The 55581-nt window shown below is 67.9% G+C and carries 50 protein-coding genes (1 of these 50 only partly in view); 25 read left to right on the forward strand and 25 right to left on the reverse strand.

What is annotated here, in order from left to right:
* Positions 1–134: 134 nt before the first annotated feature.
* Positions 135–1049 carry a LysR family transcriptional regulator gene (locus tag AC5I49_RS21890; protein WP_016447676.1) on the reverse strand — a complete coding sequence of 305 codons (915 nt, stop codon included), beginning with the start codon at positions 1047–1049 and terminating at the stop codon, positions 135–137.
* Positions 1050–1224: 175 nt separating this feature from the next.
* On the opposite strand from AC5I49_RS21890, the gene AC5I49_RS21895 reads away from it, so the two are divergent.
* From AC5I49_RS21895 to AC5I49_RS21910, 4 genes are all read left to right on the forward strand, one after another.
* Positions 1225–2085, forward strand: coding sequence for an alpha/beta hydrolase (locus AC5I49_RS21895; protein ID WP_495789882.1), 861 nt, complete (start codon positions 1225–1227; stop codon positions 2083–2085).
* Positions 2086–2206: 121 nt separating this feature from the next.
* Positions 2207–3490: an efflux RND transporter periplasmic adaptor subunit gene (locus AC5I49_RS21900; protein WP_495789883.1), complete on the forward strand. Its 1284-nt coding sequence runs from the start codon at positions 2207–2209 to the stop codon at positions 3488–3490.
* An 86-nt stretch (positions 3491–3576) separates the two neighbouring features.
* Entirely contained in the window at positions 3577–6828 is a 3252-nt protein-coding gene (locus tag AC5I49_RS21905) for an efflux RND transporter permease subunit (RefSeq protein WP_016451232.1), read from the forward strand.
* 28 nt (positions 6829–6856) lie between these two features.
* Positions 6857–8338 carry an efflux transporter outer membrane subunit gene (locus tag AC5I49_RS21910; RefSeq protein WP_495789884.1) on the forward strand — a complete coding sequence of 494 codons (1482 nt, stop codon included), beginning with the start codon at positions 6857–6859 and terminating at the stop codon, positions 8336–8338.
* A 7-nt stretch (positions 8339–8345) separates the two neighbouring features.
* On the opposite strand, the gene AC5I49_RS21915 is transcribed toward AC5I49_RS21910, so the two are convergent.
* Positions 8346–9365, reverse strand: coding sequence for a LysR family transcriptional regulator (locus AC5I49_RS21915; RefSeq protein WP_338405892.1), 1020 nt, complete (start codon positions 9363–9365; stop codon positions 8346–8348).
* A 116-nt stretch (positions 9366–9481) separates the two neighbouring features.
* Here AC5I49_RS21915 and AC5I49_RS21920 point away from each other — a divergent pair, with 116 nt between their 5' ends.
* Complete coding sequence (locus AC5I49_RS21920) at positions 9482–10705, forward strand: M20 aminoacylase family protein (RefSeq protein WP_070080928.1); 1224 nt, start codon at positions 9482–9484, stop codon at positions 10703–10705.
* Between the two features lie 52 nt (positions 10706–10757).
* On the forward strand, positions 10758–11762 hold the full coding sequence (locus AC5I49_RS21925; RefSeq protein ID WP_495789885.1) for a Bug family tripartite tricarboxylate transporter substrate binding protein: 1005 nt from the start codon (positions 10758–10760) through the stop codon (positions 11760–11762).
* Between the two features lie 16 nt (positions 11763–11778).
* On the opposite strand, the gene mutL is transcribed toward AC5I49_RS21925, so the two are convergent.
* The gene (gene mutL / locus AC5I49_RS21930) at positions 11779–13824 is read right to left on the reverse strand and encodes a DNA mismatch repair endonuclease MutL (RefSeq protein WP_495789886.1); all 2046 of its coding nucleotides are present in this window, start codon (positions 13822–13824) and stop codon (positions 11779–11781) included.
* Positions 13825–13996: 172 nt separating this feature from the next.
* Entirely contained in the window at positions 13997–14287 is a 291-nt protein-coding gene (locus tag AC5I49_RS21935) for a YMGG-like glycine zipper-containing protein (RefSeq protein ID WP_016451238.1), read from the reverse strand.
* A 273-nt stretch (positions 14288–14560) separates the two neighbouring features.
* On the opposite strand from AC5I49_RS21935, the gene AC5I49_RS21940 reads away from it, so the two are divergent.
* Complete coding sequence (locus AC5I49_RS21940) at positions 14561–15211, forward strand: DedA family protein (RefSeq protein WP_016447666.1); 651 nt, start codon at positions 14561–14563, stop codon at positions 15209–15211.
* 85 nt (positions 15212–15296) lie between these two features.
* On the opposite strand, the gene AC5I49_RS21945 is transcribed toward AC5I49_RS21940, so the two are convergent.
* The 3 genes from AC5I49_RS21945 to tsaE all read right to left on the reverse strand — a co-directional run bounded on the left by AC5I49_RS21945 (position 15297) and on the right by tsaE (position 17760).
* Positions 15297–15521 carry a YMGG-like glycine zipper-containing protein gene (locus AC5I49_RS21945; protein WP_016447665.1) on the reverse strand — a complete coding sequence of 75 codons (225 nt, stop codon included), beginning with the start codon at positions 15519–15521 and terminating at the stop codon, positions 15297–15299.
* Between the two features lie 209 nt (positions 15522–15730).
* A complete protein-coding gene (locus AC5I49_RS21950; RefSeq protein ID WP_312840772.1) occupies positions 15731–17236 on the reverse strand; it encodes an N-acetylmuramoyl-L-alanine amidase in 1506 nt (501 codons plus the stop codon).
* Positions 17233–17760 (reverse strand): tRNA (adenosine(37)-N6)-threonylcarbamoyltransferase complex ATPase subunit type 1 TsaE, encoded by a 528-nt coding sequence (tsaE, locus tag AC5I49_RS21955; RefSeq protein ID WP_016447663.1) that lies wholly within the window; start codon positions 17758–17760, stop codon positions 17233–17235. Before tsaE ends, AC5I49_RS21950 begins: the two co-directional genes overlap by 4 nt.
* 12 nt (positions 17761–17772) lie before the next feature.
* On the opposite strand from tsaE, the gene queG reads away from it, so the two are divergent.
* From queG to AC5I49_RS21970, 3 genes are all read left to right on the forward strand, one after another.
* Positions 17773–18828: a tRNA epoxyqueuosine(34) reductase QueG gene (queG, locus tag AC5I49_RS21960; protein ID WP_034347671.1), complete on the forward strand. Its 1056-nt coding sequence runs from the start codon at positions 17773–17775 to the stop codon at positions 18826–18828.
* A gap of 114 nt (positions 18829–18942) precedes the next feature.
* Entirely contained in the window at positions 18943–21978 is a 3036-nt protein-coding gene (locus AC5I49_RS21965) for a diguanylate cyclase (RefSeq protein WP_209801623.1), read from the forward strand.
* Positions 21979–22202: 224 nt separating this feature from the next.
* Positions 22203–23228: a helix-turn-helix transcriptional regulator gene (locus AC5I49_RS21970; RefSeq protein WP_495789887.1), complete on the forward strand. Its 1026-nt coding sequence runs from the start codon at positions 22203–22205 to the stop codon at positions 23226–23228.
* Here AC5I49_RS21970 and speB read toward each other — a convergent pair.
* Together speB and AC5I49_RS21980 are read right to left on the reverse strand one after the other, a co-directional pair.
* Positions 23225–24295, reverse strand: a complete 1071-nt coding sequence (speB, locus tag AC5I49_RS21975) for an agmatinase (RefSeq protein WP_016451242.1) — start codon at positions 24293–24295, stop codon at positions 23225–23227. The two genes, AC5I49_RS21970 and speB, sit on opposite strands and share 4 nt — an antisense overlap.
* A 14-nt stretch (positions 24296–24309) precedes the next feature.
* Complete coding sequence (locus tag AC5I49_RS21980) at positions 24310–25698, reverse strand: sodium:solute symporter family protein (RefSeq protein WP_209801621.1); 1389 nt, start codon at positions 25696–25698, stop codon at positions 24310–24312.
* A 231-nt stretch (positions 25699–25929) separates the two neighbouring features.
* Here AC5I49_RS21980 and AC5I49_RS21985 point away from each other — a divergent pair, with 231 nt between their 5' ends.
* Positions 25930–26823 (forward strand): LysR family transcriptional regulator, encoded by an 894-nt coding sequence (locus tag AC5I49_RS21985; RefSeq protein ID WP_016447656.1) that lies wholly within the window; start codon positions 25930–25932, stop codon positions 26821–26823.
* 21 nt (positions 26824–26844) lie between these two features.
* Here AC5I49_RS21985 and AC5I49_RS21990 read toward each other — a convergent pair whose 3' ends face one another.
* Positions 26845–27753 carry an AEC family transporter gene (locus AC5I49_RS21990; protein WP_047219406.1) on the reverse strand — a complete coding sequence of 303 codons (909 nt, stop codon included), beginning with the start codon at positions 27751–27753 and terminating at the stop codon, positions 26845–26847.
* Positions 27754–28080: 327 nt separating this feature from the next.
* Here AC5I49_RS21990 and AC5I49_RS21995 point away from each other — a divergent pair, with 327 nt between their 5' ends.
* From AC5I49_RS21995 to AC5I49_RS22005, 3 genes are all read left to right on the forward strand, one after another.
* Positions 28081–29043: a tripartite tricarboxylate transporter substrate binding protein BugE gene (locus tag AC5I49_RS21995; protein ID WP_016447654.1), complete on the forward strand. Its 963-nt coding sequence runs from the start codon at positions 28081–28083 to the stop codon at positions 29041–29043.
* A gap of 103 nt (positions 29044–29146) precedes the next feature.
* The gene (gene xerD, locus AC5I49_RS22000; protein WP_052151639.1) at positions 29147–30103 is read left to right on the forward strand and encodes a site-specific tyrosine recombinase XerD; all 957 of its coding nucleotides are present in this window, start codon (positions 29147–29149) and stop codon (positions 30101–30103) included.
* 131 nt (positions 30104–30234) lie between these two features.
* The gene (locus tag AC5I49_RS22005; RefSeq protein WP_016447652.1) at positions 30235–31233 is read left to right on the forward strand and encodes a Bug family tripartite tricarboxylate transporter substrate binding protein; all 999 of its coding nucleotides are present in this window, start codon (positions 30235–30237) and stop codon (positions 31231–31233) included.
* 96 nt (positions 31234–31329) lie between these two features.
* On the opposite strand, the gene AC5I49_RS22010 is transcribed toward AC5I49_RS22005, so the two are convergent.
* The 3 genes from AC5I49_RS22010 to AC5I49_RS22020 all read right to left on the reverse strand — a co-directional run bounded on the left by AC5I49_RS22010 (position 31330) and on the right by AC5I49_RS22020 (position 34950).
* A complete protein-coding gene (locus AC5I49_RS22010; RefSeq protein ID WP_016447651.1) occupies positions 31330–32619 on the reverse strand; it encodes an EAL and HDOD domain-containing protein in 1290 nt (429 codons plus the stop codon).
* A 58-nt stretch (positions 32620–32677) separates the two neighbouring features.
* On the reverse strand, positions 32678–33955 hold the full coding sequence (locus tag AC5I49_RS22015) for an EAL and HDOD domain-containing protein (protein ID WP_016451246.1): 1278 nt from the start codon (positions 33953–33955) through the stop codon (positions 32678–32680).
* A 188-nt stretch (positions 33956–34143) separates the two neighbouring features.
* Complete coding sequence (locus tag AC5I49_RS22020) at positions 34144–34950, reverse strand: ferritin-like domain-containing protein (RefSeq protein WP_016451247.1); 807 nt, start codon at positions 34948–34950, stop codon at positions 34144–34146.
* Between the two features lie 54 nt (positions 34951–35004).
* Here AC5I49_RS22020 and AC5I49_RS22025 point away from each other — a divergent pair, with 54 nt between their 5' ends.
* Both AC5I49_RS22025 and hslO read left to right on the forward strand, forming a co-directional pair.
* A complete protein-coding gene (locus AC5I49_RS22025) occupies positions 35005–35529 on the forward strand; it encodes a gamma carbonic anhydrase family protein (protein ID WP_047219405.1) in 525 nt (174 codons plus the stop codon).
* A 35-nt stretch (positions 35530–35564) separates the two neighbouring features.
* Positions 35565–36557, forward strand: a complete 993-nt coding sequence (hslO, locus tag AC5I49_RS22030) for an Hsp33 family molecular chaperone HslO (RefSeq protein WP_017404370.1) — start codon at positions 35565–35567, stop codon at positions 36555–36557.
* A 12-nt stretch (positions 36558–36569) separates the two neighbouring features.
* Here hslO and AC5I49_RS22035 read toward each other — a convergent pair whose 3' ends face one another.
* The 6 genes from AC5I49_RS22035 to pyrG all read right to left on the reverse strand — a co-directional run bounded on the left by AC5I49_RS22035 (position 36570) and on the right by pyrG (position 41893).
* Positions 36570–36998 carry a hypothetical protein gene (locus tag AC5I49_RS22035; protein WP_046987553.1) on the reverse strand — a complete coding sequence of 143 codons (429 nt, stop codon included), beginning with the start codon at positions 36996–36998 and terminating at the stop codon, positions 36570–36572.
* Positions 36999–37173: 175 nt separating this feature from the next.
* A complete protein-coding gene (gene ftsB, locus AC5I49_RS22040; RefSeq protein ID WP_012206908.1) occupies positions 37174–37452 on the reverse strand; it encodes a cell division protein FtsB in 279 nt (92 codons plus the stop codon).
* 64 nt (positions 37453–37516) lie between these two features.
* A complete protein-coding gene (eno, locus tag AC5I49_RS22045; protein ID WP_012206907.1) occupies positions 37517–38803 on the reverse strand; it encodes a phosphopyruvate hydratase in 1287 nt (428 codons plus the stop codon).
* A gap of 238 nt (positions 38804–39041) precedes the next feature.
* Positions 39042–39332: a DUF1330 domain-containing protein gene (locus tag AC5I49_RS22050; RefSeq protein ID WP_046240927.1), complete on the reverse strand. Its 291-nt coding sequence runs from the start codon at positions 39330–39332 to the stop codon at positions 39042–39044.
* A 3-nt stretch (positions 39333–39335) separates the two neighbouring features.
* Positions 39336–40193 carry a 3-deoxy-8-phosphooctulonate synthase gene (gene kdsA, locus AC5I49_RS22055; RefSeq protein ID WP_016447643.1) on the reverse strand — a complete coding sequence of 286 codons (858 nt, stop codon included), beginning with the start codon at positions 40191–40193 and terminating at the stop codon, positions 39336–39338.
* A 41-nt stretch (positions 40194–40234) separates the two neighbouring features.
* Positions 40235–41893, reverse strand: coding sequence for a CTP synthase (gene pyrG, locus AC5I49_RS22060; RefSeq protein WP_016447642.1), 1659 nt, complete (start codon positions 41891–41893; stop codon positions 40235–40237).
* A gap of 102 nt (positions 41894–41995) precedes the next feature.
* On the opposite strand from pyrG, the gene coaBC reads away from it, so the two are divergent.
* The 4 genes from coaBC (at position 41996) to AC5I49_RS22080 (ending at position 45178) form a co-directional block, all read left to right on the forward strand.
* A complete protein-coding gene (coaBC, locus tag AC5I49_RS22065; protein ID WP_495789888.1) occupies positions 41996–43219 on the forward strand; it encodes a bifunctional phosphopantothenoylcysteine decarboxylase/phosphopantothenate--cysteine ligase CoaBC in 1224 nt (407 codons plus the stop codon).
* 17 nt (positions 43220–43236) lie between these two features.
* Positions 43237–43770: a hypothetical protein gene (locus AC5I49_RS22070; protein ID WP_160851769.1), complete on the forward strand. Its 534-nt coding sequence runs from the start codon at positions 43237–43239 to the stop codon at positions 43768–43770.
* Positions 43771–43840: 70 nt separating this feature from the next.
* Complete coding sequence (dut, locus tag AC5I49_RS22075) at positions 43841–44290, forward strand: dUTP diphosphatase (RefSeq protein ID WP_017404378.1); 450 nt, start codon at positions 43841–43843, stop codon at positions 44288–44290.
* 63 nt (positions 44291–44353) lie between these two features.
* Complete coding sequence (locus AC5I49_RS22080) at positions 44354–45178, forward strand: hypothetical protein (RefSeq protein ID WP_495789889.1); 825 nt, start codon at positions 44354–44356, stop codon at positions 45176–45178.
* 25 nt (positions 45179–45203) lie between these two features.
* Here AC5I49_RS22080 and AC5I49_RS22085 read toward each other — a convergent pair whose 3' ends face one another.
* Genes AC5I49_RS22085 through AC5I49_RS22095 form a run of 3 tightly spaced genes read right to left on the reverse strand, consistent with a single transcriptional unit; the run spans position 45204 to position 47632 of the window.
* Entirely contained in the window at positions 45204–46652 is a 1449-nt protein-coding gene (locus AC5I49_RS22085; protein ID WP_495789890.1) for a sensor histidine kinase, read from the reverse strand.
* A complete protein-coding gene (locus AC5I49_RS22090) occupies positions 46649–47320 on the reverse strand; it encodes a response regulator transcription factor (protein WP_017404381.1) in 672 nt (223 codons plus the stop codon). Before AC5I49_RS22090 ends, AC5I49_RS22085 begins: the two co-directional genes overlap by 4 nt.
* A gap of 6 nt (positions 47321–47326) precedes the next feature.
* Entirely contained in the window at positions 47327–47632 is a 306-nt protein-coding gene (locus AC5I49_RS22095) for a PepSY domain-containing protein (protein ID WP_016447635.1), read from the reverse strand.
* Between the two features lie 256 nt (positions 47633–47888).
* On the opposite strand from AC5I49_RS22095, the gene AC5I49_RS22100 reads away from it, so the two are divergent.
* Together AC5I49_RS22100 and AC5I49_RS22105 are read left to right on the forward strand one after the other, a co-directional pair.
* Positions 47889–48269: a PepSY domain-containing protein gene (locus AC5I49_RS22100; protein ID WP_016447634.1), complete on the forward strand. Its 381-nt coding sequence runs from the start codon at positions 47889–47891 to the stop codon at positions 48267–48269.
* A 145-nt stretch (positions 48270–48414) separates the two neighbouring features.
* Positions 48415–48990: a glycine zipper 2TM domain-containing protein gene (locus tag AC5I49_RS22105; RefSeq protein WP_016447633.1), complete on the forward strand. Its 576-nt coding sequence runs from the start codon at positions 48415–48417 to the stop codon at positions 48988–48990.
* A 67-nt stretch (positions 48991–49057) separates the two neighbouring features.
* On the opposite strand, the gene AC5I49_RS22110 is transcribed toward AC5I49_RS22105, so the two are convergent.
* Both AC5I49_RS22110 and AC5I49_RS22115 read right to left on the reverse strand, forming a co-directional pair.
* On the reverse strand, positions 49058–49579 hold the full coding sequence (locus tag AC5I49_RS22110) for an FKBP-type peptidyl-prolyl cis-trans isomerase (RefSeq protein ID WP_016447632.1): 522 nt from the start codon (positions 49577–49579) through the stop codon (positions 49058–49060).
* Positions 49580–49731: 152 nt separating this feature from the next.
* Complete coding sequence (locus AC5I49_RS22115) at positions 49732–51183, reverse strand: aldehyde dehydrogenase (protein WP_461608319.1); 1452 nt, start codon at positions 51181–51183, stop codon at positions 49732–49734.
* A 260-nt stretch (positions 51184–51443) separates the two neighbouring features.
* Between AC5I49_RS22115 and AC5I49_RS22120 the strand changes: the two genes are divergently transcribed.
* From AC5I49_RS22120 to AC5I49_RS22130, 3 genes are all read left to right on the forward strand, one after another.
* Entirely contained in the window at positions 51444–52403 is a 960-nt protein-coding gene (locus AC5I49_RS22120) for an AraC-like ligand-binding domain-containing protein (RefSeq protein ID WP_043819174.1), read from the forward strand.
* Positions 52404–52506: 103 nt separating this feature from the next.
* On the forward strand, positions 52507–53637 hold the full coding sequence (locus tag AC5I49_RS22125) for a cupin domain-containing protein (RefSeq protein WP_126310728.1): 1131 nt from the start codon (positions 52507–52509) through the stop codon (positions 53635–53637).
* A 385-nt stretch (positions 53638–54022) separates the two neighbouring features.
* Positions 54023–54313: a hypothetical protein gene (locus tag AC5I49_RS22130; protein WP_074920994.1), complete on the forward strand. Its 291-nt coding sequence runs from the start codon at positions 54023–54025 to the stop codon at positions 54311–54313.
* 212 nt (positions 54314–54525) lie between these two features.
* Here the strand turns inward: AC5I49_RS22130 and bamC are convergent, their stop codons facing one another.
* Positions 54526–55581, reverse strand: partial view of an NlpB/DapX family lipoprotein gene (bamC, locus tag AC5I49_RS22135; protein ID WP_495789891.1) — the 3' portion only. Its footprint extends 57 nt past the window's final position; 1056 of the gene's 1113 nt are visible here — the last part of the coding sequence; its start codon lies beyond the right edge, outside the window; its stop codon occupies positions 54526–54528.

Here is a 55581-nt window from a genome sequence, read left to right on the forward strand (position 1 = left end):
GCCGTATCCGGTGGCGTGCATGGTCATGGCGAATGGGAATGGCTGGCGCCATGCCCGCTGACATGAAGAGTGGCTGGGAAGGCCTTGCAGCCGGACGGGGCTTGGGCCCGCCCGGCCATCCCATCGCCGGCCTTTCAGCTGCGCTGCAGCTGGGGATGGCGTGCGAACAGGTCGGCCGCCCAGTCCACGAAGGCCCGCACCTTGGCGCTGAGGTGGCGGTTGGGCGGGTAGACCACGTGTATGGGCAGCGGCGGCTGGGTCCAATCGGGCAGGACCTCGACCAGTTCGCCGCTGTCGATCAGCGGCTGGGCAAAGGCCGTGACCAGCTGCGCGATGCCAAAGCCCGCCAGCACGGCGGCCGTGTAGGCATTGCTGTCGTTGGCCGCGATGCGGTAGTTGCCCGCCACCTCGATGGATTCATCGCCCCGCTGGAATTCCAGCGGGTACATGCGCCGCGTATGGCCCGAGAAGAAGGCGACGATCTGGTGCTTCGTATCCAGTTCGGACGGATGCTGGGGCACGCCATGGCGTGCCAGGTAGGCGGGCGAGGCCACGGTGACCCAGTTCATCGAGCCGATGCGGCGCGCCACCAGGGACTGGTCGCTGAGCTCGCCCCCACGGATCACGCAGTCCACGTTGTCGCTGATCAGGTCCACCAGGCGGTCGCCCACGCCCAGGTCGATCTGTATGTCGGGATAGCGTTCGCAGAATTCGGTCAGCGCCGGAATGATGATCAGCCGGGCCATGGAGCTGCCCACGTCCAGCCGCAGCCGCCCGCTGGGCGCGGTCTGGGTGTTGACCATGCTGGCTTCGAGATCGTCGAAGTCGTTGAGCAGGCGTGCCGCGCGTTCGTAGTAGGCGGCGCCATCGGGCGTGACGGTGACGCGCCGCGTCGTGCGGTTGAGCAGCTTGACGCGCACGCGCGCCTCCAGCGCCTGGATCTGTTTGGTGACCGTGCCCTTGGGCAGGTCCAGCGAATCGGCGGCGCGGGTGAAGTTGCCGGCTTCCACCACGCGAACGAAGACACGCATGGCCTGGATCTGGTCCATGGAAAGTTGCTCCTGCAGCGCCCGGCAAGGGAATGCCGGCTCGGCGGAATTCTCACACGCGCCGTGTCGGGCGATTGTTCGTGAAACGGAAACAGAGCGATGGCTGCGTTGCTATTTCAGACATGGCCGGCGCCGCCTATATTCCAACCATCGACCATTGCCGCAGGTTCGCGCCATGTCCACTTCCTCGTCGCCTTCGAACGGCCCCGCCGTCGGGGCGCAGATTGCCGAAACAGAATTCTCCATCGAGCTGCCCGAGCACGGCACCGTGGCTGCGCGCGCCTATGGCCAGCGCAGGCCCGGCACGGTTTCGCCTCTGGTGCTGCATTTCCATGGCGGCACCTTTGTCTGCGGCACGCTGGACAACGGCCGCTACATCGGCCGGCTGCTGGCCGAGGCGGGCGCCGTCGTGGTGTCGCTGGCCTATCCGCTGGCGCCCGAGCATCCGTTTCCCCAGCCCATCGAGGTGGGCTACGCCGTGCTGCAGTGGCTGTACAAGCACCGCGTGAAGATGGCGGGCAAGGGCGCGCCGCTGTTCCTCGCGGGTGAAGAAGCCGGCGGCAACCTGGCCGCCGCCGTGGCCGTGATCTCGCGCGACCGTGGCCACCCTCCGCTGGCAGGCCAGATCCTGGTGTCGCCCATGCTCGATCCCTGCACCGGCACCGCCTCGCAGCGCGAGGCCACGCCCGAGGCCGGCGAATGCCGCTGGGCCACGGGCTGGCGCGAGTACCTGAGCTGCCCCAAGGACGCCATGCATCCCTATGCCGTGCCCGGCAGCTCGCTGCGCCTGGCCCAGCTGCCGCCGGCCCTGGTGCTGGTGGGTGGCGACGACCCGCTGCGCGACGAGGCCCAGGCCTATGCGGCCCGCCTGCGCGCGGCCGGCGTGACGGCCAGCAGCCATGTGCTGCCCAGCGCGTCGAACTGGCCGCAGGCCCTGTCCGAGGCCGAGGCCTGTACGGCCTGCAGCGCCGCCGTGTTCCAGCATGTGCATGACTTCTTCGAGGCCACCATGAACAAGCCCGCAGCACCGGGCTAGGCCCCGCGCCGCCGCAGCCGGCGAACCTTGCTGCCCCCGTTTTTCCATTTCGATTCCGCCTTCCCGGCGCGTTCAGGCGCCGGGCGGGCATCGTGTTCCCTGAATTACGCAAAAAAACACCATGTCCACCCAATCCACCTCATCCTCCTCACCCTCTTCTTCCGCCTCGGCCCAGCGCAAGGGCTGGAAGCTGCCGGCCGCTGCAGCGGCCATCCTCGCCGTCAGCGCCGGCCTGTTCGGCCTGCACGGCTTCGATGCCAAGGCCGATGACGCGCCCGCCAGCGCCCAGCCCGCCGCCACGCCCGTGTCGGTGGCCACGGTCGCCGAAAGCGAGGTCACCGCCTGGGACGAGTTCTCGGGCCGCCTTGAAGCCGTGGAGCGCGTGGACATCCGCTCCCGCGTCGCCGGCGCCGTGCAGGCCGTGCACTTTCGCGAGGGCGCGCTGGTCAAGCAGGGCGATCTGCTGATCACCATCGACCCCGCACCGTATGCGGCCGAGGTCGAGCGTGCCGAAGCCCAGGTGGCCTCGGCCCAGGCACGCCAGTCCTATGCACGCAGCGAGCAGGAGCGCGCACGCCGCCTGTGGGACGAGCGGGCGATTGCCCAGCGCGAGCTGGACGAGCGCATCAACGCAGGCAGCGAGGCCGAGGCCAATCTGCGCGCGGCCCAGGCGTCCCTGCAATCGGCGCGGCTGAACCTGGGCTACACCCAGGTGCGCGCCCCCGTGTCGGGCCGCATCGGCAAGCGCGAGATCACCGTGGGCAACCTGGTGGCCGCAGGCCCGGGCGCGCCGGTGCTGACCACGCTGGTCTCGGTCAGCCCCATCTATGCGAGCTTCGATGCCGATGAGCAGGTCATCACGCGCGCGCTCAAGGAGCTGGGCGGCGGCGCGGGCAACCGCGCCAGGATCGACAGCATTCCCGTGCAGATGGGCACGGCCACGGCCGGCAGCACGCCCTTCGAGGGCCGGCTGCAGCTGATCGACAACCAGGTCGATGCCCGAAGCGGCACCGTGCGCGTGCGCGCCGCCTTCGACAACAAGGACGGCGCCCTCATGCCCGGCCAGTTCGCCCGCATCCGCATGGGCCAGGCGCGCGACAGCAGCATGCTGCTGGTCAGCGAGCGCGCCATCGGCACGGACCAGAGCAAGAAGTACGTGATGGTGGTGGGCGGCGACAACAAGGCCGTCTACCGCGAGGTGGTGCTGGGCGCCTCGATCAACGGCCTGCGCAACGTGACCCAGGGCCTGCAGCCCGGCGAGCGCGTGGTCGTCAACGGACTGCAGCACATCCGGCCCGGCGCCCTGGTCGCGCCCAAGGAGGTGTCCATGGATGCGCGGGCCGATGCCCGCCAGCCGGGCACCCGGCAGGCAGCCGATCAAGTGGCTGACGCAACCAAGTCCTGATCTAGCCGCACACCTTTCCTGCCTCTGAAATGCCGCCTGACCGCAGGCGGCATGGGCCGCGCTTTGCCGTGGCGGAGCCAAACACCATGAACCTATCCAAATTCTTCATTGACCGGCCGATCTTCGCGGGCGTGCTTTCGCTGCTGATGCTGATCGCCGGCCTGATCGCCATGGGCGGGCTGCCGATCTCGGAATACCCCGAGGTCGCGCCGCCATCCGTGGTGGTGCGCGCCCAGTACCCGGGCGCCAATCCCAAGGTGATCGCCGAGACCGTGGCCACGCCGCTGGAAGAGCAGATCAACGGCGTCGAAGGCATGCTCTACATGGGCAGCCAGGCCACCAGCGACGGCGTGATGACGCTGACCGTCACCTTCCGCCTGGGCACCGACCCCGACAAGGCGCAGCAGATGGTGCAAAACCGCGTCTCGCAGGCCGAGCCGCGCCTGCCCGAGGAAGTGCGCCGCCTGGGCATCACCACGGTCAAGAGCGCACCCGACCTGACCATGGTGGTGCACCTGGTCTCGCCCAACCAGCGCTACGACATCAACTACCTGCGCAACTACGCGGTGCTGAACGTGAAGGACCCGCTGGCGCGCATCGAGGGCGTGGGCCAGATCCAGATCTTCGGCGGCGGCGACTACGCCATGCGCGTGTGGCTGGACCCGCAGAAGGTGGCGCAGCGCGGCCTGTCGGCCAGCGATGTGGTGGCCGCCATCCGTGGCCAGAACGTGCAGGCTGCGGCCGGCGTGGTCGGCGCCTCGCCGGGACTGCCGGGCGTGGACATGCAGTTGTCCATCAACGCCCAGGGCCGGCTGCAAAGCGAGGAGGACTTCGGCGACATCATCGTCAAGAGCGGCGCCGACGGCGCCGTGACCCGCCTGCGCGACATCGGCCGCCTGGAGATGGGCGCGGCCGACTATTCGCTGCGCTCGCTGCTGAACAACGACCCGGCCGTGGGCATGGGCGTGTTCCAGGCGCCGGGCTCCAATGCGCTGGAAATCTCGGCCAACGTGCGCAAGACCATGGAGGCCCTGAACAAGAACATGCCCGAGGGCCTGGAGTACCGCATCGCCTACGACCCCACGCAGTTCGTGCGCGCCTCCATCGAATCGGTGGTGCACACGCTGCTGGAGGCCATCGTGCTCGTGGTGCTGGTGGTGATCCTGTTCCTGCAGACCTGGCGCGCCTCCATCATCCCGCTGCTGGCCGTGCCGGTGTCGGTGATCGGCACCTTCGCCGTGCTGCATCTGCTGGGCTTTTCCATCAACGCGCTGAGCCTGTTCGGCCTGGTGCTGGCCATCGGCATCGTGGTGGATGACGCCATCGTCGTGGTCGAGAACGTGGAGCGCAACATCGAGGCGGGCCTGACGCCGCGCAACGCCACCTACCGCGCCATGCGCGAAGTGTCCGGGCCCATCATCGCCATCGCCCTGGTGCTGGTGGCGGTGTTCGTGCCGCTGGCCTTCATCAGCGGCCTCACGGGCCAGTTCTACAAGCAGTTCGCGGTGACGATCGCCATCTCCACGGTGATCTCGGCCATCAACTCGCTGACGCTGTCGCCCGCGCTGGCGGCCCTGCTGCTGCGCGGCCACGATGCGCCCAAGGACGCGCTGACGCGCGGCATGGACCGGGCCTTCGGCTGGCTGTTCCGCGGCTTCAACCGCATGTTCCACCGGGGCTCCGAGGCCTACAGCGGCGGCGTGGGCCGCGTGATCTCGCGCAAGGCGCTGATGCTGGCCATCTACCTGGCGCTGATCGCCGTGACCTTCGGCCTGTTCAAGGCCGTGCCTTCGGGCTTCGTGCCCGCGCAGGACAAGCAGTACCTGATCGGCTTTGCCCAACTGCCCGACGGCGCCACGCTGGACCGCACGGACGAGGTGATCCGCCGCATGGGCGAGATCATGAAGGACAACCCCAACGTGGAGGACACCATCGCCTTCCCGGGCCTGTCCATCAACGGCTTCACCAACAGCTCCAACTCGGGCATCGTCTTCGCCACGCTCAAGCCTTTCGACGAGCGCAAGCGCGCCGACCAGAGCGGCGGTGCCGTGGCCGGCCAGCTCAACCAGGCCTTCGCAGGCATCCAGGACGCCTTCATCGTCATGTTCCCGCCGCCACCCGTGGCGGGCCTGGGCACGACGGGCGGCTTCAAGCTGCAGCTGGAAGACCGCGCCTCCCTGGGCTATGACCAGATGGACGCGGCCGTGAAGGCCTTCATGGCCAAGGCCTACCAGACGCCCGAGCTGACCGGCATGTTCACCAGCTGGCAGGTCAACGTGCCCCAGCTGTATGCCGACATCGACCGCACCAAGGCGCGCCAGCTTGGCGTGCCGGTGACGGACATCTTCGACACCATGCAGATCTACCTGGGCAGCCTGTATGCGAACGACTTCAACAAGTTCGGCCGCACCTACAGCGTCCGCGTGCAGGCCGACGCGCCCTACCGCGCGCGTGCCGAGGACGTGGGCATGCTCAAGGTGCGCTCCAGCTCGGGCGAGATGATTCCGCTGTCGGCGCTGATGAAGGTGGATTCCAGCTTCGGCCCCGAGCGCGCCATGCGCTACAACGGCTACCTCACGGCCGACATCAACGGCGGTGCCGCACCGGGCTTCTCTTCGGGCCAGGCACAGGACGCCATCAAGCGCATCGCGGCCGAGACCCTGCCCAAGGGCATCGATTTCGAATGGACCGACCTGACCTACCAGGAGATCCTGGCCGGCAATTCGGCGGTGCTGGTGTTCCCGCTGGCCATCCTGCTGGTGTTCCTGGTGCTGGCCGCGCAGTACGAGAGCCTGACCCTGCCGATTGCCATCATCCTGATCGTTCCCATGGGCCTGCTGGCGGCCATGACCGGCGTCTGGCTGTCGGGCGGCGACAGCAATGTCTTCACGCAGATCGGGCTCATCGTGCTGGTGGGGCTGAGTGCGAAGAACGCCATCTTGATCGTGGAGTTCGCACGGGAGCTGGAGTTCGAGGGCCGCACGCCCATACAGGCCGCCATCGAGGCCAGCCGGCTGCGCCTGCGCCCCATCCTGATGACCTCGCTGGCCTTCGTCATGGGCGTGCTGCCCCTGGTGCTGTCCACGGGCGCTGGCTCGGAAATGCGCCGCGCCATGGGCGTGGCCGTGTTCTCGGGAATGATCGGGGTGACGGCCTTCGGCCTGTTCCTGACGCCCGTGTTCTACGTGCTGATGCGCCGCCTGGCAGGCAACCGGCCGCTCAAGCAGCATGGGCCCGAGATGGAGCAAGAGGCCCCTGCACAGGCACCCGCCCACGGCCATGCCTCGGGTGGCGGCGCGCTGCCCATGCCCTCTGCCGCGCGTGGCGAGCATGAATGAGCCCACACCACAAGAACAGGAACCGATCATGAAGATCCCATCGCTTTCGAAACTGTCCAGGCGTCTGCTGCCCCTGGTGGCGGCGCTGGCCCTGGCCGGCTGCGCCAGCGTGTCCCAGAGCCTGCCCGAGCTGCCGGCCGCCCCCGCCTTCAAGGAGCAGGGCGCCGCGCCGCAGGCGGGCTGGACCCAGGCCCTGCCCGCTGAAGCCCAGGCACGCGGCCAATGGTGGCTGGCCTTTGCCGACCCGGCGCTGGACGCGCTGGTGGACAAGGCCACGCTGAACAACCAGAGCATCCAGGCCGCGGCCGCACGCCTGGCCGAGGCCCGCGCCCTGGCGCGCAGCGCCAATGCCGAGCGCATGCCGCAACTGGGCCTGGGCGCAGGGGCCACGCGCGGCGCGGGGCTGGACAAGGCCTCGGGCACACGGCCTGCCACCCTGGTCAATGCGGGGCTGAACCTGTCGTACGAGGTCGATCTGTTCGGCCGCATTTCCCAGGCGGCCGACGCATCGCGGCTGGACGCCGAGGGCCGCGAGGCCCTGCTGCAAAGCACGCGGCTGGCCGTGCAGGCCGAGGTCGCGCAGACCTATCTGCAACTGCGCGCGCTGGACGCCGAGCGCGCCCTGATGCGCGAGACCGTGGAGGCCTACCGCGACACGCTGCGCCTGTCGGAGCGAAGGCTGCAGGCCGGCGACATTGCCGAGCTGGACGTGGCGCGCATCCAGGCCGAGCTGTCGGCCACCGAATCGGACGCGCTGGCGCTGGACCGCCAGCGCGCCCAGGTCGAGCATGCGCTGGCCGTGCTGGTGGGCGACTCGGCCTCGCGCTTCGGCCTGGGCGAAGGCGCCTGGACCACGGCGCTGCCGGCCATCCCAGCCGGCGTGCCGGCCACGGTGCTGATGCGCCGGCCCGACATCTCGGCCGCCCAGCGCGCCGTGTTCGCCGCGCAGTCGCGCGTGGGCGTGGCGAAGACGGCATGGTTCCCCAGCATCTCGCTGACCGGCGCGGCCGGCCACGCCTCGCCCGAGGTCGGTGACCTGTTCAAGTGGTCCATGCGCTCCTGGGGCGTGGGCGCCCTGCTGTCGCTGCCGCTGTTCGACGGCGGCCGGCGCGAGGCCGGCGTGCAGGCCGCAGGCGCACAGCTCGATGCCGCGCTGGCCTCCTACCGCCAGCAGGCGCTGGTGGCCTTCCAGGAGGTGGAGGACCAGCTGTCGTCCATCCGCATCCTGCAGGAGCAGTCCACCGTGCAGGGCCAGGCCGTGGTGGCCGCCCAGCGTGCCACCAGCCTGTCGGACACGCGCTACCGCAACGGCTACGTCAGCCAGCTGGACCTGCTGGATGCCCGCCGCAGCGAACTGCGCAACCGCCGCCAGGCGCTGCAGGTGAAGTCCGCGCAGTACCAGGCCGCCGTGGGCCTGATCCGCGCGCTGGGCGGGGGCTGGGATGTGCCGGCTGACGTGCCGGCCGGCGAATCGGCGAACGTGCCGGTGGCCCAGGCCGCGCTGCGCTGAGGCACCCTCAGGCCAGCACGTCAATGGAGCGGAACACGCGCTGCAGCACCGGGTCCGGGCTGTGGCGGCAGGCGTGGACCTGCTCCATGAGGTGGTGCACGAAGCGCTCGGCCACCCAGGGCAGGGGGCCGTGGCCGCGCTGGACCACGCCCACCGTGTGGGGCTCGAACTGCTCGCGCAGGGACAGCGGCACCAGGGTGCCCTGGGGCACGCCCGATTCGATCAGCGGCCAGGGGCAGAACGAGAGCATGTCGCTGTGCGCGATCAGGTGCAGCAGCAGCGATGCCGAATGCACCAGGTGGATGTGACCCACGGGCACGGGCAGGCCGTGGCGCAGGAACAGGCGCCGCACCAGGTCGTCTTCTTCAGGCGGCGTGTAGTTGAGCAGCCAGTCGCAGTCCATCAGCTCGGCCAGTGAGCGGGCGCCTGCCAGCGGATGGCCCGTGCGGGCCACGACGGTGGCGTCGTAGCGGAACAGCGGCGTGCCGTGCAGGTCGCCGCCCGAGGGTCCCGAGGGCACGCGGCCGATCAGCAGGTCCAGCGTGCCTTCGCGCAGGCGCGGGTGGGCCACGGCCGACAGGCCCTCGAACAGCTCCAGCCGCACCTGGGGCAGTTCGGCGCGGAAGGCGCGCAGCACATGGGGCAGCAGGCTCTGGCCCACCCAGGGCGTCACGCCCACGCACAGGCGCGCCACGGCGCAGGTGTCGCGCAGGCGGGCCATTTCATCCTCGGCCTGGGCCATCTGCCCGGTGATCAGCTGGGCATGGCGCAGCAGCGTGCGCCCGGCCGGCGTGAGGACGATGCCGCTGCTTTGGCGCTCGAACAGCGCAAGGCGGTGGCCTTCCTCCAGCTCGCGCAGGGCCTGGGTGATGGCCGACTGGGTGATGCCCAGCGCGCGTGACGCGGCGCGCACGCTGCCGCAGCCGGCCACGGCGACGAGGTAGCGCATCTGGTGCAGCTTCATGGCGGGACCGGCATCGAGGTGGGGCTGGGAATTCATGGGCCGATCTTGCAGGTTTCGTGCCATGGCCGCCATCCCTGCCATTGCTGTGATCGGCGCATGCCGGGGGATGACAGGCAATGCCTGGCAGGGCAGGCGCTGGCGGTCTTCCGCCCGCTGCCCACGCTTCCTAGACTGCGGGCATGAACATTGACCCGCCCGTTTCCACCACGGCCGAAGCCGCCGATCCGGTGCTTGCCGGCATTCGTGCCACGCAGGCCGAGATGGTGGCCCTGCGCCATCACCTGCATGCCCATCCCGAACTGGCCTTCGAGGAGTTCGCCACCAGCGACTTGGTGGCCGAGCGCCTGGCCTCCTGGGGCTATGAAGTGCATCGAGGGCTGGGAGGCACGGGCGTGGTCGGCACGCTGCGCTGCGGTTCGGGCACGCGCCGGCTGGGCCTGCGCGCCGACATGGATGCGCTGCCCATCCACGAGCAGACCGGCCTGCCCTACGCCAGCCGCCATGCGGGCCGCATGCATGCCTGCGGGCACGACGGCCATACCGCCATCCTGCTGGCCGCCGCGCGGGAGCTGGCCCAGGCACGCGGCTTCGACGGCACGCTGCACCTGATCTTCCAGCCGGCCGAGGAGGGCCTGGGCGGCGGCCGCAAGATGGTGGAGGACGGCCTGTTCGAGCGCTTCCCCTGCGATGCCATCTTTGCGCTGCACAACATGCCGGGCTTTGCCGAGGGGCAGTTCGGCTTTCGCGAGGGCTCGTTCATGGCCTCGTCGGACACGGTGATCATCACCGTGCGCGGCAAGGGCGGCCATGGCTCGGCCCCGCACCTGTCGGCCGACCCGGTGGTGGCGGCGGCCCACCTGGTGCTGGCGCTGCAGACCGTGGTCTCGCGCAATGTCGATCCGCGCGACATGGCCGTGGTCAGCGTGGGCGCCATCCATGGCGGCGATGCGCCCAACGTGATCCCTGGCGAGGTGGAGCTGCGCCTGTCCGTGCGCGCCTACCGGCCCGAGGTGCGTGCCCTGCTGCGTGAACGCATCACCGCGCTGGCCCATGCCCAGGCCGCCACGCTGGGGGCCGAGGCCGTGGTGGACTACCGCTGGCGCTATCCGGCCCTGGTCAACGATGCGGCCAGTACGGCCTTCGCCCGCGAGGTGGCGCGCGACTGGCTGGGCGAGCAGGCGCTGATCCCCGACCTGCAGCCGCTGACGGGCAGCGAGGACTTCTCCTTCATGCTCGAACAATGCCCGGGCAGCTACCTGATCGTGGGCAACGGCGTGGGCGACACCCATGGCACGGGCGGCTGCATGGTCCACAACCCCGGCTACGACTTCAACGACCGCATCCTGCCGTTGGCCGCCACCTACTGGGTGAAGCTGGCCCGGCGCTTTCTGTCCGCCGCCTGAGGCGCCGCGCCCGCACCGGATTCCTTTCACGACTTCACCTGCGATTGCCACCATGCGCACTGCATTTCCTCTCTTCTCCGAGGCCCGCCAGGTCCTGAGCCGCCGCAGCCTCCTGGGCGCAGCCGCGCTGGGGCTGGTCCTGCCGGCCGCTGCTCAGGGCAGCTTCCCCTCCAAGCCCTTGAAGCTGGTCGTCGGATACCCGGCCGGTGGATCGGTGGACCTGGCGGCGCGCGTGGTGGGCGATGCGCTGGCCGCGCGGCTGCGCGGCACGGTGGTGGTGGACAACGTGGGCGGGGCGGCCGGCGCCATTGCGGCCCAGCGCGTGGCCTCGGCACCGGCCGATGGCTACACGCTGCTGGTGGGGGCCAGCAACGAGCTGGTGGCCACGCGCATCGTCAACCCCGCGCAGCGCTATGACGGGCGCCGCGATTTCACGCCGCTGGGCCTGGTGGCCACCAGCCCGCTGATCCTGGCCGCACGCCCCGGCCTGGGCGTGAAGACCCTGGCCGACCTGCTGGAGCTGGCGAAGCGCCAGCCCGGCAAGCTCAGCTACGGCAGCTCGGGCGTGGGATCGACCCTGCATTTCGCGGGAGAGCTGCTCAACCAGCGCGCGGGCATCTCCATCGCCCATGTGCCCTACCGGGGCGTGGCGCCGCTGACCAGCGACCTGGCGGGCGGCAGCCTGGACCTGGCCGTGCTCTCGCCCACGGCGGCGCAACCGTTCCTGCAGAGCGGGCGCATCGTGCCGCTGGCGGTCACCAGCGCGCAGCGCCTGTCCGCCTTGCCCCAGGTTCCGGCCATGGCCGAGCTGGCGCCGCTGCGCGGCTATGAATTGGTGGGCTGGTTTGCGCTGATGGCGCCGCGCGCCCTGCCTGCGGACACGGCCCAGCGCATCACCGCTGCGCTGCAGGAGGCGCTGGCCGAGCCCGCCGTGCGCAAGCGCCTGGAAGATGCCGGCATGGTGCCGGCCACGGGCCGCGAGGACCTGGCGCGCCTGATCGCCGAGGAAGACCGCAAGTACGAGCAGCTCGCGGCCTTCGCAAATATGCGCGACTGAGTGTCGCCGGGGCGGTTTACCGGCCGCGCAGGAACAGCGCGTCCAGCTCCTTCATGCTCATCTGCCGCCAGGTGGGGCGGCCGTGGTTGCATTGGTCGGAGCGTTCGGTGACTTCCATCTGGCGCAGCAGGGCGTTCATCTCGTCCAGCGTCAGGCGGCGGTTGGCGCGCACGGCGCCGTGGCAGGCCATGGTGGCCAGGATCTCATTGCGCGCGCGCTGCACCACGGTGCTGGCGTCGTGCTGGGCCAGCTCGGCCAGCACGCTGCGCGCCAGCTCAACGGCATCGCCCTGGGCCAGGGTGGCGGGCACGGCACGCACGGCCAGCGTCTTGGGAGAGAAGGGCGAGACTTCCATGCCCAGCGCCTGCAGCGTGTCGCCATGGGCCTCGGCCGTGGCCACTTCCTCGGGCGTGGCGGCGAAGGTGGCGGGAATCAGCAGCGGCTGGCTGGGGATCTGTTCTGCCGCATTGACGGCATTCTTGAGCTGCTCGTAGACGATGCGCTCGTGCGCCGCATGCATGTCCACCACGACCATGCCCTGGGCATTCTCGGCCAGTATGTACACGCCGTGGATCTGGGCGACGGCGCGGCCCAGGGGCCAGACGCGCTCGTCGGACGCTGCCGGGGCCGCTGCGGATGATGTGCGGGGCGCAGAGAAATCCGCAGGAGCAGGCTCGGCAACGGCAACAGTCGGGGACTGGACGGCCGGCGCGTAAGCCGGGGGCGCGTAGCTGACGGGGGCCAGGGCAGCAGTGGGCACAGCGGGTACGGCGAGCACGGCTGGCTGCTCGGCGGGCAAGGCCTGGGCCGGACTTGCAACCGTTGCGGCTGCGGCCTCGCGCATGGGGGCCCACAGCCCCGCCATATTGCTGACCTTGTGGCCGCCTTGCTCATCGCCAAAGCTCATGCGGGCCTGGGGCCAGGCGGGCATGGATGCCTTGGGCGCCGTGGCCGGCGCTGCCGCAGCGGCGGGCGCAAGCTCGGGCGTGCGCGCGGCCTCTTCGGCAGCCGCAGCGGCTGCTGCGGCGGCACGCGGTGCGGCCAGCGCGTTCTCTATGGCGTGGCGCACGGCCTGGTGCACCTCGCGGCTGTCGCGAAAGCGTACTTCGATCTTGGTGGGGTGCACGTTCACGTCCACGCGCGCGGGGTCGATCTCCACATACAGCGCATACACGGGCTGCTTGTGGCCGTGCAGCACATCCTCGTAGGCGCTGCGCGAGGCGTGGGTCAGCACCTTGTCGCGCACGAAGCGGCCATTGACGTAGCAGAACTGGTGGTCGGGCCGGGAGCGTGCCGCATCGGGAATGCCCGCGCGGCCCGTGACATGGACGGCGCCCGACCAGTGCTCCACGGTCACGGAGTTCTGCACGAAGGCGTCGCCCAGCACATCGCCCAGGCGGCGCGCAAGGGCTTCGTCCGACATGCTGCCGGCGGCACGCCACTGCTCGACCAGCTTGCCTTCGTGCCAGATGGCAAAGCCCACGTCGGGCCGGGCCAGGGCATGGCGGCGCACGGACTCGATGCAGTGGGCCAGCTCCGTGGCATCGCTCTTGAGGAATTTGCGGCGGGCCGGGGTGGAGAAGAACAGCTCCTTGACCTCGACCGTCGTGCCCTGGTTGCGCGCGGCGGGGCGCAGCTCGCCGCTGCGCGCGTCGAGCAGATAGGCCGAGTCCTGGCCCGCAGGGCGCGAGAGAATGGACGCCTCCGACACCGAGCAGATGGCCGCCAGCGCCTCGCCGCGAAAGCCCATGGTGGCCACGGTCTCCAGGTCGTGCAGATCGGTGATCTTGCTGGTGGCATGGCGGCGCAATGCCACGGGCAGCTCATCGCGCGGGATGCCGCCGCCGTCGTCCTCCACCGAGATCAGGCGCACGCCGCCGGCCAGCAGCCGCACGTTGATCTGGCGGGCACCGGCATCCAGGGCGTTGTCCACGAGTTCGCGCACCACCGAGGCAGGACGCTCGACGACTTCGCCGGCCGCGATCTGGCTGATCAGCTCGTCGGGCAGGTCGCGGATGGGGCGGCGGGGAAGGGTGTCGGGGGAGGGGGTGGATGCGTTCACAGGGCAATTCTAGGGGCTCGCATCCACCGCTTGGGGCCTGTGGGAATGGGGTCGGAGTGCCTTGGGCACGCGCAAAAAAAGGAGCCGCACAGGCGGCTCCAAGAGGCGTCCCCGGCCACAAAGGCCAGAGCCGGGGGCACTCTTTGATGAGAGCGGCCGGGGCCGCGCGGCCTCAGCGGCGGCGGCCGGCACGGTCGCTGTTGCTGCCCATCTGGTTGCCGACCAGCGCACCGGCGGCCGCGCCGCCCACGGTTCCCAGCGTGGTGCCGAACAGGGCACTGCCCAGCACGCCACCGGCCACGGCACCCACGCCCGTGCCCAGCTGCGCGTTGTTGGGACGGTGGGCGCAGCCGCCCAGGGCCAGCGCGCCGGCCACAAGGGCGGCGACGGCCAGGCTGCGGCCCATGGTGGTGCCCGACTTGCGTTCAGTCATGCGCTCGAAGGTGCGAAGGGTCTTGTTCATGGCTTGCTTCCTTTTGTCCTGATGATGGTGGTGAGGCCGGGCCGGCGGTGCCGACGGCATGCAAGGACTTTGCCTGCAAAAAGCTGACGCACTCGTGAGTTTTTCGTAGAGTTTTATCAAGTTATGTAACAAAACAGGCGCGATTCCAAGCATTTGTAGTTCCATGCAAGCGCCGGTGTGCGCGGCGGTGCGATCGGCTCTGGCTCGGCTGTGGGGGCATGCCGGCGAAGTACAGTACGGGCCGGTGCGGCGCCCGCCGCGGAGGACCTTCTTTTGGAAATCATTCAGTTCCTGATCGACTTCATCCTGCACATAGACAAGCACCTGGAGGCCTTCGTCGTGGCCTATGGACCCTGGGTGTACGCGCTGCTGTTTCTCATCGTCTTCGTGGAGACGGGCGTGGTGGTCATGCCCTTTCTGCCCGGCGACTCGCTGCTGTTCATCGTCGGCGCGCTGTGCGGCGTGGGGCTGATGGACTATTCGATCGCCTGCACCGTGCTGCTGGTGGCGGCCGTGCTGGGCGACCAGTGCAACTACACCATAGGCCGCTACATAGGGCCCAAGGTGTTCCAGTGGGAGGATTCGCGCTGGTTCAACCGGCGTGCCTTCGACCAGGCCCATGCGTTCTACGAGCGCTACGGCGGCATCACCATCGTGCTGGCGCGCTTCATGCCGTTCATCCGCACCTTTGCCCCCTTCGTGGCCGGTGTGGCTGCCATGGACCGGGGCAAGTTCACGGCCTTCAACGTGGGCGGAGCCATTGTCTGGGTGTTCGGCATCAGCGCCGCCGGCTATTTCTTCGGCAACCTGCCCTGGGTGCGCGAGAACCTGGAGAAGATCATCTGGGGCCTGATCCTGGTGCCGGGCCTGATCGCCATCTTCGGCGCATGGCGCGCGGGCCGCGCGCCCAAGACGGCTTCCTGAGCCTTCAGCGCCCAGCAAAAAGCCCCTTGCGCCGTGATGGCGCAAGGGGCTTTTTCGTTCAGTGGCCGAACGGCGGCGGCAGGGGTCAGCGGCGGTCGTTGCGCTTGCCCACCTCGTTGCCGATGAGTGCGCCGGCGGCTGCGCCGCCCACGGTGCCCAGCGTGCTGCCGAACAGTGCGTCACCCACCACACCACCGGCCACGGCGCCGACGCCGGTACCGATCTGGGCGTTGCTGGGGTTGGTGGAACAGCCGGCAGAGAACAAGGCAATGGCGGCAGCGGCGGCAATGGAATAAAGGCGTGTCTTCATGTTCATCTCCTGTCGTGGCCTGCGTTGCTTCGGCGGAAGGATGGTGGCGCAAGCATTGTGTGGAACATGTTGGCATGCTCTCATTCACGGCCTGCGGCCGTGGTAGGAGAGTTGCCCGAGCTGGGGCCGGGCGGTTTGGAAGCGTCCGGTCCTGCCTGTCCGACAGCGGCGGCGGACGGCATGCCGCCGTGCCTGGCAACCCTCGCGGCTCAGACGGAGCGGCTGCGGGCCAGCGGCGGGTTGTGCGCGAAGTAGTTGCGGATGCCGCGCATCAGCGCGTCGGCCAGCTGCACCTGGTAGGCGCTGCTGCGCAGCCGGGCTTCTTCCTCAGGGTTGCTGATGAAGGCGGTCTCCACCAGCACGCTGGGGATGTCGGGCGCCTTGAGCACGGCAAAGCCGGCCTGCTCCACGCGCGGCTTGTGCAGCTTGGCCATGTTGCCGATCTCGCCCAGCAGGGCGCCGCCGAGCTTGAGGCTGTCCTTGATCTGGGCCGTGGTGCTCATGTCCAGCAGCATGCGCTGCACGTGCTGGTCCTGCGAGCCCATGTTCAGCCCGCCCACGAGGTCGGACTGGTTTTCCTTGTTGGCCAGCCAGCGCGCGGCCGTGCTGGAGGCGCCCTTGTCGCTGAGCGCAAAGACGCTGGCGCCACGCGCAGCTGGCGTGGTGAAGGCATCGGCATGGATGCTGATGAAAAGGTCGGCCTGAACGCGCCGGGCTTTCTCGACGCGGGTGGCCAGCGGCACGAAGAAGTCGGCGTCGCGCGTCATGAAGGCGCGCATGGGGCTGCCGCCGATGCGGGTGTTGTTGATGCGGTCGCGCAGCAGGTGGGCGATCTTGAGCACCACATCCTTCTCGCGCGTGCCGCTGGGGCCGGTGGCGCCGGGGTCCTCGCCGCCGTGGCCCGGGTCCAGCGCCACGATGATGATGCGGTCGGTCTGGCGCGAGGTGGCGATGTTGGGCGCGGCAATGGGGGCAGGGGCCGGAACGGGCGCAGGCGCTGGGGCAGGAGGACGCGGCGCAGCCGCGGGAGCCGGCGCCTGCGCGATCACGGCAGGCGGCGGCGCAGGCGTCTTGCCGCCCGGGCCGCCGCTGTGCTGGGCGATCAGGTCGCCCAGGGGGTCGGGGGCCGGCGCCGCGGCGCCTGGGGGACGGGGCATTGCGGGTGCAGGAGGTGGTGGAGGTGGTGGAGGTGCCGCCGCCACGGCGGTGTCGTCGCCGGAGGCATCACGCAGACGCTCGCTGATCAGCGCCTCCAGCGGGTCCACGGCCTTGGCCGGGTACAGGTCGAACACCAGCCGGTGCTTGTAGGCCGCCACCGGCTGCAGGGTGAAGACCTGGGGCTTGGCGGGCTGCTTGAGATCGATCACCAGGCGCACCACGCTGGGCGAGTTCTGGCCCACGCGGATGGATGCGATGTTGGGGTCGTCGGAGCGCACCTTGGCGACCAGCTCGCGCAGCGCGGGGTTGAGGTCGATGCCTTCGATGTCCACGGCCAGCCGAGGCGGCTGGTCCACGAAGAACTGCTTGGCAGCCAGCGGCCGGTCGGACTCGATGGTCACGCGCGTGTACTCTGGCGCAGGCCAGACGCGCACGGCCACGATGGTGGCGCCGTGCGCAATGTGCTGGCGGCCCAGCAGCAGCACGATGGAGCCCGCCTGCAGCAGGTTGCGGCGCGACAGGCCGGACGGATAGGAGAAGGATTGGGCGTCGCTCATGCCTTGAGTGCTTCGATCACGGCGCGTCCGACGGGCGTGCCGGCGATCAGGCTCACCTGGCGCTGCGTCTCGTCGATTGCTTCGATATGAATAGCTATATCTGCCGCAGGCGTAAGCGCTGCGGCCTTTTCGGGCCATTCTGCCAGCTTGAGACCGGGGCTGGCGAAAATATCGCGAAATCCTGCATCCTCCCACTCGCGCGGATCGTCGAAGCGGTAGAAGTCGAAATGCCAGATGGACAGGCCCGGCGCCTCGTGCGGCTCCACCACGGCATAGGTGGGGCTTTTGATGCGGCCCTGCACGCCCAGTGCGCGCAGCCAGTGCCGCACCAGCGTGGTCTTGCCGGCGCCCAGGTCGCCGTGCAGCGTGACGTAGGCATTGCGCAGCGCCGGATGGTCCGCGAGCTGCTGCGCAAACCGCTGCGTGTCTTCCTCGCTGCCCCATATCCAGCGATGGCCCGCAGTTTCCGCATCCTGCGGCCGGGCGCTTTCTACAATCGAGGGAGTATGTTGTGCAGCAGTCAATTGGTTCCTTTGATGCAAGGCTGGGCCCGCGAACTGGGATTTTCCCAAATTGGCGTGGCTGGCGTGGATTTGTCGTCTGCGGAGCCGGGTTTGATGCAGTGGCTGGCCCAGGGGTTCCATGGCGAGATGGACTATATGCAGGCCCACGGACTGCGCCGCGCGCGGCCTGCCGAGCTGGTGCCGGGCACCGTGAGCGTGATCACGGCCCGCATGGACTATCTGCCGCGCGACACGCCCGCCGACGCGCCCGGCGCCTGGCAGGCCATGGAGTGGGAGAGGCTGCAGCGGCCTGCCGAGGGCATCGTCTCCGTCTATGCCCGGGGCCGTGACTACCACAAGGTGCTGCGCAACCGGCTGCAGAAGCTGGCAGAGCGCATCGCCCAGGAGGTCGGCCCCTTCGGCCACCGCGCCTTCACCGATTCCGCGCCCGTGCTGGAGGCCGAGCTGGCCCGGCGCAGCGGCCAGGGCTGGCGTGGCAAGCACACGCTGGTGCTCAACCGCGAGGCAGGCTCCATGTTCTTCCTGGGCGAGATCTATGTGGACCTGGCGCTGGCGCCCACGGCGCCGGTGACCGCGCACTGCGGCAGCTGCGCGGCCTGCATCACGGCCTGCCCCACGGGCGCCATCGTGGCGCCGCACCGGGTGGATGCGCGGCGCTGCATCTCCTACCTGACCATCGAGCATGCGGGCGCCATTCCCGAGGAGTTGCGGCCGCTGATGGCCAATCGCATCTACGGCTGCGACGACTGCCAGCTGGCCTGCCCCTGGAACAAGTTTGCCCAGCCCAGCCGCCTGCCTGATTTCGATGCGCGCGAGATCCTGGCTGGCGGGCAGCTGGTGCACTTCTTCGCCTGGGACGAGGCGACCTTCCTGCGCCTGACCGAAGGCAGCCCCATCCGGCGCATAGGCCATGCGCGCTGGCTGCGCAACGTGGCCGTGGCGCTGGGAAACGCCTGGCGTGAAACCGGCGATACGGCACTGCGCCAGGCGCTGGCCAGCCGCGCCGAACATCCCGACGCCATGGTGCGCGAGCATGTGGCCTGGGCACTGTCGCAAAGATCGGATTGAGCTGATAAGCCGGGGCGCTGGTGTGTGAAACAATTGTTGCGCTCAGTCTGAGGGCTCCCCGGCGGCCTGTTGCGGGCCACCGCCCCTGAGGGCGCGGGGTCTGTGTGACTCAACATGGTGTTCGATATGCGCGCAAAGCCTTTCCGTCTGCTGAACGCCGAACCTCTCACCCAGACCGCCGTGGCCGTCTGGGTAGGCCTGTGCTGCGTGCTGCTGGCCACGGTGGCGTACTGGACGGTGCTGGTGGACAGCCATCGCACGCAGCGAAACTTCACCGAAGCCCAGTCCTGGCTGCGCGTGGGGCAGATGTCGCATGCGGTTTCGGTGCAGGTGCAGACCCTGCTGTCCGGCCTGGACTACACCATGCGCGGCCTGGAGTCCGACTTTGCCGATGGCGAGGCCGACGTCTTTCAGCATGCCGTGCAGACCACCTTCGATGCCTATCCGGCCGGCACCTTCCTGCAGATCGCCGTGGCCGACGAGAGCGGGGACATCGTCTACTCCAATCTGCAGCAGGATGCGCAGACCCGGGCCGCCAAGGTCTCGATCCGCGACCGGGAGCATTTCCAGGTCCATGCCAACCGCGAGACCATGGGGATGTTCATCGGCCGGCCCGTGCAGGGGCGCGTCTCCCATAAATGGACCATACAGCTGAGCCGCGCGCTGTACCGCCAGGGGCGCTTCTCGGGCGTGCTGGTGCTGTCGCTGTCGCCCGACTACATCTCGGGGTATTTCCAGTCCATCTTCGATGGCGCCAAGGACGTGATCTTGCTGCTGCGCACCGACGGTGTCTATCTGGCGCGCTCTCAGGGACAGGACGAGGTGATGGGGCGTTCGGTCTCCGATGTGCGCGTGTCACAGTTCGCGCCGGCCATGGAGCGCGGCACCTACGAGGCCGAGTCCTCGGTCGATGGCGTGCTGCGCATGTATGCCTGGAGCAGGGTGGAGGGCTATCCGCTGATCGTCAGCGCAGGGCTGGACAAGAAGGCCATCTTCGAATCGCTGGAGGAATCGCTGGAGCGCGGCCTGCTGCGCAATGGCATAGGCACGGCGGTGCTGCTGCTGGCCGTACTGCTGACGCTGTGGCTGGCGCGCCAGCGCCAGCTCAGCGAGCGCATGCGGCTGCAGGGCGAGCGGCGCTTCGCGCGGCTGGCGCAGGAGGTGCCCGGGGGGCTGTTCCAGTTCCGCATCGGCGCGGATGGCCAGTTCCAGTTTCCCTTCACCAGCCCGGGGTTCTTCGAGCTGCATGGCGCAAGGGCCGACGCCGTCCGGTTCGCCGACCATGAACTGCTCAAGCGCGTGCACCCCGAGGATCTGCCCGCCCTGGCGACCTCGGTGCAGGACAGCGTGGGGCGCAAGGATGTCTGGGAGCACAAATACCGCGTCTACGGGCCTGGAGGCGAGCTGCGCTGGCTGCACGGCCACGCCCGGCCGCAGCAGGAGGAAGACGGCTCGCTGCTGTGGCATGGCTATGTGCACGACGTCACGCAGGACCAGGCCATACAGGAATCCATACGCCACAGCGAGGAGCGCCTGCGCCTGACGGTGGGTGCCGTGCGTGACGGCCTGTGGGAGTGGGACTGCCGCAGCGGCCATGTGGAGTGGGATGCGCGCTGCTACCAGATGCTGGGCTTCGAGGCAGGCCAGTTCCCCATGAACTACGACGCCTTCTGCGCGATGGTCCATCCCTCGGACAGGGCGCGCGTGCTGGCGCGGCTGCAGCGCCATGCCGAGGCCGGTGCCGACTTCCGTGTGGAGATGCGGCTGCGCGGCTCGGCCGACAGCTGGCTGTGGGTGGAGTCGCGCGGCGAGATCACCCAGCGCGATGCCGACGGCAAGCCCGTGCGCATGCTGGGCACGCACACCGACATACAGCAGCGCGTGGAGCAGTCCCGCCTGATCAAGGCCTTGCTGGACCGGGGCAGCGCCCTCATCGTGATGGCCGGTCCCCAGCGCGAAATCCTCTATGCCAACGAGCGCGCGGCGCAGACCTTCCAGATCGAGACGGAGCGGCTGCCCGGTGGCGTGAACCTGCGCTCGCTGCATGTCAGCGACGAGAGTTTCGAACGCTTCGGCCAGCTGTACGGGCAGCTCAACGCACGCGGCACGGTGCGCACGGAATGGATCCTGCGCATGCCGTCGGGCTCGGACCACTGGTTCGACATGCAGGGCTCGCTGCTGGACCCCGACGAGGACGATGGCCGCGTCATCTGGACCATGATCGACACCGATGCGCGCCGGCGCGCCGAGACCGCGCTGGCCGAGACCCAGCACCGGCTGGAGGCCATCATCGACCGCTTTCCCGCAGGCATCCTGGTCACTGACGCGCAGGGCCGCCATGTGCTGGCGGCCAACCGCATGCTGGCCGCTGCCCTGCAACTGGACATGGCGCCTGCCGCCCTTGTGGGGCTGGGCATGCCGGCGCTGATCCAGCTGCTGCCGGCGTCGGTGGCGGACGTGCTCAGCGCAGGGCCCGTGGCCGGCCGCTCCCTGCATGCGCTGCCCGATGGCCACTATGTGGAGATCGAGGGCATGCAGCTGCGCGACGGCGACCGCTCCATCGGCCATTGCTGGGTCTTTCACGATGCGACGGAGAGGCAGCAGCGCGAATCCCAGCTGGAAACGCTGGCGCTGACCGATGCGCTGACGGGCATTCCCAACCGCCGCGCCTTCCTGGAGCGGCTGGCGATGGAGCTGGACCATCTGCGCAGCGGCCTGGTCGCGCATTCCACGCTGATCATGCTGGACATAGACCACTTCAAGCAGGTGAACGACGGCTACGGCCACGCGGTGGGCGACATCGTGCTCAAGGAACTGCTGGCCTCGGTGGCGCAGGAGATGCGCAGGGAAGACATGGTGGGACGGCTGGGCGGCGAGGAATTCGCCGTGCTGCTGTCCGACACCAATGCGGAGGTGGGCCTGCGGCGCGCCGAAAGCCTGCGCGAAGCCATTGCCGGGCAGGCCATCGATGCGGGCAAGGCCGGAGACCTGCACATCACCATCAGCCTGGGCGTGTACGAGCTGCAGCGCAGCGATGCATCGGCCCAGGGCTGCCTGGAGCGGGCCGATGCGGCGCTGTACTACTCCAAGCGCAATGGCCGCAACCAGTCCACGCTGTGGAGCGAGCGGCTGCCAGCCATCGCGCGGTGATCCGGGCCGCTTCGGCGCAACGGCCTAGGAATTCATCCCGGTCGACTGCCGATTTTCAGAATGGTCCAATGGCCTGATGGCGCCGGAATCCCGAAAATCCAGGGTTCATGCTGCCGCGTGGCCCTGTCGTCGGTCCGTCTGCCCGAGTCCCCGGGGCGCGATCGACTTCCCCGCACAGCCCCTCACAAAAACAGGCCGCGCGCTGCGCGCCGGGCGAGGAATGTATGACATACAACCGGTGGTCCACGATGCATGTCGCCCCCCTGGGGCGAGCGCAATTCTGGAGCGATGCCAGCCGTGAGGCGCAGATGCCGCACACGCCCCTGGTGGCGCGGCCCGAGCGCTTCGAGGCCGTGCTCACATCGCGTGGCGTGGGCGCGGTGGTGTTCAACCGCATCCAGATGGCGGCGGGCCACGGCATGCAGCGCCTGCAGGCGGGTTGCCAGCGCGCGAGCCCGGCCAGCCTGCTGTGCCTGCTCTACCTCAAGGGTCGCGCCCGGGTGTCTGCGCTCGATGGGCCGGGCGCGGTGGTTGCGGGCGGCGAGTCGCATGCGCAGCCCGGCCAACTGTTCCTGCTGGACGAGCGGTGCGGCTACCGCATCTGGCAGGACGAAGCCGTGGACCTGCTCGTGCTGGCCGTGCCGCTGGCGCTGATCGATTCGTGCGCAGGCATGGCTTCGCAACTGCTGGCACGCAGCCTGCCTGACTGCGCGTCGTTGCAGCTGCTCGTCCAGCAGATGCAACTGATCCATGCATGGCAGGCGCCCCTGCCCGAGGGCGAGTCCGCGCAGCTTTCCGATCTGGTCATCAACACCTTGAAGACCGTGCTGCAGGCCGGGGCCGAAAGGGCTGCAGCCCGGCCTGACGCGCCCATGCACGTGCTGTTGTGCCGGGTGCGCCAATTGATCGCCCGCCAATATCCGGACCCGGCGCTGGGGCCGGAGCGCGTGGCATCGAGGCTGGGACTTTCCGTGCGCTCGCTGCAATCGCGGCTGTCGCGCGAAGGCACCAGCCTCAGCGCCGAACTCATGGACTATCGACTGGAGCGCGCCCATGCGCTGCTGCGCGCAGCGAAGCCGGGAACGCTGGGCGTCACGGAAATCTCGCAGCGCTGCGGCTTCAACTCGCTCGCGCATTTTTCCCGGCGCTTCAGGGCACGCTACGGCAGCACGCCGCTGGAGCTGCTGCGTGAGCCGGGGGCGGAGGGCATGGGGTCGTCCACCTGGCACGGGGACGGGGCGGGTACCTAGACAGGGCTTGCGGCGCCTCGGTCGGCGTGGCGTGCGCAGATCAGGCTGAGGATTTCGAACAGCATCTGCGCGCCCGCATGGGCGGTGTTGGTGGTGGCGTCGTAGGCGGGCGAGACCTCGACCACGTCACCGCCCACGATGTGGATGCCGGCCAGGCCGCGCACCATGGCCTGGGCTTCGCGCACCGTCAGGCCTCCCACCTCGGGCGTGCCCGTGCCGGGCGCAAAGGCCGGGTCCAGGCAGTCGACGTCGAAGGAGACGTAGACCGGCGCATCGCCCACCACCTCGCGTGCGCGGGCAATGACGCCGTCCACGCCCAGGGCGGGAAGGTCCTCTGCGTGGATCACCGTCATGCCCGACTCGTAGGAGAACTCCCAGAGATATTCGGCCGCGCCGCGTATGCCGATCTGAATGGTCCGCGTGGGGTCGAGCACGCCATCCAGCACGGCCTGGCGAAAGGGGCCGCCGTGGTGGAAGCGGCTGCCGTCGAAGGGGCCGCCAGTATCGCAGTGGGCATCGAAGTGGACCAGGGCCAGTGGCCGGTCGCGGCCCAGCGCGCGCAGTATGGGCAGGGTGATGGAGTGGTCTCCGCCCGCAGACAGGGGAATCACGCCGGCCGCATGGATCTTCGCGAAGGCCGACTCTATGTCGCGGTGCGACTGCTCCAGGCTGTAGCGGCTGGACAGCGGCACGTCGCCGATGTCCGCCACGCGCAGCTCGCGCGTGGGCGCGGATCTGAGTACATGGTTGTAGGGGCCCACGCGCTCTATCGCGCGCAGCGCCCTGGGCCCGAAGCGGCAGCCGCTGCGGTTGCTGATGCCCAGGTCCATGGGCACGCCGATCAGTGCGGCCTGCAGTTCGCCGAAGTCCGGGCGGCTCCAGTCCATGGGGTGCATGGGGGCATCCAGCAGCGTGGGAATGCCTGCGTAGGGTGCGCTGCGCGTGCCGCTGGCGTCGATGATGTGGGCAGCCACGGTGCGGAAATGCGGATCGTGGATGACGGACTCGTTGTCTCCGCCGAAGCGCGCACGCAGCGCGGCCAGCCTGTCTGCAGTAAAGAGGGTCATGGGTGTCCCTTGGTTCAGGATTGGATGCCCGACAGGGAGCGCTGCTGCGAGCGCTGCGCCAGGCTGATGAGGATGAAACTGGCCGTGCTCATGGCCAGGCTGGCGTAGATCGGCGTGTTGGCGGCCAATCCGTCGCGGACCATGAAGACCACTGCCGTGGCGCAGCCCAGCAGCATGCTGGCAATGGCGCCCGCCGTGGTGGCGCGGCGCCAGTAGATGGCGCCGATCAGCGGCACCAGCATGCCGCCCACGAGCAGGTTGTAGGCGGTGGTCAGGGCGTTGAGCACGTCGTCCACCACCAGGGCGATGCCCAGCACGGCAAGGCCCACCAGCAGCGTCAGCAGCCGGTGCCAGCGCACATCGGCCAGCGGCTTGCCTTGCCGCAGCAGGGGCACGAGGTCTTCGGCCAGCACGGTGGAGCCCGCCAGCATGGCCGCGCTGGCGGTGGACATCATGGCGGCCAGCGCGGCAGCGATCACCAGGCCGCGGACGCCGTCCGGCAGGCTGGCCTGCACGATGGCGGCAAAGGCGTTGTTGGGATTGTCCAGTTCCGGCAGCAGCACCCGCGCCGCCATGCCCACCAGGGCGCCGACCAGCCCGTAGACCACGCAGTACAGGCCGGCGAGGCTGCCCGCCACGGCGGCCACCCGTTCGCTGCGGGCCGTGAACACGCGCTGCCACACGTCCTGGCCGATCATGATTCCGAAGAAATAGATGACGAAGTAGGTGGCGATGGTGTCCCAGCCGATGTATGTGACATCGAAGCTGGACGCAGGCAGCCGTTCAACCAGCTGGTCCCAGCCGCCCACGCGGTACAGGCAGATGGGCAGCAGGATCAGCATCAGGCCCGCGGTCTTGATCACGAACTGCACGATGTCCGTCAGCGTCAGCGACCACATGCCGCCCACGGCCGAGTAGATGACCACGACGCCCCCGCCCACCAGGATGGAGATCCACAGAGGCAGGTCGAACAGCACCTGCATCACGGTGCCGATGGCGATCACCGACGTGGCCGCCAGCATCAGAGCATAGGCCAGCATCACCAGTGCGCTGGCCTGTTGGGTGCGGGCGCTGTAGCGCCGCTCCAGCACCTGGGTCACGGTGCAGATGCGCAGCCTGAGCAGGGGCTTGGCCAGGAACAGGTTCAGCACCAGCAGGCCCGCACCCAGAGCCGCGCACAGCCACAAGCCCGAGATGCCGTACACGTAGCCCAGGCGTACCGTGCCCACCGTGCTGGCCCCGCCGATCACCGTGGCAGCCATGGTGCCCATGTACAGGCCCGGCCCGAGGTTGCGGCCCGCCACGAGAAAATCCTCCTGCGTCTTCGCGCGGCGCATGCCGTACCAGCCCAGCAGCAGCATGGCTGCCGCGTAGATCACTACCACCGAGATATCAAGCACCATGGTCTCTCTCCCCTTTTGTTCCGACCCCGTGTGCAGGGTCCTTCTGAAACAGCGGTATTCACGCAAGTGAATGTCACGGACCGCCCCTCTTGTTCTGCGCTGGCGGCGTGCTCCGGTGAACCGAAGCGCGCCGCAACAGCCGTGAATGCTAGACAGCAGCCGGGCTTGCATCCATTTCAAGTTCCATCTACAAACATCGATGAACATCGATCTTTGCTGAGTGAAAACCCCATGCTCCATACCGTTTCAGATCTCGACCTGCGGCTGCTGCGCGTTTTTCTGGCCATCGTCGACGCGGGCGGTGTATCGGCTGCGCAGGCCATTCTTGGCGTGGGGCAGTCCACGCTCAGCAGCCAGCTGTCCACGCTGGAGACACGCCTGGGGTTCAGCCTGTGCGAGCGCGGGCGCGGCGGCTTTCGCCTGACGGCCAAGGGCCGGCGCTTCGTCGACCTGGCCCGCGCTGCGCTGCAGGGCCTGGAAGGATTCAGCGCGCAGGCGCGCAACATGCACCGGCAGCTGGTCGGCAGCCTGGCCATCGGCCTGATCGGCAATGCACCCACGGAATACAACGCGTTGATGGGGCGGGCCATACAGCGCTTTCGCCAGCGCGACGAGGCCGTGCGCCTGTCGGTGCTGGTGCGCGGGCCGCGCGAGCTGGAGGAAATGCTGCTGCGCGATGAGCTGCAGGTCGCCGTGGGCTATTTCCTGCACCGCGCCCCGGCGCTGGAATACACGCGGCTGTTCAGCGAAAGGCAGGTGGCCTATTGCAGCGCCAGCCATCCCTTTGCCGCGCGCGCGGGCCGCATCGGCGCGCAGGAGGCGGGCGAAGCCGACTGGACCTGGCGCACCTATCCACTGCCGCAGGCGCCGCTGACGGGGCGCCCGCGCCATGTCACCTCGGAGGCGGACAACATGGAGGCGGCCGCCATCCTCATCCTGTCAGGCGCCCACCTGGGCTACCTGCCCGAGCACTACGCGGCGCCCTATGTGGCTGCCGGCCTGCTGCATGCGCTGGACGAATCCCTCTTCAGCTATGACGTGGACATCACCATGGTGGCCAGGAAGCGCGCACGCCAGGACGACATCACGGCCGCCTTCACCGACGACATGCGTGCCGTGCTGTAGGGGCGCCGCGGCCCAGCGGCATCAGAACTGCAGCAGGCTCAGCGCAAACGGCAGGCTGAGCACGCCCAGCAGCGTGGACAGCGTGACCAGCCCCGCCACATACGAGCCGTTGTAGCCCATGCGTGCGGCCAGCACATAGCACGACGATGCGGTGGGCAGGGCCGAGAAGGCCATGAGGATCAGGGCCTGCGCACCGCTGAGGCCAAATGCCCGCACCATGGCATAGGCGATCAGCGGCTGCACCAGATGCCGCACGGCCAGCAGGCACACGGCCAGCAGCTTGCCGGCGGCCAGCGCGCCGAACTGCATGCCGGCGCCGGCCGACATCAGGCCCAGCGCGATGGAGGCTGCGCCTATGCGGGAGACTGACGGCTCGAGCAGTGCGGGCAGCTTCAGCCCCAGCGCGCTGAACACCAGGCCCGACAGCGTGCCCACGATCAGCGGATTGCGCACCAGTTGCCCCAGGAAGTGCTGGTTGCTGCCGCGCGCCATGGGCCAGACGGCCGCGATATTGCACAGCGGCACGCTCACGCCGATCAGCACCGAGATGAACAGCAGGCCCTCAGGCCCCGCCAGTCGGCTGGCCAGCGCCAGGCCGATGAAGGAGTTGAAGCGAAACGCCACCTGCACGGCGCCGGCATGCTCGCGCACATCGATGCGGCCGCGCAGGCCCGGCCACCAGGGCAGGCTGTAGGCCAGGCCGATGCCGACCAGGGCCGCACACACGCCAGCGGCCAGCAAGTGGGAGGTGGCACCCCAGTCCACCGGGCTCTTGACGATGGAGTGGAACAGCAGCACCGGAAACAGCAGGTAGTACACCAGCGCCTCCACCGCCTGCCAGACCGTGCGATTGAGCTGTGTGAAGCGGCACAGCACGTAGCCAAGCACGATGAGCGAAAAATCGGGGAAGAGCAGCACGGCGTAGTTCACGGGGGCTGAGCATAAGCGCAACCCCGCAGTCGCCGCGTCTCCCGAGAAACCATGGCGCGAGGCTAGGGGTAAACACCGGGAAATCAGTGCTGCGACAAACTGTGACAACCGGGCCCCGGGCCTTAGCATCGCTGGGGTCCACACAGCCGATCCGAAAGCGCAGGTCCTGACGACCGTCAAGCGCGCAGCGGGCTCCAGGCCCCAACATGGCTGTTCCGTGGCAGCGTTTGCGAGCCTTCATTTCGCAGACCATCCATCCGCAGGCACGGCCTTGCGGATGTCCATGAAAACCTCTTCGTCAACACGACCCCCAAAAGGAGATCCTGTATGAATCGTCGCAGCTGGATGGGACTGACCCTGGTCCTCGCAAGCACCGGAGCCCTGGCCCAGGCCTACCCCACCAAGCCGATCAAGCTGGTGGTGCCCTTCGCCCCCGGTGGCACGACCGACATCATCGCCCGCGTGATCGCCGAACCCCTGACCAAGGAACTGGGCCAGCCCGTGGTGGTGGACAACCGCGGCGGCGGCGGTGGCGTCATCGGCGCCATGGAAACCGCGCGCTCGCAGCCCGATGGCTACAGCCTGGGCATCGCCACGGTCTCGACCACGGCGACCAACCCCGCGATCAATCCCAAGATCTCGTACAACACGCTGACGGACTTCACGCCCATCATCAACGTGGCGGCCACGCCCAACGTGATCGCGGTGAACCCCAAGTTCCCCGCCAAGGACTACAAGAGCTTCGAGGCCGAACTCAAGAAGTCCCAGGGCAAGTACTCCTATGCGTCCTCGGGCACGGGCGGCATCCAGCACATGCTGATGGAGCTGTACAAGAGCCTGACCAACACCTTCGTCACCCACATCCCCTACCGCGGCGCGGGCCCTGCGCTCAACGACGTGGTGGCGGGCCAGGTGCCCATGGTGCTGGACAATCTGCCCTCGGCCCTGCCCTTCATCAAGGACAACCGCCTGGTGCCCATCGTGGTGGCCGCGCCCCAGCGCCTGGCCGTGCTGCCCAATGTGCCCACCTTCAAGGAAGTGGGCCTGGAGCCGGTGAACCGCATGGCCTACTACGGCATCCTGGGCCCCAAGAACATGCCCAAGGATGTGGTGGACAAGATCAACGCCGCCGTGCGCAAGGTGCTGCAGGACCCGGCCGTGCGCAAGCGCATCGAGGACACGGGCTCCCTGGTCATCGGCAACTCGCCTGAAGAGTTCGCCAAGCAGATCAAGGAAGAGTACGAGACCTACAAGAAGGTGGTTGCCCAGCAAAAACTCACGCTGGAGTAAGCACCGCCCAGAGCGGTTGGATCAGAGCCCGAGGTTCCTTGCGGACCTCGGGTTTTTTCGTTGTAGGCTTGATGGGATGTTCCAAGTGCCTGCCGCTTCCATCATGTCCCCCTCGGTTGCCGAAGCCGAACCTGCTGCCGATCCTGCATCCTGGCCCGCGCCGCTGCCGGCCAGCCTGGATGCGCTGGACCTGTTCATGGATGCGCTGCTGCTGGAAGACGGGCTGTCGCGCAATACGCTGGCGGCCTACCGCCGCGATCTGACGGCCTGGGGGCGGTGGCTGGCGCACCAGCGGCCGCCGCTGGCGCTGGATGCGGCGGGCGAGCTGGAACTGCAGGGCTATTTCGCGGTGCGCGTGGAGCAGACCAAGGCCAGTTCTTCCAACCGGCGGTTGACGGTGCTGCGCCGCTACTACCACTGGGCGCTGCGCGAGCAGCGCATTGCGGCCGATCCCACGGTGCGCATGCTGGCGGCACGGCAGCCGCCGCGCGTGCCGCATACGCTGACGCAGGCTCAGGTGGAGGCGCTGCTCAAGGCGCCCGATGTCGATACGCCGCTGGGCCTGCGTGACCGCGCCATGCTGGAGCTGATGTACGCCAGCGGCCTGCGCGTGAGCGAGCTGGTGGATCTGCCGATGCATGGCATCGATCTGCGCTCGGGCGTGCTGCGCGTGACCGGCAAGGGGCAAAAGGAAAGACTGGTGCCTTTCGGCCAGGAGGCACATTGGTGGCTGGAGCGCTATCTGGCCACGGCGCGCGGCGCCATCCTGGGCGGGCAGCGCAGCGATGCGGTCTTCGTGACCCAGCGCGGGGCTGCGATGAGCCGCGTGATGTTCTGGGTCATCGTCAAGCGCTGTGCGCAGATAGCCGGCATTACGGCACCGCTGTCGCCGCACACGCTGCGCCATGCCTTCGCCACGCATTTGCTCAACCACGGCGCTGACCTGCGCGTGGTGCAGATGCTGCTGGGCCATGCCGATATCTCCACCACCACCATCTACACCCATGTGGCGCGCGAGCGGCTCAAGGCCCTGCACGCTTTGCACCATCCGCGTGGTTGATTGGATGTGGTCGGTTCGCCGGATTGCCTATTTCTGGCGTTGAAACCGTCGAAGTGGCAAAGCCCGCCTCGGGGATATGTGCTTTGCACAACAATCACCGCCGTGTTCGATGTGTTTCTGCGGAGTTCTCGATGACTGATTTCCTGCGCCGGCATGTGCTGGTGACTTCCATGCTGGCGGCGACGGTGGCTGCCGCGGCCCTGCCGATGTCTGCGTCGGCTGCCGATGCGGCATGGCCCAGCCGGCCCATCCGCGTGGTGGTTTCCTACCCGGCCGGCGGCGTCAGCGATGTGGTGGCCCGCGCCCTGGGCGAGAAGCTGGCCGCCCGCCTGGGCCAGCCCGTGGTGGTGGACAACAAGGCCGGCGCCGGCGGCGCCATCGGCCTGGACCTGGTGGCCAAGGCCGCACCCGATGGCTACACGCTGGGCTTTTCCTCCATCAGCCCGCTGACGCTGAGCCCGCACCTGGGCAAGCCCCTGTTCGATCCGCAGCGCGACCTGGTGCCCGTGACCAGCGTGATGTACTCGCCCGTGCTGCTGCTGGGCACGGCCCGCTCCACGGCGGCCGACTTCAATGCGCTGGTGGCCCAGGCCAAGGCGCAGCCCGGCGAAGTGCGCTGGGCCACGGCCGGCCTGGCCTCGCTGGGCCACATCATGCTCGAGCAGATCATGCATGCCTCGCAGGTCCGGATCACGCACATTCCCTACAAGGGCGGCGGGCAGCAGCTCAATGACGGCCTGAGCGCGCAGTTCGAAGTGCTGTCCACCAATGCCGGCCCGGCCGTTTTGCAGCACATCAAGGCGGGCAAGTTCAAGGCCCTGGCCGTGGGCGCACCCCAGCGCCTGGAGTCGCTGCCCGGCGTTCCCACGCTGGCCGAACTGGGCTACAAGAGCGCCAACATGACCTCGGTGTTCGGCATCTTCGCGCCCGCTGGAACGCCTGCGCCCGTGCTGCAAAAGCTCAATGCCGAGATCAACCAGGTGCTGGCCCAGCCGGACATGCGCGCCAAGCTGGAGGCCACCGACAACGTGGCCATGGGCGGCAAGGCCGAGGACTTTGCACGCCAGATCGAGGCCGAGTCCCAGTCCAACGCGCGCATCATTCGCGCAGCCGGCATCAAGCTCAATTGATGGAGCGCAGGGTGCCACCGGCGCCCATGCAAAAAGGGCTTGCAGCCGTCATGGCCGCAAGCCCTTTGTCTTTGGTGCCGGATGTGCGGGGCCCGCCTATGCCATGGGCTCGTCCGCCGTGAGATTGTCGGCCCAGGCCAGGGCCTGCAGATGCGCCCAGTTGACCTGGTGGTTGGACAGCTGCAGTGCATTGGCTGCGCGCGCGAAGCCTTCGTCATCGCCGCTTTCGCAGGCACGCGTCAACTCCAGGAAGGGCGCGAACACGCCCTTGTTGTGCACCAGCGCATCGATCACGGGCTGGGGCAGGGCGATGGACTCCAGCGCCTTTTCCATGGGCTGGCCCAGCATCACGTCCAGCAGCGAGAACACGCCGACCACGAAGGCGTTGTCGCACTCCTCGGGCGAGAGCAGCTCGGCCGTCAGCAACTCCATCAGGCGCCCGCGCACCACGGCGGTCTGGCCCACGGCCGGCGGCGTGCCGCCCGCGCGCGAAGTGGTCAAAAGCAGGGCCGCCCAGCGGAACAGCTTCTTGAGGCCCAGGATCATCACCGCGTGGCGGAACGAGGTGATCTCGCACGACAGGCCGAAACCCGAGGAGTTGATGAAGCGCAGCAGGTTGAAGGACAGCGTGGGATCCTTCTTGAGCAGGGCTTCGATCTCGTCCGTGCTGGCCTGCTGGCGCACTAGATTGATCAGCTGGATGATGGTGGCCTGCGTGGGGCGGATGGTGCGCGCCTGCACGAGTTGCGGCTGGGCGAACCAGAAGCCCTGGAACAGCCGCACGCCCAGGTCGCGCATGCGCTCGAACTGCTCGGAGGTCTCGACCTTTTCGGCCACGATCTGGGCATTGGTATGGGCGCGCGCGAACTTCACCAGGGTCTCGGCATCGGCCAGTGCGAAGGTCTGCATGTCCAGCTTGATGAAGGCGGCCGCAGGCAGCCAGCTGGCATAGGCGCGGCGCAGCAGGTGCTGGTTGAAGGCCAGGCGGAAGCCGCGCTGGCGCAGGGCCTGGAAGGTGGGCAGGCGTTCCTCGATATCGGCAGCCGTGGCGTTCTCGCCCAGCGTGGGTACCTCCAGCACCACCTTGTCGGGGTGGATCAGTTCCAGGTGGCCGCCGGCCAGGCTGTCATGCGTGCAGTTGATGAAGACTGTCTTCTTGCCCACCAGCGCTTCGGCGCCCGCATACGACAGCGCGTTGAAGAGCAGGGCGGCATCGGAGGCCGCCGTGTGCGCATGCTGGGCCGTGGAGCGGTCGAAAAGCTCATAGCCGAAGACATCGCGCGCCTCGTTGACGATGGCCTGGCGCGCAATGACGGCCACCTGCCCGTCCTCCACCCCGGCTGGCAGGGGGGGCGGCGGAGCGGAGGAGTTGTCGTTGGTAGTCATTTGGAAGCTGAGAAAGATGGATGAGCGATGGCTTTCGATGGCGTTCTATAGCTTATAGCTATAGCGAGCTGTCTGCCAGTTGGTCGGTCCAGGCCAGGGCCTGCAGATGGGCCCAGTTGATCTGCTGGCTGCTCAGGCGCAGTGCGCCTGCGCTGCGGTGGAAGGCTGCATCGTCGCTGGCTTCGCAGGCCTGGGCCAGGATCAGCAGCTCGCCCAGCACGCCTTCGTGGCGCAGCACGGCGGCGGAGACGGCGTCGGGCACGGGGATCAGGCTCATGGCCACGTCCTGCGGCAGGTCCAGCATGCTGCCCAGCAGCGAGAAGATGCCGACGACAAAGGCCTGGTCGGAGTCTTCCTCGCTCAGCGATTCCTGGGCCAGCAGCTCCATCAGTCGCCCGCGGATCACGGCGGTCTGGCCGATGGCCGGCGGCGGGCCGCCGTTGCGCGATGCGGTCAGCAGCATGGCCGCCCAGCGGAACAGCTTCTTGAGGCCCATGAGCATCACGGCCTGGCGGAACGAGGTGATCTCGCGCTGCACGCCGAAGCCCACGGAATTGATCAGGCGCATCAGGTTGAAGGCCAGGCCCGCATCCTTCTTGAGCACATCCTCGATGGCATCGGTGCTGGCCTGCTGGCGCACCAGATTCAGCAGCTGGACAATGCTTTGCTGCGAGGGCGACAGCAGCTTGGTGCGCACCACCGTGGGCCGCGCGAACCAGAAGCCCTGGAACAGCTGTATGCCCAGGCGGCCCACCTGCTCATGCTGCTGGGCGCTTTCCACCTTCTCGGCGATCAGCTCGGCGCGCGTGTGGCGGCCGGCAAAATTGACCAGCACGGCCAACTGGTCAGGGGCCAGCACGGACAGGTCGAACTTGATGTAGTCGGCCAGGGGCAGCCAGGCTGCATAGGCGGACTCCAGCACCGTGTGATTGAAGGCCAGGTTGAAACCGCGTGCGCGCAGATTGCTGAGGATGGGCAGGCGGGCCTGTACCTCCTGCTGGGCGGCCAGGCCCAGCGGCGGTATCTCCAGCACCACCTTGTCGGGGTTGAGCAGCTCCAGATGCCCGCCGGCCAGGCTTTCATGCGTGCAGTTGACGAACATCAACTTGGTGCCAACCAGATCTTCTTCGCCCGCATGCGACAGGGCCGTGAACACCAGGGACACATCCGAGGCCGCCGTATGGTCCGGGTAGGCGCGCGAACGGTTGAAAAGCTCATAGCCGATGATCTGCTGCACCCCGTTGACGATGGCCTGGCGCGCAATCATTCCCCGATCCGTGGACGCGGGGCTGGCCACAGGGGCATCGTTGAAGAGATGGACAGGCAATTCGGTCATGGAGTGTTCGGTCGAAGGGACACGGGAAGCAGCAGATCTGATTGTAGGAATGTTCTGAATAAATATGCCGACAGGCAGTGTCTGCTGGGACAAGTCCGATTGCGGAGTCGGACCCATCCTAGTTTGTAAACCATTGTGTGGCTTCACGAGCGGCCTGGGCCTGTCCGCACGGCGCAGGCAGGCTTTCTTCAGACCTGCTGCAACCAGGCCAGTTCAGTATCGGTGAAGCCTGCGGCGCGGCGTGCGCGTTCGTTGAAGGGCGGGCGCAGGCGCGGCGCCTCGTAGCGCAGGGTCAGCGCCTGGTAGTGGGCCTCGGGCTCCAGGCCTTCGCGCTCGCACAGCCAGCGGTACCAATGATTGCCTATGGCCACGTGGCCCACTTCCTCGCGCAGGATGATGTCGAGGATGTCCACCGCCGCCAGCGCATCGGGCGCGCGCGTGTTGCGCAGCTTGTTCTGGATCTGGGGCGTGGCGTCCAGGCCGCGCGCCTCCAGCGTGCGCGGCACCAGGGCCATGCGGGCCACCACGTCATGGGCGGTCTTCTCGCACATGGTCCACAGGCCCTGGTGGGCCGGGAAATCGCCGTAGTCGTGGCCCAGGTGCGCACGCAGATGCTCGCGCAGCAGGCGAAAGTGCCTGGCCTCCTCGGCGGCCACCTGCAGCCAGTCCAGGTAGTACTGCTGCGGCATGCCGTCAAAGCGCCAGACGGCGTCCAGCGCCAGATTGATGGCGTTGAACTCGATGTGGGCTATGGCGTGGATCAGCACGGCCCGGCCTTCCGGCGTCGCCGGCGAACGCCTTGCAACGGCGGTGTGGTGGCGCAGCTCGGGCCGCAGCGGGCGGCCCGGCAGGTCCGGCGCGGGATCCGGCAGGGCCGGTGCCTGCGGTGCTATTGAATAAAGCGCCTGCCGCGCATACATGTCCAACGCGGCGGCGGCCTTTTCTTCGGGGTCCGTGAGGCACAAGACCTCAAGGGCGCGGTGACGTAACTCCATCCCTACAATTCTAGGTTTCCTGCCATCACCAATAATTGACGGAGACAAAGACCCATGGCGATCTATGAACTGGATGGAGTGGCCCCTGAAGTGGCGGCGTCGGCCTGGGTGGCCGACAGCGCCGAAGTGGTGGGCAATGTGCAGCTGGCCGAAGACGCCAGCATCTGGTTCGGCGCCGTGCTGCGCGGCGACTGCGAGAGCATCACCATCGGTGAGGGCAGCAACATCCAGGACGCCAGCGTGCTGCATGCCGACCTGGGCAAGCCGCTGGTCGTGGGGCGCCACGTGACCGTGGGCCACCAGGTCATGCTGCATGGCTGCACCATTGGCGACGAGTCGCTGATAGGCATCGGTGCCGTGGTGCTCAACGGCGCGAAGATCGGCCGCAACTGCTTGGTCGGCGCAGGCGCCCTCATCACCGAAGGCAAGGAATTTCCCGATGGCTCGATGATCATCGGCAGCCCGGCCAAGGCCGTGCGCCAATTGACGCCCGAGCAGATCGAGGGCTTGCGCCGCAGCGCCCAACACTATGTCGACAATGCGCGACGGTTCAAGACCGGGCTGCGCAAGCTGGGCTGAGCGAGGCCCGGCACTTTTTTACGGAATCCATCAGCGTGTCTGAACTGCATAAATTCATCTTCGAAGGCCTGCCCGTGCGCGGCTCCATCGTTCGCCTCACCGATGCCTGGCAGGAAATCCTGCAGCGCCGCGCGGGCAACGGCGAGACCGGCGCCTACCCCGCTGCCGTGAGCGAACTGCTGGGAGAAATGGCGGCTGCGGGCGTGCTCATGCAGTCCAATATCAAGTTCAACGGCGCCCTGGTCTTCCAGGTCATGGGCGATGGCCCGGTCAAGCTGGCTGTGGCCGAGGTGCAGTCCGATTTCGGCCTGCGCGCCACCGCCACCCTGATCGGCGACCCTCCCGAAGGCGCCACGCTGGAACAACTGCTCAATGTGCACGGCGGCGGCCGCTGCGCCATCACGCTGGACCCCAAGGGGCGCCAGCCGGGCCAGCAGCCCTACCAGGGCGTGGTGCCGCTGCAGGATGCGCAGGGCCGGCGCTTCACCAAGGTGTCCGACGCGCTGCAGCACTACATGCTGCAGTCGGAACAGCTGGACACCGTGCTGGTGCTGGCGGCCGACGACCAGGTGGCCGCCGGCCTGCTGATCCAGCGCATGCCGGTCAAGGGTGAGGCCAACCTGGCCGCTGCCACCGAAAGCGAGCAGTCGGGTCAGGATGCCATCGGGCTGAACGAGGACTACAACCGTATCGCCACGCTGGCCTCCAGCCTCACGCGCGACGAGCTGCTCACGCTGGATGTGGAGACCATACTGCGCCGCCTGTTCTGGGAAGAGAAGCTGATGCGCTTCGTGCCCCAGCAGGACGAGGAGCATCCGCGCTTTGCGTGCACCTGCAGCCGTGACCGTGTGGCGTCCATGCTGGTGTCGCTGGGCTCCGAAGAGGTGGAGAGCATCCTGGAGGAGCGCGGCAGCATCGAGGTGGGCTGTGACTTCTGCGGCAAGCAGTACGAATTCGATCCCATCGACGCAGCCCAGCTGTTCACCGAGGCCGGCAAGCAGCCGCCGACCTCGACGAACGTCCAGTAAATACCCTCGAAGTCAGTCTCGCCCGCTGCGCAGCGCGTCGAACAGTCGCCGCTCGCAGTCCGGGTCGCTGCATTGCTCGCAGCCGTAGGGGCGAAGGCGGGCGCCGCGTTGCGCGGGGCTTGCGGGCAGCCAGGACCAGTCCATTTGCGGAGCCTTGAGCCTGAGCGACTCGGCCAGCTGTTGCCATTGCCGGGCGGTATTGCCGTAGAGCACCACGTAGTCGCGTGACTGGCTTTGCAATTGGTCGCGCCAATGCTGGAGCTGTGCGGCAGGGCCATCGCTCACCCCTTCGTGCTCGGTGACGGAGGCTCTCCAATCCAGTCCCAGCAGGTAGACGGCTCCATGTTCCGGCAGCGACTGCCCCGGCTCGGCCGCCAGGCATTGCCAGTCGGCAGGAGATGCTCCGTGGTGCCGCCAGGCCTGGCGCAGTGCATGGGCCATGGAAAGCGCGAGCGCGGGTGGCGATCCCAGAAGAATCACCGGGGGCGGGGGCAAGCGGTCTGTGTCCAAGTACCTGTCTCGGCTTGCGCGCAGGCCCGGGCAAGGGGCGCAGGCGCCTTGTTGCAAAAGCACAAGGCCGGCATGAAGCCGGCCTTGGTGCAGGAAATCCCAATCCTCAGCGCCGCACGATCTGCACGAAGATCTCGTTGGGCTTGACCATGCCCAGTTCGCTGCGGGCCTTTTCCTCGACCATGGCCAGGCCGTCCTTGAGGTCGTTGACCTCGGAGGCCAGACGGTCGTTCTCGGCTTTTTCCAGCGCGTTGGCCACGTTCTGGTCGTGGATCTGCTGCTGCAGTTCCTTGACGTAAGCCACGCTGCCATGGCCCAGCCACAGCTGCGCGTGCACGGCGGCGAGCAGGGCGAGCAGGACAAGGGGGACGACGCGGTTGACCATGGCAGCAGATGTTGCAGAAAGGAAAAAGGCTTGCAGGCCCGATGGCTTGCAAGCCTAACGCTTTTCAGCGCAGGTTGTAGAAAGCCTCGCGGCCGGGGTAGTGGGCGATGTCACCCAGGTCTTCCTCGATGCGCAGCAGCTGGTTGTACTTGGCGATGCGGTCCGAACGGCTCAGCGAGCCGGTCTTGATCTGGCCTGCGTTGGTGCCCACGGAGATGTCGGCAATCGTCGAATCCTCGGTTTCACCGGAGCGGTGCGAGATCACGGCCGTGTAGCCTGCGCGCTTGGCCATTTCGATGGCGGCGAAGGTTTCGGTCAGCGTGCCGATCTGGTTGATCTTGATCAGGATGGAGTTGGCGATCTTCTTGTCGATGCCTTCCTTCAGGATCTTGGTGTTGGTGACGAACAGGTCGTCGCCCACCAGCTGGACCTTGGCGGCCAGGCGGTCGGTCAGGATCTTCCAGCCATCCCAGTCGCCTTCGGCCATGCCGTCCTCGATGGAGATGATGGGGTACTTGTCGCACCAGCCGGCCAGCATGTCGGTCCACTGGGTGGCGGTCAGCGTCAGGTTGCCTTCACCGGCCAGCACGTACATGCCGTCCTTATAGAACTCGCTGGCGGCGCAGTCCAGGCCCAGGGCGATCTGTTCGCCGGCCTTGTAGCCTGCGTTTTCGATGGCCTGCAGGATCAGCTGGATGGCGGCTTCGTGGTTTTCCACGGAAGGCGCAAAACCGCCTTCGTCGCCCACGGCCGTGCTCATGCCCTTGTCGTGGATGATCTTCTTGAGCGCGTGGAAGACTTCGGCGCCCCAGCGCACGGCTTCGCGGAACGAAGGCGCGCCCACGGGGATGATCATGAATTCCTGCAGGTCCAGGCTGTTGTTGGCGTGCGCGCCGCCGTTGATGACGTTCATCATCGGCACGGGCAGCTGCATGCCACCCATGCCGCCCAGGTAGCGGTACAGCGGCAGGCCGGCCTCTTCGGCGGCGGCGCGGGCCACGGCCATGGAGACGGCCAGCATGGCGTTGGCGCCCAGGCGGCCCTTGTTGTCCGTGCCGTCCAGGTCGATCAGGGTCTTGTCCAGGAAGGCCTGCTCGGAGGCGTCCAGGCCCAGCACGGCTTCGGAGATCTCGGTGTTGATGTGCTCGACGGCCTTGAGCACGCCCTTGCCCAGGTAGCGGCTCTTGTCGCCGTCACGCAGCTCGATGGCTTCGCGCGAGCCGGTGGACGCGCCCGAAGGCACGGCCGCGCGGCCCATCACGCCCGATTCCAGCAGCACGTCGCACTCGACGGTGGGGTTGCCGCGGCTGTCCAGCACTTCGCGGCCTACGATGTCAACGATTGCACTCATGGCATTTCCTTTGCGGTTTTTGAAATCGGTGTGCAGGCGGGTTCCGGTGAGGTTGCGCCCTGGTGCTTGCCGGGCAAGCGGTATGGGTGGTCGGTGGCGTGGCAGGCTGCCGCGCCACCGTGCACGGCCATGCTCCGCGGCGCAGTATCTGCGATCGGGCGGCGGCCATTGTGCACAAATTGGGTGGATGGCTTTGTATGCGCTGCGCTCTTGACGGGCCGGGTATCGCTGGCCGCGGTCAGACGCCCTCGACGCAGACCATGCGCATGATGGCCGCGCCTTCGCGGGCTTCGCGGGCACGCAGGTACTCGGGCGTGTCGTAGAAAGCCTTGGCGGCTTCGAAGCTGGTGAACTTGAGGATCACGGTGCGGCCGGGATTCCAGTCGCCTTCGAGCACTTCGACCTTGCCGCCGCGCACGCAGACTTCGGCGCCATGCGCGCGCATGGCCTCGGTGCTCCACTTGCGGTATTCCTCGTACTGCTCGGGCTTGGTGACGGTGACGGACGCAATGATGTAGCCGCTGGCCATGGGTCAGACTCCAAAATCGTTTTCGAGGAAGCCGTTCTTCTTGGTCACGTCGTCGAGCGCGACCAGGGTTTCGAGCAGGGCCTTCATGTGCTTGAGCGGCACGGCGTTGGGGCCGTCGCTGAGGGCGCAGGGAGGATTGGGATGGGTTTCCATGAACAGTCCGGCCACGCCCACGGCCACGGCCGCACGCGAGAGCACGGGCACCATCTCTCGCATGCCGCCGCTGCTGGTGCCGTTGCCGCCGGGCAGCTGCACGCTGTGCGTGGCATCGAAGACCACGGGCGCACCGGTCTCGCGCATGATGGACAGGCTGCGCATGTCCGAGACCAGATTGTTGTAGCCGAAGCTGGCGCCGCGCTCGCAGGCCATGAAGCTGTCCTCGGGCAGGCCGGCCTCCTTGGCGGCGGCGCGGGCCTTGTCGATGACATTCTTCATGTCATGCGGGGCCAGGAACTGGCCCTTCTTGATGTTCACCGGCCGGCCCGACTGGGCCACGGCACGGATGAAGTCGGTCTGGCGGCACAGGAAGGCCGGCGTCTGCAGCACGTCCACGACCTGGGACACGGCCGGGATTTCGGACTCGGTGTGCACGTCGGTCAGGATGGGGACCTGCAGGTCCTTCTTCACCTTGGCGAGGATCTCCAGGCCCTTGTCCATGCCCGGGCCGCGAAAGCTGGCGCCCGAGCTGCGGTTGGCCTTGTCGTAGCTGCTCTTGAAGATGAAGTGGATGCCCAGGGCCGCCGTGATTTCCTTGAGCTGCCCCGCCACGTCCATCTGCAGCTGCTCGGACTCGACGACGCAGGGACCTGCAATGAGAAAGAAGCGCCGGTCGAGGCCGACGTCGAAGCCGCAGAGTTTCATGGTGGGGATTCCTTGGGAAATGGTGGGCGGCGTTGCGGGGCTCAGGACTTGCGCGGTGCCTTCTGGCGCTCGATCGCAGCCTTCACGAAGGCATTGAACAGCGGGTGGCCGCTCCACGGCGTGGACTTGAACTCGGGGTGGAACTGCACGCCGATGTACCAGGGGTGAACTTCCTTGGGAAGTTCGACGATCTCGGTCAGCTGCTCACGCTGGGTCAGCGCCGAGATCACCAGGCCCGCTTCGCGCAGCTGGTCCAGATACTGGACGTTGGCTTCATAGCGATGGCGGTGGCGCTCGGTGACCACGTCACCGTAGATGCTGTGGGCCAGCGTGCCGGCCTGCACGTCGGAGGACTGCGCGCCCAGGCGCATGGTGCCGCCCAGGTCGGAGTTCTCGTCGCGGGTCTTGACCGTGCCGTCGGCATCCTTCCACTCGGTGATCAGGGCGATCACGGGGTTGGCGGACTTGGGGTCGAACTCGGTGGAGTTGGCGCCTTCGAGGCCGGCCACATGGCGGGCGTATTCGATGGTGGCCACCTGCATGCCCAGGCAGATGCCCAGGTAGGGCACCTTGTTTTCGCGGGCGTAGCGGGCCGTGGAGATCTTGCCTTCCACGCCGCGAGAGCCGAAGCCGCCGGGCACGAGGATGGCGTCGTACTGCGAGAGCTTGTCGCGCGCATTGGCGTCGCTGATGGTCTCGGAGTCCACATGGGTGATCTTCACGGCCACATGGCTTTGCATGCCGGCGTGCTTGAGCGCCTCGTTGACGGACTTGTAGGCGTCCGACAGCTCGACGTACTTGCCGACCATGGCGATCTTGACCTCGCCCTGCGGGTGCTCGGTCTCGTGGACCAGGTCATCCCAGCGCTTGAGGTTGGTGGGCGGCGTGTTCAGGCGCAGCTTGTCGCAGATCAGGCCGTCCAGGCCCTGCTCGTGCAGCATGCGGGGCACCTTGTAGATGGTGTCCACGTCCCACATGGAGATCACGCCCCATTCGGGAACGTTGGTGAACAGCGAGATCTTTTCCTTTTCCTCGTCCGGCACGCGGTGCTGGGCGCGGCACAGCAGGGCGTCGGGCTGGATGCCGATCTCGCGCAGCTTCTGCACGGTGTGCTGCGTGGGCTTGGTCTTGAGCTCGCCGGCCGTGGCGATCCAGGGCAGGTAGGTCAGGTGCACGAAGGCCGTGTTGTTGGGGCCCTGCTTGAGGGCCAGCTGGCGCACGGCTTCGAGGAAGGGCAGGGACTCGATATCGCCCACCGTGCCGCCGACTTCGCAGATGGCCACGTCCACGGCATCCGGCGTGCCGATGCCGGCGCCGCGCTTGATGTACTCCTGGATTTCATTGGTCACGTGAGGGATCACCTGCACGGTCTTGCCCAGGTAGTCGCCGCGGCGCTCCTTCTCCAGAACGCTCTGGTAGATGCGGCCGGTGGTGAAGTTGTTGGACTGCTTCATACGCGTTTCGATGAAACGCTCGTAGTGGCCCAGGTCCAGATCGGTCTCTGCGCCATCGTCGGTCACGAACACTTCACCGTGCTGGAAGGGCGACATGGTGCCCGGGTCCACGTTGATGTACGGGTCCAGCTTGATGAGAGTGACTTTGAGGCCGCGCGATTCGAGGATCGCAGCAAGGGAGGCTGAGGCGATTCCCTTGCCCAGGGAAGACACCACACCGCCTGTGACGAAGACAAATTTGGTCATGTCTTTTATTGGTGGTGGTAAAGCAGGATTATAGATGCGCCGCCGAATTCGCCGCGCCGCGCGGGGCTGCTCGGACGTTGCGGCTCTGCTAAATTGCGCGCCATGACTGAAGTGTTCGCTGGTAAACATCTGGTGCTCGGCCTCTCCGGAGGCGTGGCTTGTTACAAATCTGCCCAGCTGGTGCGCCTGCTGGTACAGGCCGGGGCCACCGTGCAGGTGGTGATGACCGAGGCGGCCGAGCAGTTCATCACGCCGGTGACCATGCAGGCGCTGTCGGGCCGCCCTGTCTACGGATCGCAGTGGGACGCGCGCGAGCCCAACAACATGCCCCACATCAACCTCAGCCGCGAGGCCGACGCGATGCTGATCGCGCCCTGCAGCGCCGACTTCATCGCGCGCCTGGTGCAGGGCCGCTCCGACGAGTTGCTGAGCCTGATGTGCCTGGCGCGCCCCATGGACCGCGTGCCCCTGCTGTTGGCTCCGGCCATGAACCGCGAGATGTGGGCACACCCGGCCACGCAGCGCAACCTGGCGCAGGTGGCCGCCGACGGCGCGCTGGTGCTGGGCGTGGGAACGGGCGACCAGGCCTGTGGCGAGGTGGGCGACGGCCGCATGCTGGAGCCCGAGGAAATCATGGAGGAGCTGGCCGCCTTCTTCACGCCCAAGCTGCTGCAGGGCCGGCAGGTGCTGGTCACGGCGGGCCCGACCTTCGAGGCCATCGACCCCGTGCGCGGCATTACCAACCATTCCAGCGGAAAGATGGGCTTTGCCGTTGCGCGCGCCGCACGCGAGGCGGGCGCCCAGGTGACCCTGGTGGCCGGGCCCGTGCACCTGCGCACGCCGCGCGGCGTGCAGCGCATCGACGTGCAATCGGCGCAGCAGATGTTCGATGCCGTGCAGCAGCAACTGCCCCAGGCTGGCGTGTTCATCGCCACGGCGGCCGTGGCCGACTGGCGCCCGGCCACGGCGTCAGACCAGAAGATCAAGAAGGACGGCTCGGGCCAGACCCCCACGCTGACCTTCGTCGAGAACCCCGACATCCTGGCGGCCGCCGCGCAGTCCGAGCCCGCACGCAGCGGACGGCTGTACTGCGTGGGCTTCGCCGCCGAAAGCCATGACCTGCTGCAGCACGCCAGCGCCAAGCGCCTGCGCAAGCAGGTGCCGCTGCTGGTGGGCAATATCGGTCCCGCAACCTTTGGGCGGGATGACAATGCCCTGCTGCTGATCGACGAGTCCGGCACCCAGGAGTTGCCGCACGCCTCCAAGTCCCTGCTGGCGCGCCAGCTGGTGGCCGAGATCGCCCGGCGCCTGCCACCCGTCCGTTGACACCACCGAAGGCCCGCATGTCACAGAACACCTACGAAGGCCCCCGCCACGGCGACTATGTGCGCTATGTGGATGAGCTGCTGCGCGCCAGCCCCCTGTACCGCTCTGCGGCCCATGGCTGGATGGCGCAGGGACGCAGCGATTTCACCGATGCGGTGGCCACGCCGGGCGCGCAGTCCCAGTCCGTGGTCGAGCGCGTGCGCGAGCAGGTGCAGGCTGCGGCCGAGAAGGCGCGCATCGCCGCGCAGCAGGCGTCGGTGCCTGCCCTGCCGGGGCGCCCGCCGTCTGCAGGCGACAGGAACGGCGACAGGAATGGTGGCAGGGCCGATCGCGGCCGGCAGGCGGCGCGGGCACAGCAAGCCCAGGCCTCCTCCGCCGCCAAGGCTGTCAAGAAGACGGTCTTCAAGATAGGTCCGGGCCAGTTGCTGGGTATCGTGATCGGCCTGATCCTGGCCGTGGTGATTCCGGGCGTCGGCCCTTTCATCCTGCTGCTCACCATCATCAATGCCATCGTCAAAGGCTTTCGCAGCGGGCTCAAGTCGTCCGGGTGACGGCGCGGGGCACAATGCGCGCTTTGCTTTTCAAGAGAGCCTGCCGTGAGGCGCTCCCCAGATTGTTTCCATGAACGTTGATATCAAGATCCTTGACGCGCGCCTGCGCGAGAACATGCCCGCCTACGCCACGCCGGGAAGCGCGGGCCTGGACCTGCGCGCCTGCATCGATGCGCCGCTGACGCTGGAGCCCGGCCAATGGCAACTGGTGCCCACGGGCATGGCCATGTACCTCAAGGACCCCGGCTACGCCGCCATGATCCTGCCGCGCTCGGGCATGGGCCACAAGCACGGCATCGTGCTGGGCAACCTGGTCGGCCTGATCGATAGCGACTACCAGGGCCAGCTCATGGTCAGCGCCTGGAACCGCTCGGCCACGGCCTTCACGCTGCAGCCCATGGACCGCCTGGCCCAGCTGATCATCGTGCCCGTGGTGCAGCCCAGCTTCAATGTGGTCGAGGAGTTCGAGTCGGCCTCCGAGCGCGGTGCGGGCGGCTACGGCTCCACCGGCAAGCAATAAGGCTTTCCGCCAGACATCGCCCGCAGCTGCGCTGCCAGGGCATCGCTTCAGGGAGGAGTCCGCATGGCCAGGCCATCCCGGCGCACGCGCCATCGCCCATCCGCGTCGTGGACGCGCGTGGTGCTCACGCAGGAAGACCGCATGCGCCGCCGCCTGCAGCAGCGCCACTGGCTGCGACTGCATGCGGCGTTGACGGGCGGCCTCAGCCTGGCCGGCATGTCGCTGCTGAGCCTGGCCTTGCTGCATGCGGGCGTGCACAGCATGGCGCTGCGCTACGGCGTGGCCCTGGTCTGCGGCTATCTGCTGTATCTGCTGCTGGTACGCCTGTGGGCCGAGTGCATGCTGCGCCGCGACTGGGATGGGCCGGATGTGCCCGATGCCGCGCCCGGCGGCAGCGGTTCTTCACCGGCCCGCACGCCCGAGGCTGGCGGATTCGAGAGCGGGCAGGGCGGCTCTTATGGCGGCGGTGGCTCCAGCGGCAGCTGGGACGACGGCGGTGCCATGTCCGAAGCCGCTTCCTCGGCGTCGCAAGGCTTTGATCTGCCGGGCATCGATGGGCTGGACGAAGGCGCCGTCGTCCTGGTGCCGGTGCTGCTGGTGTTTGCGGCGCTGCTGGTCGCGGTCACGGGCGCCGGGTCGCTGCTGTGGCTGGTCTTTGGGGCCGACCTGTTCCTGGCTGTGGCGGTGGAGGTGGCCTTTGCGCTGCTGATGGCGCGCACGCTCTACGTGGTGGAGCGCGAAGGCTGGCTGCTGGCCGCGCTGCGCCTGAGCTGGAAGCCGGTGCTGGGCGCGCTGGTGGGCGCCGTGGCGCTGGGCGCTGCGGCCGACTGGCTGTTTCCCCAGGCAGACACCCTGGTGCAGGTGCTGCGTGCGCTGAGAGGGGGTTGAGCCGCTGCCCTGCGGCCTCCCGCGCTCATGCCTCTCGTCGCGCTCCGGGCAGGTGCAGCTGCATGCGCAGGCCGCCCAGCGGCGAGCGGCTGGCTGCGATGCTGCCGCCATAGGTCTGCACCAGGTCACGCACGATATCCAGGCCCAGGCCTGCGCCGGGCCTGCGCTCGTCCAGGCGCTCGCCGCGCTCGAAGATGCGGCCAAGGTCGGCGTCTTCGATGCCGGGGCCGTCATCGTCCACCGTCAGCAGCAAGGGGCCGCCGGCCTGATCGTGCTCCAGGCCCTGGACTTCCAGGCTCACGGCCTGGGCCGCCCATTTTCCGGCGTTGTCCAGCAGGTTGCCCAGGATTTCCATCAGGTCCTGGCCGTCGCCCAGAAAGTCCCAAAGCTGCGCATCCCTCTTCAGCGTGAAGCGGATGCCGCGTCCGGCATGCAGGCGCTCCATGGTCCGCACCAGCGAGGCCAGTGGCGGCTCCAAGGGCGTGCGCAAGCCGGTCGCCTGGCGCGCTGCGGCGCGGGCCCGGGCCAGATGGTGGTCCACCTGGCGGCTGGCGCTGGTCACCTGCTCGCGCACCAGTTCGGCCAGCGCTCCGCTTTCCTGCGCGGCGGCGTTGCCAAGAATCGACAGGGGCGTGTTCACGGCATGGGCCAGATTGCCGGCCTGCGTGCGCGCGCGCTGGACCATGTCGGCGTTCACATCCAGCACATGATTGAACTCCTGCACCAGGGGGCGCAGTTCCTGCGGAAACCGGCCTTCAAGGCGCGGCGTGGCGCCCTTGCGCACGTCGGCCAGGCCTGTGCGCAGCAACTGCAGCGGCCGCAGCGCCAGGCGCAGCTGCAGCACCACGGCCAGAGCCAGCCCGGCCGCCAGCGTGCCCAGTGCGGCGATCAGCATGGTGGTGAAGCGCTGCATGGGCTCGGCCAGCAGGGCGCTGTCGGCCGCAACGATCAGGCGCAACGGCGGCGCGTCGGCTTCGGGCAATTGCAGGGGGCGTGCCACGGCCACGAGCGGGTGGCCCTGGCCATCGGGCAGCATGCCCGTGCTCAACGCCGTGTCTTCCCGGTGTTCGCCGGGATTGCCGGCATCGGCACGGAACTGGTGCCAGTCCAGCGTCTGGTCCCACAGCGAACGAGAGCGCAGCAGGCCGGCCTTCTCGGGCGGGCCCGCCCCATCGCTCACCTGGTCGATCTGCCAGTACAGGCCTGACAGCGGCTGCGCCAGGCGCGGATCGCCCACGGCCAGTCCGACTTCGATGCGCCCGCCGGGCAGGCTGTTGACGGCTGCGCTGAGCTGGTCGAGCTGCAGCACCAGCTGCGCCTGCAACTGCTGCGCGATGTGATCGCGGAACAGTCCGCGCAGTCCCCAGCCGGCCAGCAGCACGGCCGCCAGCACCCAGGCCAGCGTGCCGGCCAGCAGGCGCAGGCGCAGCGAATCACCGAGCCGGGATACCTGTCCTTCCTGTGGTGCGTTCATGCAGCGGGCGCGCCTTCCACCAGCCGGTAGCCCAGTCCGCGTACGGTCTCTATGCTGCCGGCCGGCAGCTTCTTGCGCAGGCGGCCGACGAAGACCTCGATGGTGTTGGAGTCGCGGTCGCTGTCCTGCGGGTAGATGTGTTCGGACAGCTCGGTGCGCGATATCACCTGGCCCACGCGCTGCATCAGCAGGGCCAGCACCTTGAATTCATGGCTGGTCAGCGTGAGCGGCTGGCCCGCCACGCTCACACGCGCCTGGCGCGAGTCCAGCACGATGGGGCCGCATTGCCACTGGGCGCTGGCGTGCGGGCTGAGCCGGCGCAGCAGGGCGCGCAGGCGGGCCATCAGCTCTTCCATGTGGAAGGGCTTGGCCAGATAGTCGTCGGCGCCGGCATCCATGCCGGCCACCTTCTCATGCCAGGCGCCGCGCGCCGTGAGGATCATCACCGGCATGACCCGCCCTTGTTCGCGCCAGGCGCGCAACACCGTCAGGCCATCGCGCACGGGCAGGCCCAGGTCCAGCACGGCGGCATCGAACTCCTCGACCTCGCCCAGGTACTGGGCCGTTGCGCCGTCGGCCGCCGTCTCCACCGTATGCCCGGCCTGCTGCAGCGCCTGCACGAGCTGGCTGCTCAGCGTGGGTTCGTCTTCCACCACGAGGATTCGCATCTGCGTCTAGTCCTTGCGCTTGAAGCTCAGCACCTTGCCATCGCGTGCATCGATCTTGAGCTTGGCCACGCGGCCGCCCGATTGCAGCAGCCGGATCTCGTAGATGAAGCGGCCGTCGTCATGCTCGAACTCGACCTTGATGACCTGGCCCTGGTAGTCGCGCTCGACCTGGTCGAGCACGGTGCGCAGCGGCAGCACGCGGCCTTGCTGCAGGGCCTGGCGAGCGAGTTCATGGTCGCTGTCGCCGGCATCCGAGGGCGTGGTCCAGGAGGCCAGTGCCGCCGCCATCAGCAGCAGCGAGGCCAGCAGCATCCAGGACCTGCGAGGAATGGAGAAGGATGGAGTGGGCATGGAAAACTTTATAGCCCAGCGTGGATGAACCTCGGATGAACGGCTGCTTCAGCTTGCGTTCATGGCCTGCATCGAACAATGGCTGCACGCCGTCGCAATCCACCGGAAACGAAGGCGCAGCAGCCGGCAGATGCGGCCTTTTCAGATGCATCGCCAGCCCAATCGCCGACCCAATCGCCGGCCCAGACGCCGACCTTCACATGCCAAGGAGAACCTCATGCCTTCCATCCGACAACTGATTTCCCGCGCTGCACGCCATGGCCTGACGGGCCTGGGCATTGTTCTGATCGCCACTGCCGGGCTGGTCGCCCAGATGCAGGCCCAGGCCGCCGCCACGGGCGGTCCTTCGGTGACCGTGCAGGCCGGCGAAGCCGTGGCCACCACGGTGGCCTCCGTGCGCGGCGCCTTCCAGGGGCCGGGCCTGAGCATCCGCGAAGTCTTCGAGCGCATGGAAGGCCTGGGCTACCGCGACCTGCGCGAGATCGAGTGGGAAGACGGCCTCTACCAGGTCAAGGGCCAGACCAGCGATGGCCGTCCCGTGAAGCTCTATGTCGATGGCAACAACGGCAACGTGCTCAGCATTCGCGCACGCAATTGAGGCCGGGCCGGCGGGCTGATTTTTGTCAGCAAGTGTTCAGTCCGGTCGGCGCACATGCAGCCTGGGGCGTTGCAGTGGTATGCAGCCGCAGGCCGGGTCGGCGGCTGCCCTTGATCGATCCACGGACAGTACACAGGAGATTTCCATGCCCCCTTCCATTCATCGCTTGGGCGCCATCGGCACCAGCTGCATTGCAGCGCTGATGCTCAGCGCCTGCGCGGGCTATCCACAGCAGGGCGGATATCCGGGTGGCGGCTACCCTGCAGGTGGCTATCCCGCTGGCGGATATCCCGCCGGGGGCTACCCCAGCGGGGGCTATCCCGGCAGCGGCCAGCCCGGCACGGCCTATCCGGGCGGCGGTGGCTATGTGCAGCAGGGGCGCGTGACCAATGTGCAACTGGTTCAGATCCAGCAGCCCAGCGGCATCGGTGGCTCGGGCATAGGTGCCGGGGCAGTGGTGGGTGGCGTGGTCGGCGGCGTGCTGGGCCGTCAGGTGGGCAAGGGCAGCGGGCGCGACATCGCCACCATTGCGGGCGTGGTGGGCGGTGCCATGGCGGGCAATGCCATCGAGAAGAACACCGGCCCTGGCGACCTGCGCGATGTCTACCGTGTCACCGTGCAGTTGAACGACGGCAGCACGCGCGTGTTCGACTACCAGAGCAATCCGCAGCTGCGCGTAGGCGAGAGCGTGCGCGTGGACAACAACCAGCTTCTGCGCTGAGTACCAGGCTCGCTCCATGCAAAAGGGCTCCCCGAAGGGAGCCCTTTGCCATTTCAGCGCGGCAATTTCAGTGCAGCGTGTCGTTGCCCGGTGCCATGGGCTGGATGCGGAAGAAACCGGTGCCGGCCGAGCCGCGGCCGATTTCCTCCTCGGTGGCTTCGCGCACGCCTTCGACCTTCAGGTGCAGGCGCAGCGCGATGCCGGCCAGCGGATGGTTGCCGTCCAGCACCACATGCTCGGGATAGATTTCGGTCACCGTGTAGAGCAGGTCGGGCGGCACGGCGCTGCAGCCCTTGGGCAGGGCGCTGGCCTCGAAGCTCATGCCTTCTTCCAGCTCTGCCGGGAACAGGGCGCGCGGCTCCAGGAAGATCAGGCTTTCGTTGTAGTCGCCGAAGGCTTCCTCGGGCTCCAGGTGCAGGTTCAGGACCTTGCCCTGGCCGTGGCCCTGCAGAGCCTCCTCGATGCGCTTGAGCAGGTCGTCGCCGCCGACCAGGAACTCCACGGGCTCATCGAGCACGTCCAGTTCCTCGCCCAGGGTGTCCTTGAGGGTCCAGGTCAGAGCGACCACGCATTGTTCTGTGATTTCCATGGTGTGCAGCTTGTGCGGCCCATGCCGCGGTGGGGAAAAAGAAAGACCGCCGCGCGCGCCCTTGTTTGACGAAGGCGTGCCGGCGGCCGCGTTGGCGCGATTTTCCCACGGCGGCCCGGCTGCTGCGCAGGCCGGGCGGCGAGTCCTGCCGATCAGAACGGGTAGTGGCGGGGCGCGGTCTGCATGGTGATCCAGCGCGTCTCGGTGAAGGCGTCGATGCCTGCCTGGCCGCCGAAGTGGCCGTAGCCCGAGTTCTTCACGCCGCCAAAGGGCATCTGTGCCTCGTCATGCACGGTGGGGCCGTTGACGTGGCAGATGCCGGCCTCGATGCGCGCGGCCACGCGCCAGCCGCGTGCGGTGTCGCGGGTGTAGACGGACGAGGACAGGCCGAACTCGTTGTCGTTGGCCATGGCGATGGCCTGCTCCTCGCCGCGTACGCGCACGATGGCCTTGACGGGGGCGAAGGTTTCCTCGCGGAAGATCTCCATCTCGGGCGTGACGCCGTCGATCAGCGTGGCCGCCATCAGGGTGTTGGTGGCCTTGCCGCCGCACAGCAGTTTTGCGCCCTTGGCCAGCGCGTCGTCGATCAGGCGGTTGGCGCGCTCCACGGTGGCCATGTCCACCACCGAGCCCAGCACCACGGGGCCCTTGCGCGGATCGCCCAGCGGCAGCGAGGTGGCACGGGCCACGAGCTTGTCCAGGAAATCCCCGGCCACGGACTCGTCCACGATGATGCGTTCGGTGGACATGCAGATCTGGCCCGAGTTGGCGAAGGCACCGAAGGTGCAGCCGGCCACGGCGGCGTCGATGTCTGCATCGTCCAGCACCACGAAGGGCGCCTTGCCGCCCAGCTCCAGAATGGCGGGCTTGAGGTACTTGGCGCAGGTCTGGCCGATGATGCGGCCCACGCGCGTGGAGCCCGTGAAGTTCACGCGGCGCACGGCCGGGTGGGCCACCATGGCCTCGACCACGGCGCCGGCATCTTCGGGCGCATTGGTCACGAAGTTGACCACGCCGGGCGGCAGGCCGCCTTCCTGCAGGGCCTCGATGATCAGGCCGTGCGTGGCGGGGCACAGCTCCGAGCCCTTGAGCACCACGGTGTTGCCGCAGGCCAGCGGCGTGGCGATGGCGCGCACGGCCAGGATGACGGGTGCATTCCAGGGCGCAATGCCCAGCACCACGCCAGCGGGCTGGCGCACGGCCATGGCCAGGCTGCCGGGCACGTCCGAGGGAATGATCTGGCCATTGATCTGGGTGGTCAGCGATGCGGCCTCCAGGAACATGTTGGCGGCCAGGTGCACGTTGAAGCCGGCCCAGATGCCCGAGGCGCCCGTCTCGGCGGCCATGGCGGCGGCAAAGGCCTCGGTCTTGGCCTCCAGCGCCTGCGATGCCTTCATCAGCATCTGGCGGCGCTCGGTCGGGCCCAGCGCGGCCCAGGCGGGGAAAGCCTTTTGCGCGGCTTCGACGGCGCGCACGGCATCTTCGGGCGTGGCGGCCGGGGCGCGCGTGGCCACCGATCCGTCCAGCGGATTGCGGCGCTCGAAGGTGGCGCCATTGCCGGCCTGTGCGGCCTGGCCTGCGATGAGCATGGTTTGTTCGATCATGACTGTCTCCTTGGTATGCGGTTGTGGCCTGGGCGTTGGCGTAGCCGGGCGTGCCGGTCATCGTAGAAGCAGGCGATGGCGCAGGCAGCCCGCTGCGCGCACAAAGCGCATGACGGATCGTGCACAGGCTCCGGGGTTTACCCTTGTCCTGGCTGTCCGCGGGGAAAGCCATGGGGCGCGACGGGCCTGCACTTTCCCATAATCACGTCCATGGCCGCACACAGATCCTTCACCCGTGCGGCGAGCAGGAGAGACCGCACATGACCGATGCCATGGTGTTGAGCACCGACGGACTGCCGCCCGGCGAGACAGCGTCGGCCTGGCACGCCTGGATGTCGCGCCTGTTTGCTGGCCTGGATACCGATGTCTATGGCGATCGCCTGTTCGAAGGCCATGTGCGCGTGGCCAATGCCGGCGATGTGGTGCTGACCCGGCTGGAGGCGGGCCGCCACCGCGTCATGCGCAGCATGCAGGGCCTGCGCGCCCATGAGTCCCCCTATCTGAAGATCGTCGCGCCCTGGGAGGGCGTGGCCAGCGTGCGCCAGCACAACCGCGAGGCCAGCGTGCGCAAGGGCAGCTGGGTGATCTATGACACGGCGCAGGAGTACGAGGTCACCAACCCCGAATGGTCCGAACACCTCATCGTGATGCTGCCGCGCCAGGCCATCGTGGAACGGGGCATCCGGCTGGAAGGGCTGATGGGGCGCAATGTGGGCGGCAGCTCGGGCATTGCCCGCATCGCGCTGGAAACCATGCGCAGCACGTACCAGGAGCTGCCCGGCATGGCGCCGCATCTGGCGCGCCGCGCGGGCGAGCTGCTGGTGGACATGGTCCATCTGTCGCTGCAGGAACTGGCCGGGCAGGGCACGGCAGGCACGCAGCAGATGGCGCTGCAGGACCGCATCCGCGCCCATGTGGCGGCCCATCTGCGCGACCCGGGCCTGTCGGTGGAGTCCGTGGCCGCCGCGCTCAACTGCAGCAAGCGCCATCTGCACAACGCCTTTGCGGACAGTCAGACCAGCCTGGGCGCCTTCATACAGCACAGCCGCCTGGAGCTGTGCATGCGCGAGTTGCTGCAGCCCGCCCAGGCGCAGCGCACCATCACCGAGGTCGCCATGGATTGCGGCTTTGGCAGCACCGCGCATTTCAGCCGCGCTTTCAAGATCTATACGGGCCTGTCGCCCTCGGATTTCAGGGCCATGCGCAAGCCGGCCGGCTGACTGCCACGAAGCCATTGCGGGGCAGCTTGCGCTGGCGCCAGGACAGGGCAATGCCCGCATAGGACAATGCCGCCCTGTCTCTTCGCTCACTTCGGACCATTTCATGGACACCAACACACCGCTTGCCCTGCTGGGCGGGCTTACCGCTTCCCAATTCATGCGCCGCCACTGGCACAAGAAGCCCTTGCTGGTGCGCCAGGCAATCCCGGGCTTCAAGCCCCTGATTCCCCGCGCCAGGCTGCTGGCCATGGCAGGCGAGGACGGTGTGGAGTCGCGCCTGATCCAGCAGCAGGACGGTGGCCACTGGAAGCTCAGCCACGGCCCGCTGTCGCGCCGCAGCCTGCCCTCGCTGCAAAAGCCCGGATGGACCGTGCTCGTGCAGGGCGTGGACCTGCACGACGACGGCGTGCACCAGCTGATGCAGCAGTTCCGCTTCGTGCCCGAGGCGCGGCTGGACGATCTGATGATCAGCTTTGCCACCGACCAGGGCGGCGTCGGCCCGCATTTCGACAGCTACGACGTCTTCCTGCTGCAGGCCCATGGCCGCCGGCGCTGGCGCATCGGCCGCCAGAAGGACCTGTCGCTGCAGCCCGATGTGCCGCTGAAGGTGCTCTCGCATTTCGAGCCGGAAGAGGAATTCGTGCTCGAGCCCGGCGACATGCTCTACCTGCCCCCGAAGTGGGCCCATGACGGCATCGCCGAAGGCGAGTGCATGACGTACTCCATCGGCTTTCGCTCGCCCGCGCGCGACGAGCTGGCCCGCGAGCTGCTGCTGCGCATGTCCGACGAGCCCGATGAGCCCGAAGTGCCGGTCGTCTACCGCGATCCCGACCAGCCGGCCGTCGAAGCCCCGGGCGAGATTCCCGCCAGCCTGCACGATTTCGCCCGCAAGTCGCTGGAACGCGCGCTGGCCGAGCCGCTGGCGCTGGAGCGCGCTCTGGGCGAGTACATGACCGAGCCCAAGGCCAATGTGTGGTTCGAGCATGGCGAGGAAAACGGCATGTTCGAGAGCGTGGTCCTGGACCGCCGCACCCGCATGATGTATGACGCCAGGCACATCTTCATCAACGGAGAAAGCTATCTGGCCGGTGGCCGCGATGCCACGCTGATGCGCAAGCTGGCCGACACGCGCGCGCTGTCGCGCACCGATCTGGCCAAGGCCAGCGACGATGCGCTGGAGCTGCTGTCCTCGTGGTTTGACGCAGGCTGGGTGCGTGGCGGCAAGCTGTCCTGAACCGGGTAGACGCTGCGCCACAGGCATGCTAAGTTCGGGCATTCACTGTTGACAGCGTGCTGCTGAACAAGGGCGGACTTCGTTAGATTTGTAAAGAATTGTCTTGAGTCCGTCAGTAAATTGACAGCCACCTGCTTTTGTTACACAGTGCATGTCAAGGCAGTCAATCCACTGCCCCATCCGGACTTTGCAAGAGGATTTGTGCGGAATTGTTCTGAGGCTGTCAGTTTCGGTCAGCTTCGGGAAAACCTCCCTATAATCTGACGCGAGTCGAATGAATGTTTTGACGCGGCTTGGCCGTAGCGCTCCGGTTGCCTGCATCCGGTGTCGCAATGGCGGGGCCCTCCTGTTTACTGTCTTCTTACCTACTCTCTAGGAAACTGTGATGAAGAACTCTCTGATCCTGGCTACCGTGATCGCTGCTGCAGCTCTGGCCGCTTGCGGCAAGAAGGAAGAGGCTCCGGCCCCCGCTCCCGCTCCTGCTGTTGAAGCTCCCGCACCGGCAGCTCCCGCTCCCGCAGAAGCCGCTCCTGCTGCTCCCGCCGCCGACGCAGCTGCTCCCGCAGCGCCCGCCGCTGACGCAGCTGCACCTGCCGCTCCCGCTGCTGACGCTGCTGCTGCAGACGCCGCCAAGGCTGCTGCCGACGCTGCCGCCAAGGAAGCCACCAAGCAGTAATCCGGCCTTCGCCGGTGGCACAGGCTTAGGCTTGTGCTGCGAAAAAACCGCATCCTTCGGGCTGCGGTTTTTTTTCGTCCACCAGGGCCCGGTCATGCATATCCATGGTCTATGCACGACGGCCCGTATGCAAAAAAGCCACCGGCAAGTGAATGCGCGGTGGCTGCAGGCGAGGGCGGCGGCTGCCGCCTCAATCCCGACGTGAGGATCGCCTACTTCATGTCGTCGGTGATGACGCGCACGATGCGCTGGGCATTGGCCGAGGTCTCTGGCTGGCCCTGGGTGTTGAGCACGGTGACCGTGGACTTGTCGCCCTCGCTGCGCACCTGGATCTGGTACTTGACCGGCGCGGCCGCGTCGGGCGAGCGGCTGAACAGCTTGCTGAAGAATCCCTTGGGCTCGACCTTGGCATCGGGCGCCACATAGCGCACGAAGTAGATGCCGCGGCTGCGGTCGCGGTCTTCCACGGTGAAGCCCGTGCGGTCCAGGGCCACGCCGACACGGCGCCATGCGCGGTCAAAGCCTTCGTCGATCTGCAGCACGGGCTGTCCGTTGGTGGATTCCATGCGCACGCTGCCGGTGGCGGCTGCCGTGGTGGTGTTGGCCTTGGCCACGGCGTCGGCCTGCTCCTGGCTCACGCCGAGCTTGACCATCAGGCGGCGCAGGAATTCGGTTTCCAGTTCCGGATCGGAGGGGCGCGGCTGCCAGATGGTCTGGTCCTTCTGGGCGCTGGTGTAAACCTCCTGCATGCCGCGGTGCGTGATGTAGACCTCGGTGGAGCCGTCGGCCGAGCGCTCCAGGCGGGTGCGGAACCTGTCGCGCTCGCTGGTGGAGTACAGGCCGTCGAAGACCTTGCCCAGCGTCTTGCGGATCACGTCCTGCGGGATCTTGGCGCGGTTCTCGGCCCAATCCGTTTCGATGATGCCGAGCTGGCGGTCTTCAGTGGTGAAGATGAAGCCGTTTTCCAGCCAGAAGTCGCGCACGGGCTCCCACAGCTGGTCGGCCGGACGCTTGATCACCAGCCAGCGCTGCTCGCCATTGCGCTCGATGCGCACATCGCCCAGGGCGGCGGTGGCCGTTCGGCCCTCTGCCGGCTTTTGCGCCTTGGAGTTGGCTTCCATGGCGGCGGCGGAGACCACGCCGCCGGGCACGGCGTAGCGGGAGTCCGTGGACAGCTGTGTCAGGTCTGGCGGGACTTCCAGGGTGGGCGCCTGCTGCTTGCCGGCGCTCTTGTAGTCGATCTTGCTCTCTTGGAACGTGGTCGTGCA

The organism is Delftia sp. (assembly GCF_059499305.1).

Bases quoted from the DNA above. Each gene is read 5' to 3' on its own strand.
- AC5I49_RS21890 (WP_016447676.1), bottom strand. From the start codon at position 1,049: ATGGACCAGATCCAGGCCATGCGTGTCTTCGTTCGCGTGGTGGAAGCC.
- AC5I49_RS21895 (WP_495789882.1), top strand. From the start codon at position 1,225: ATGTCCACTTCCTCGTCGCCTTCGAACGGCCCCGCCGTCGGGGCGCAG.
- AC5I49_RS21900 (WP_495789883.1), top strand. From the start codon at position 2,207: ATGTCCACCCAATCCACCTCATCCTCCTCACCCTCTTCTTCCGCCTCG.
- AC5I49_RS21905 (WP_016451232.1), top strand. From the start codon at position 3,577: ATGAACCTATCCAAATTCTTCATTGACCGGCCGATCTTCGCGGGCGTG.
- AC5I49_RS21910 (WP_495789884.1), top strand. From the start codon at position 6,857: ATGAAGATCCCATCGCTTTCGAAACTGTCCAGGCGTCTGCTGCCCCTG.
- AC5I49_RS21915 (WP_338405892.1), bottom strand. From the start codon at position 9,365: ATGGCACGAAACCTGCAAGATCGGCCCATGAATTCCCAGCCCCACCTC.
- AC5I49_RS21920 (WP_070080928.1), top strand. From the start codon at position 9,482: ATGAACATTGACCCGCCCGTTTCCACCACGGCCGAAGCCGCCGATCCG.
- AC5I49_RS21925 (WP_495789885.1), top strand. From the start codon at position 10,758: ATGCGCACTGCATTTCCTCTCTTCTCCGAGGCCCGCCAGGTCCTGAGC.
- AC5I49_RS21935 (WP_016451238.1), bottom strand. From the start codon at position 14,287: ATGAACAAGACCCTTCGCACCTTCGAGCGCATGACTGAACGCAAGTCG.
- AC5I49_RS21945 (WP_016447665.1), bottom strand. From the start codon at position 15,521: ATGAAGACACGCCTTTATTCCATTGCCGCCGCTGCCGCCATTGCCTTG.
- AC5I49_RS21950 (WP_312840772.1), bottom strand. From the start codon at position 17,236: ATGAGCGACGCCCAATCCTTCTCCTATCCGTCCGGCCTGTCGCGCCGC.
- queG (WP_034347671.1), top strand. From the start codon at position 17,773: ATGCAAGGCTGGGCCCGCGAACTGGGATTTTCCCAAATTGGCGTGGCT.
- AC5I49_RS21965 (WP_209801623.1), top strand. From the start codon at position 18,943: ATGGTGTTCGATATGCGCGCAAAGCCTTTCCGTCTGCTGAACGCCGAA.
- AC5I49_RS21970 (WP_495789887.1), top strand. From the start codon at position 22,203: ATGACATACAACCGGTGGTCCACGATGCATGTCGCCCCCCTGGGGCGA.
- speB (WP_016451242.1), bottom strand. From the start codon at position 24,295: ATGACCCTCTTTACTGCAGACAGGCTGGCCGCGCTGCGTGCGCGCTTC.
- AC5I49_RS21980 (WP_209801621.1), bottom strand. From the start codon at position 25,698: ATGGTGCTTGATATCTCGGTGGTAGTGATCTACGCGGCAGCCATGCTG.
- AC5I49_RS21985 (WP_016447656.1), top strand. From the start codon at position 25,930: ATGCTCCATACCGTTTCAGATCTCGACCTGCGGCTGCTGCGCGTTTTT.
- AC5I49_RS21995 (WP_016447654.1), top strand. From the start codon at position 28,081: ATGAATCGTCGCAGCTGGATGGGACTGACCCTGGTCCTCGCAAGCACC.
- xerD (WP_052151639.1), top strand. From the start codon at position 29,147: ATGTCCCCCTCGGTTGCCGAAGCCGAACCTGCTGCCGATCCTGCATCC.
- AC5I49_RS22005 (WP_016447652.1), top strand. From the start codon at position 30,235: ATGACTGATTTCCTGCGCCGGCATGTGCTGGTGACTTCCATGCTGGCG.
- AC5I49_RS22010 (WP_016447651.1), bottom strand. From the start codon at position 32,619: ATGACTACCAACGACAACTCCTCCGCTCCGCCGCCCCCCCTGCCAGCC.
- AC5I49_RS22015 (WP_016451246.1), bottom strand. From the start codon at position 33,955: ATGACCGAATTGCCTGTCCATCTCTTCAACGATGCCCCTGTGGCCAGC.
- AC5I49_RS22020 (WP_016451247.1), bottom strand. From the start codon at position 34,950: ATGGAGTTACGTCACCGCGCCCTTGAGGTCTTGTGCCTCACGGACCCC.
- AC5I49_RS22025 (WP_047219405.1), top strand. From the start codon at position 35,005: ATGGCGATCTATGAACTGGATGGAGTGGCCCCTGAAGTGGCGGCGTCG.
- AC5I49_RS22035 (WP_046987553.1), bottom strand. From the start codon at position 36,998: ATGGCCCATGCACTGCGCCAGGCCTGGCGGCACCACGGAGCATCTCCT.
- ftsB (WP_012206908.1), bottom strand. From the start codon at position 37,452: ATGGTCAACCGCGTCGTCCCCCTTGTCCTGCTCGCCCTGCTCGCCGCC.
- eno (WP_012206907.1), bottom strand. From the start codon at position 38,803: ATGAGTGCAATCGTTGACATCGTAGGCCGCGAAGTGCTGGACAGCCGC.
- AC5I49_RS22050 (WP_046240927.1), bottom strand. From the start codon at position 39,332: ATGGCCAGCGGCTACATCATTGCGTCCGTCACCGTCACCAAGCCCGAG.
- kdsA (WP_016447643.1), bottom strand. From the start codon at position 40,193: ATGAAACTCTGCGGCTTCGACGTCGGCCTCGACCGGCGCTTCTTTCTC.
- pyrG (WP_016447642.1), bottom strand. From the start codon at position 41,893: ATGACCAAATTTGTCTTCGTCACAGGCGGTGTGGTGTCTTCCCTGGGC.
- coaBC (WP_495789888.1), top strand. From the start codon at position 41,996: ATGACTGAAGTGTTCGCTGGTAAACATCTGGTGCTCGGCCTCTCCGGA.
- AC5I49_RS22070 (WP_160851769.1), top strand. From the start codon at position 43,237: ATGTCACAGAACACCTACGAAGGCCCCCGCCACGGCGACTATGTGCGC.
- dut (WP_017404378.1), top strand. From the start codon at position 43,841: ATGAACGTTGATATCAAGATCCTTGACGCGCGCCTGCGCGAGAACATG.
- AC5I49_RS22080 (WP_495789889.1), top strand. From the start codon at position 44,354: ATGGCCAGGCCATCCCGGCGCACGCGCCATCGCCCATCCGCGTCGTGG.
- AC5I49_RS22085 (WP_495789890.1), bottom strand. From the start codon at position 46,652: ATGAACGCACCACAGGAAGGACAGGTATCCCGGCTCGGTGATTCGCTG.
- AC5I49_RS22090 (WP_017404381.1), bottom strand. From the start codon at position 47,320: ATGCGAATCCTCGTGGTGGAAGACGAACCCACGCTGAGCAGCCAGCTC.
- AC5I49_RS22095 (WP_016447635.1), bottom strand. From the start codon at position 47,632: ATGCTGCTGGCCTCGCTGCTGCTGATGGCGGCGGCACTGGCCTCCTGG.
- AC5I49_RS22100 (WP_016447634.1), top strand. From the start codon at position 47,889: ATGCCTTCCATCCGACAACTGATTTCCCGCGCTGCACGCCATGGCCTG.
- AC5I49_RS22105 (WP_016447633.1), top strand. From the start codon at position 48,415: ATGCCCCCTTCCATTCATCGCTTGGGCGCCATCGGCACCAGCTGCATT.
- AC5I49_RS22110 (WP_016447632.1), bottom strand. From the start codon at position 49,579: ATGGAAATCACAGAACAATGCGTGGTCGCTCTGACCTGGACCCTCAAG.
- AC5I49_RS22115 (WP_461608319.1), bottom strand. From the start codon at position 51,183: ATGATCGAACAAACCATGCTCATCGCAGGCCAGGCCGCACAGGCCGGC.
- AC5I49_RS22120 (WP_043819174.1), top strand. From the start codon at position 51,444: ATGACCGATGCCATGGTGTTGAGCACCGACGGACTGCCGCCCGGCGAG.
- AC5I49_RS22125 (WP_126310728.1), top strand. From the start codon at position 52,507: ATGGACACCAACACACCGCTTGCCCTGCTGGGCGGGCTTACCGCTTCC.
- AC5I49_RS22130 (WP_074920994.1), top strand. From the start codon at position 54,023: ATGAAGAACTCTCTGATCCTGGCTACCGTGATCGCTGCTGCAGCTCTG.